At 48.2% G+C, this 53,578-nt stretch carries 42 protein-coding genes and 1 pseudogene (1 of these 43 only partly in view); 8 read left to right on the forward strand and 35 right to left on the reverse strand.

All coding sequences use genetic code 11. The annotated features are described in order from the left end of the window. The 9 genes from fliG to ABC831_RS12355 form a co-directional block, all read right to left on the reverse strand. Window positions 1–219, reverse strand: the 5' portion of a protein-coding gene (gene fliG, locus ABC831_RS12315; RefSeq protein ID WP_343248422.1) for a flagellar motor switch protein FliG. Its footprint begins 789 nt before the window's first position; only the first 219 of its 1,008 coding nucleotides appear in the window; the start codon lies at window positions 217–219; the stop codon falls past the left edge of the window. Between the two features lies 1 nt (window position 220). Next, window positions 221–1,819 (reverse strand): flagellar basal-body MS-ring/collar protein FliF, encoded by a 1,599-nt coding sequence (fliF, locus tag ABC831_RS12320; protein WP_343248423.1) that lies wholly within the window; start codon window positions 1,817–1,819, stop codon window positions 221–223. 24 nt (window positions 1,820–1,843) lie between these two features. Further along, entirely contained in the window at window positions 1,844–2,152 is a 309-nt protein-coding gene (gene fliE / locus ABC831_RS12325; protein WP_343248466.1) for a flagellar hook-basal body complex protein FliE, read from the reverse strand. Between the two features lie 408 nt (window positions 2,153–2,560). After that, a complete protein-coding gene (gene serS / locus ABC831_RS12330; protein ID WP_343248424.1) occupies window positions 2,561–3,838 on the reverse strand; it encodes a serine--tRNA ligase in 1,278 nt (425 codons plus the stop codon). Between the two features lie 660 nt (window positions 3,839–4,498). Then, window positions 4,499–4,681, reverse strand: coding sequence for a DUF6472 family protein (locus ABC831_RS12335; RefSeq protein ID WP_343248425.1), 183 nt, complete (start codon window positions 4,679–4,681; stop codon window positions 4,499–4,501). A gap of 160 nt (window positions 4,682–4,841) precedes the next feature. After that, window positions 4,842–5,927: a hypothetical protein gene (locus tag ABC831_RS12340; RefSeq protein WP_343248426.1), complete on the reverse strand. Its 1,086-nt coding sequence runs from the start codon at window positions 5,925–5,927 to the stop codon at window positions 4,842–4,844. Then, window positions 5,905–6,852, reverse strand: coding sequence for an ABC transporter ATP-binding protein (locus tag ABC831_RS12345; RefSeq protein ID WP_343248427.1), 948 nt, complete (start codon window positions 6,850–6,852; stop codon window positions 5,905–5,907). The genes ABC831_RS12340 and ABC831_RS12345 overlap by 23 nt, the downstream gene beginning before the upstream one ends. Then, window positions 6,840–7,622 carry a hypothetical protein gene (locus ABC831_RS12350; RefSeq protein WP_343248428.1) on the reverse strand — a complete coding sequence of 261 codons (783 nt, stop codon included), beginning with the start codon at window positions 7,620–7,622 and terminating at the stop codon, window positions 6,840–6,842. The genes ABC831_RS12345 and ABC831_RS12350 overlap by 13 nt, the downstream gene beginning before the upstream one ends. Then, window positions 7,619–8,143 (reverse strand): RNA polymerase sigma factor, encoded by a 525-nt coding sequence (locus tag ABC831_RS12355; RefSeq protein ID WP_343248429.1) that lies wholly within the window; start codon window positions 8,141–8,143, stop codon window positions 7,619–7,621. The genes ABC831_RS12350 and ABC831_RS12355 overlap by 4 nt, the downstream gene beginning before the upstream one ends. A gap of 281 nt (window positions 8,144–8,424) precedes the next feature. Here ABC831_RS12355 and ABC831_RS12360 point away from each other — a divergent pair, with 281 nt between their 5' ends. From ABC831_RS12360 to ABC831_RS12370, 3 genes are all read left to right on the forward strand, one after another. Continuing rightward, the gene (locus tag ABC831_RS12360; protein WP_343248430.1) at window positions 8,425–9,504 is read left to right on the forward strand and encodes a sugar ABC transporter substrate-binding protein; all 1,080 of its coding nucleotides are present in this window, start codon (window positions 8,425–8,427) and stop codon (window positions 9,502–9,504) included. Window positions 9,505–9,648: 144 nt separating this feature from the next. Continuing rightward, window positions 9,649–11,163, forward strand: coding sequence for a sugar ABC transporter ATP-binding protein (locus tag ABC831_RS12365; RefSeq protein ID WP_343248431.1), 1,515 nt, complete (start codon window positions 9,649–9,651; stop codon window positions 11,161–11,163). Window positions 11,164–11,167: 4 nt separating this feature from the next. After that, entirely contained in the window at window positions 11,168–12,139 is a 972-nt protein-coding gene (locus tag ABC831_RS12370) for an ABC transporter permease (RefSeq protein ID WP_343248432.1), read from the forward strand. On the opposite strand, the gene ABC831_RS12375 is transcribed toward ABC831_RS12370, so the two are convergent. Further along, a complete protein-coding gene (locus ABC831_RS12375; protein WP_343248433.1) occupies window positions 12,136–12,735 on the reverse strand; it encodes a helix-turn-helix transcriptional regulator in 600 nt (199 codons plus the stop codon). The genes ABC831_RS12370 and ABC831_RS12375 overlap by 4 nt on opposite strands. A 15-nt stretch (window positions 12,736–12,750) precedes the next feature. Here ABC831_RS12375 and ABC831_RS12380 point away from each other — a divergent pair, with 15 nt between their 5' ends. The 3 genes from ABC831_RS12380 (at window position 12,751) to ABC831_RS12390 (ending at window position 14,933) form a co-directional block, all read left to right on the forward strand. Next, window positions 12,751–13,026, forward strand: coding sequence for a hypothetical protein (locus ABC831_RS12380; RefSeq protein WP_343248434.1), 276 nt, complete (start codon window positions 12,751–12,753; stop codon window positions 13,024–13,026). Between the two features lie 112 nt (window positions 13,027–13,138). Next, window positions 13,139–14,587: an L-fucose/L-arabinose isomerase family protein gene (locus ABC831_RS12385; RefSeq protein WP_343248435.1), complete on the forward strand. Its 1,449-nt coding sequence runs from the start codon at window positions 13,139–13,141 to the stop codon at window positions 14,585–14,587. 31 nt (window positions 14,588–14,618) lie between these two features. Continuing rightward, window positions 14,619–14,933, forward strand: a complete 315-nt coding sequence (locus ABC831_RS12390; RefSeq protein WP_343248436.1) for an L-rhamnose mutarotase — start codon at window positions 14,619–14,621, stop codon at window positions 14,931–14,933. Window positions 14,934–15,091: 158 nt separating this feature from the next. Here ABC831_RS12390 and ABC831_RS12395 read toward each other — a convergent pair whose 3' ends face one another. The 4 genes from ABC831_RS12395 to ABC831_RS12410 form a co-directional block, all read right to left on the reverse strand. Continuing rightward, window positions 15,092–15,634, reverse strand: coding sequence for a VanZ family protein (locus ABC831_RS12395; RefSeq protein ID WP_343248437.1), 543 nt, complete (start codon window positions 15,632–15,634; stop codon window positions 15,092–15,094). A gap of 101 nt (window positions 15,635–15,735) precedes the next feature. Then, window positions 15,736–16,947: a helix-turn-helix domain-containing protein gene (locus ABC831_RS12400; RefSeq protein WP_343248438.1), complete on the reverse strand. Its 1,212-nt coding sequence runs from the start codon at window positions 16,945–16,947 to the stop codon at window positions 15,736–15,738. Between the two features lie 102 nt (window positions 16,948–17,049). Beyond that, on the reverse strand, window positions 17,050–17,946 hold the full coding sequence (locus ABC831_RS12405; protein WP_343248439.1) for a DegV family protein: 897 nt from the start codon (window positions 17,944–17,946) through the stop codon (window positions 17,050–17,052). A gap of 184 nt (window positions 17,947–18,130) precedes the next feature. Further along, window positions 18,131–18,631: a GreA/GreB family elongation factor gene (locus ABC831_RS12410; RefSeq protein ID WP_343248440.1), complete on the reverse strand. Its 501-nt coding sequence runs from the start codon at window positions 18,629–18,631 to the stop codon at window positions 18,131–18,133. Between the two features lie 224 nt (window positions 18,632–18,855). On the opposite strand from ABC831_RS12410, the pseudogene ABC831_RS12415 reads away from it, so the two are divergent. Further along, window positions 18,856–19,092 (forward strand): annotated as a pseudogene (locus tag ABC831_RS12415) (HD domain-containing protein); the annotation flags it as partial. 82 nt (window positions 19,093–19,174) lie between these two features. Here ABC831_RS12415 and ABC831_RS12420 read toward each other — a convergent pair. The 9 genes from ABC831_RS12420 to ABC831_RS12460 all read right to left on the reverse strand — a co-directional run bounded on the left by ABC831_RS12420 (window position 19,175) and on the right by ABC831_RS12460 (window position 30,121). Beyond that, complete coding sequence (locus ABC831_RS12420) at window positions 19,175–20,863, reverse strand: FUSC family protein (RefSeq protein ID WP_343248467.1); 1,689 nt, start codon at window positions 20,861–20,863, stop codon at window positions 19,175–19,177. A 522-nt stretch (window positions 20,864–21,385) separates the two neighbouring features. Next, on the reverse strand, window positions 21,386–22,123 hold the full coding sequence (locus ABC831_RS12425) for a creatininase family protein (protein WP_343248441.1): 738 nt from the start codon (window positions 22,121–22,123) through the stop codon (window positions 21,386–21,388). A 48-nt stretch (window positions 22,124–22,171) separates the two neighbouring features. Then, complete coding sequence (locus ABC831_RS12430; RefSeq protein ID WP_343248442.1) at window positions 22,172–23,350, reverse strand: M24 family metallopeptidase; 1,179 nt, start codon at window positions 23,348–23,350, stop codon at window positions 22,172–22,174. A gap of 120 nt (window positions 23,351–23,470) precedes the next feature. Further along, window positions 23,471–23,833 carry a sensory rhodopsin transducer gene (locus ABC831_RS12435; RefSeq protein WP_343248443.1) on the reverse strand — a complete coding sequence of 121 codons (363 nt, stop codon included), beginning with the start codon at window positions 23,831–23,833 and terminating at the stop codon, window positions 23,471–23,473. A gap of 89 nt (window positions 23,834–23,922) precedes the next feature. Further along, window positions 23,923–24,252, reverse strand: a complete 330-nt coding sequence (locus ABC831_RS12440; protein ID WP_343248444.1) for an L-rhamnose mutarotase — start codon at window positions 24,250–24,252, stop codon at window positions 23,923–23,925. Window positions 24,253–24,271: 19 nt separating this feature from the next. Next, window positions 24,272–25,237, reverse strand: coding sequence for an ABC transporter permease (locus ABC831_RS12445; RefSeq protein ID WP_343248445.1), 966 nt, complete (start codon window positions 25,235–25,237; stop codon window positions 24,272–24,274). Further along, entirely contained in the window at window positions 25,238–26,755 is a 1,518-nt protein-coding gene (locus tag ABC831_RS12450; RefSeq protein ID WP_343248446.1) for a sugar ABC transporter ATP-binding protein, read from the reverse strand. It abuts the gene before it with no gap. A 19-nt stretch (window positions 26,756–26,774) separates the two neighbouring features. Further along, window positions 26,775–28,877 (reverse strand): glycoside hydrolase family 20 zincin-like fold domain-containing protein, encoded by a 2,103-nt coding sequence (locus ABC831_RS12455; protein WP_343248447.1) that lies wholly within the window; start codon window positions 28,875–28,877, stop codon window positions 26,775–26,777. A 137-nt stretch (window positions 28,878–29,014) separates the two neighbouring features. Beyond that, window positions 29,015–30,121 carry a sugar ABC transporter substrate-binding protein gene (locus ABC831_RS12460; RefSeq protein ID WP_343248448.1) on the reverse strand — a complete coding sequence of 369 codons (1,107 nt, stop codon included), beginning with the start codon at window positions 30,119–30,121 and terminating at the stop codon, window positions 29,015–29,017. 279 nt (window positions 30,122–30,400) lie between these two features. Between ABC831_RS12460 and ABC831_RS12465 the strand changes: the two genes are divergently transcribed. Then, the gene (locus ABC831_RS12465; RefSeq protein WP_343248449.1) at window positions 30,401–32,662 is read left to right on the forward strand and encodes an extracellular solute-binding protein; all 2,262 of its coding nucleotides are present in this window, start codon (window positions 30,401–30,403) and stop codon (window positions 32,660–32,662) included. A gap of 140 nt (window positions 32,663–32,802) precedes the next feature. Here the strand turns inward: ABC831_RS12465 and ABC831_RS12470 are convergent, their stop codons facing one another. From ABC831_RS12470 to ABC831_RS12525, 12 genes are all read right to left on the reverse strand, one after another. Beyond that, complete coding sequence (locus ABC831_RS12470) at window positions 32,803–35,643, reverse strand: NYN domain-containing protein (RefSeq protein WP_343248450.1); 2,841 nt, start codon at window positions 35,641–35,643, stop codon at window positions 32,803–32,805. Between the two features lie 33 nt (window positions 35,644–35,676). After that, entirely contained in the window at window positions 35,677–36,792 is a 1,116-nt protein-coding gene (locus ABC831_RS12475; protein WP_425524584.1) for a galactose ABC transporter substrate-binding protein, read from the reverse strand. A gap of 40 nt (window positions 36,793–36,832) precedes the next feature. Beyond that, window positions 36,833–37,807 carry a sugar ABC transporter substrate-binding protein gene (locus tag ABC831_RS12480; RefSeq protein WP_343248451.1) on the reverse strand — a complete coding sequence of 325 codons (975 nt, stop codon included), beginning with the start codon at window positions 37,805–37,807 and terminating at the stop codon, window positions 36,833–36,835. Window positions 37,808–37,810: 3 nt separating this feature from the next. After that, window positions 37,811–39,664: a cache domain-containing protein gene (locus ABC831_RS12485; protein ID WP_343248452.1), complete on the reverse strand. Its 1,854-nt coding sequence runs from the start codon at window positions 39,662–39,664 to the stop codon at window positions 37,811–37,813. Further along, window positions 39,661–41,265: a response regulator gene (locus ABC831_RS12490; protein ID WP_343248453.1), complete on the reverse strand. Its 1,605-nt coding sequence runs from the start codon at window positions 41,263–41,265 to the stop codon at window positions 39,661–39,663. The genes ABC831_RS12485 and ABC831_RS12490 overlap by 4 nt, the downstream gene beginning before the upstream one ends. 1,222 nt (window positions 41,266–42,487) lie before the next feature. Continuing rightward, window positions 42,488–44,143, reverse strand: coding sequence for an ABC transporter permease subunit (locus ABC831_RS12495; RefSeq protein ID WP_343248454.1), 1,656 nt, complete (start codon window positions 44,141–44,143; stop codon window positions 42,488–42,490). Window positions 44,144–44,164: 21 nt separating this feature from the next. Then, window positions 44,165–45,673: a sugar ABC transporter ATP-binding protein gene (locus tag ABC831_RS12500; protein WP_343248455.1), complete on the reverse strand. Its 1,509-nt coding sequence runs from the start codon at window positions 45,671–45,673 to the stop codon at window positions 44,165–44,167. A 211-nt stretch (window positions 45,674–45,884) separates the two neighbouring features. Then, window positions 45,885–47,216 (reverse strand): substrate-binding domain-containing protein, encoded by a 1,332-nt coding sequence (locus ABC831_RS12505; RefSeq protein WP_343248456.1) that lies wholly within the window; start codon window positions 47,214–47,216, stop codon window positions 45,885–45,887. A gap of 436 nt (window positions 47,217–47,652) precedes the next feature. Further along, a complete protein-coding gene (locus tag ABC831_RS12510) occupies window positions 47,653–48,540 on the reverse strand; it encodes an RpnC/YadD family protein (RefSeq protein WP_343248457.1) in 888 nt (295 codons plus the stop codon). A gap of 502 nt (window positions 48,541–49,042) precedes the next feature. Next, complete coding sequence (locus ABC831_RS12515; RefSeq protein WP_343248458.1) at window positions 49,043–49,774, reverse strand: SDR family NAD(P)-dependent oxidoreductase; 732 nt, start codon at window positions 49,772–49,774, stop codon at window positions 49,043–49,045. Window positions 49,775–49,982: 208 nt separating this feature from the next. Further along, window positions 49,983–52,382 carry a glycyl radical protein gene (locus ABC831_RS12520; protein ID WP_343248459.1) on the reverse strand — a complete coding sequence of 800 codons (2,400 nt, stop codon included), beginning with the start codon at window positions 52,380–52,382 and terminating at the stop codon, window positions 49,983–49,985. An 18-nt stretch (window positions 52,383–52,400) separates the two neighbouring features. Next, window positions 52,401–53,318: a glycyl-radical enzyme activating protein gene (locus ABC831_RS12525; protein WP_343248460.1), complete on the reverse strand. Its 918-nt coding sequence runs from the start codon at window positions 53,316–53,318 to the stop codon at window positions 52,401–52,403. Window positions 53,319–53,578 lie beyond the last annotated feature (260 nt).

Consider the following 53,578-nt stretch of genomic DNA (forward strand, 5'->3'; position numbering starts at 1 on the left):
CTCCGTGATCACCTTTTCCGTGACACAGCAGTCGTAGAATTCATTGGCTATATTCTCAAGTTCTCCCTGTTCCAGCCGGGGAAGCCGGGAGAGTTCCACTGAAATCTGTTCAATTTCGTTTTCAGAAAGATAATGGAATACCTGGGATGCGCTGTCGGCTCCCAGCATCGAAATTACCGCAGCGGCCTTTTCCGCCGGATTACGCTCTGTTGCATTCATATTACTGCTCTCCCTCCTTCAGCCATGAACTGATCATGGACGCTATGATTTCGGGATTCGCTTTGGCAAATGTCTTTACACGGTTCACCGGCGTCTGCTCCTTTGCCGCCGGTTCCATCGGATTCAAAACGACTGCGTCACCTGCGGCCGCTTCCTTCATTCCCTGATCCGGTATGATCTCCTCTTCAATCGCTCCGAACAGTTCCTCATCTTCCCGGGCGTGTTTTCTTCTCCTGCGCGCCATAAGCGCGATGATCAGAACTGTGAGTGCCAGGACGACGGCAGCCCCGATAATCACATAGAAAAGCCCCTTCTCCAGAATACTGGCAGTTCCGGCTCCCGACTGATCAGCCTGAAGAGGCGTGGTCCCGGCCGCCTGCTGAAAACTGGAAACAACAATATCCTCCGGGGCGATATTGGCCGCCTTGGAGGCTGAATCTATAATCTGCTGTTTTTTGGCGGCGGTCAGATTGTTGTCATTGACCGTAATCGCAACTGTGGCTTTCTGAAGCTCTACATTATCTTTTTCAATCTGCCGTTTGATATAACTGGCCAGATAATCTACATTCCGGTAATAGTCCCCGGTGTTCTGGGCATTGCCCTCCTCTGTCTGGGCGCCGTAGGTGGGAATGTCCGTATTATTCTCTTCCCCTGCCACCCCTCCGGCCTGATTCCCCGTTCCATCGGTGGTCCTGCGCTCTTCAAAATTATCCACCACACCCTGTCCGTTCTCCTGGGGCTGGTACTGGAGATCTTCCGTGATCATTTTGTCATAATCGATCACGACGGTAGCGGACACCCGGATCTGGCTGGCTGCGTATCCAAGCGTCAGTACGTTCTTGATTTTATTTTCCAGCTTCTCCTCCACCTTGGATTCAAAATCCAGCCGGTTCAGCCCATATGTACTGGTTCCCAGATCGTCGGACATAAGCTCCTGCATTGTTTCCGCGTTGACCACTGTCACGTTCTCCGGCAGCAGCCTGGGAACACTGTTGGAAACCAGCTTTTTGATCGCGGTCACCTTATCGGAAGACAGCTCAAAAGAAGGCATAAAGGTCAGCGATACCGATCCTGTACTGTCCGAGCTCTGCTCTTCCCAGACGTAATTGCTCTCATCCGGTACATTTAAGGTAACGATCGCGTTCTTCACACCGCTCATGTCTTTTAGTGTTCGTTCCAGCCGGTCTTGAAGATTCAGCAGCAAATACTGTTTCTTCTCAAATTCGGTTGTGGTAAATCCGGTATTATCCGAGAATATGTTAAACGGAAGGGCCGTCTTCGGATATCCCAGCGCGGACATATCCAGCATGATATCCCCGGCTTCCTTCTCGGGTACCATAACTTCTCCCTCCGTATTGCGCTGGGTCTTGATATCACGGGCCTGTAATACCGTATACATCTCTGCATTTTCTTCTTTGGAAGCGCCTGGAAACAGCACCTCATACTTATCTTTTCCTACGTTCAGCCATATGGTCACCGCCAACGCAATCACTACGACGGCCGCTAATCCTCCGATGATCCATTTCTTATTACCGGCATTCATGTGACCTATGACGGAACTCCCCTTGATCTTTTCTTTTATTTTGTCTTTCCCGCTCATCTGCTGTCACCATCATAGATTTATTTAAATCTGCATTCCCATTATTTGATTATATGCACTGACTGCTCTGCTGGTCAGCTGCGTCGTAAACTCCACCGCAGTCGCCGCCTGTTCCGCCTGGATCAGCGCGGAATGCAGGTCATCTATATTTCCCATCGCCAGCGCGATATCCGTTTCTTCCATCTGCTTCTGCGCTAGATCCGCCTGTTCAATGGCCTGCTCCAACACAGCGCCAAAATCCTGTCTGGCAGCCTTATCCTCTAATTTTCCGGCCTTATTCATCTCTTCGATGGATGAGACCCCTTCCATTCTGCTAATCGGCACGATAAACATATCTTCCACCCCTGCTATATTTCTTTTTTTACAACTCTTTCATTTAAAGTGAAAACGTTCACAGTGAACTCATTATAACATACTTTTTTCTGTTGCAAAACTAAAATATGACATTTTGCCATAATATTTTATCATTTTATGTTAAATACGGCTGACTTTTTTTGCAAATTTACCAATATTAACCAGGTTAATCAAAATTTAGGTGTTTTTCCGTATTTTCCTCAAATACAACCCATACCGGTACAGGAACAAATTGGGCTCTCTTACGATTCTTACGCATTCAGCCAGTCTCTTTTGCATAAAAAATGCGGAAACCCTGTCCAAATTCAAAAGATAACGGAACAACCGTATCTTTTCCAATCTGAGCTTGTGATTTCCACATTTCCGTATTCCATTCTCTGCAGCTAATTAACCGATAACTTCCGCCCCGCCCATATAAGGCCTTAAGGCTTCCGGAATCCGCACCGTGCCGTCTTCATTCAAGTTGTTCTCCAGGAACGCGATCAGCATTCTCGGAGGAGCCACCACGGTATTATTTAACGTATGGGCAAAATATTTACCGCCTTCCCCTACTGCCCGGATCTTAAGCCTTCTGGCCTGGGCGTCTCCCAGATTGGAACAGCTGCCCACCTCGAAATATTTTTTCTGTCTCGGAGACCAGGCTTCCACATCCACGGATTTCACCTTCAGGTCGGCCAGATCACCGGAGCAGCATTCCAGCGTGCGGACCGGGATATCCAGGGACCGGAACAGATCCACCGTGTTCTGCCAGAGCTTATCATACCACATCATACTATCCTGGGGCCTGCACACCACGATCATTTCCTGCTTCTCGAACTGATGGATCCGGTAAACACCGCGTTCCTCCAGGCCATGGGCCCCTTTTTCTTTTCTGAAACAGGGCGAATAACTGGTGAGTGTATAGGGCAGCTGTTCTTCCGGCAGGATCGAATCGATGAATTTTCCGATCATGGAGTGTTCGCTGGTTCCGATCAGATAGAGATCTTCCCCTTCTATTTTATACATCATGGCATCCATTTCCGCAAAGCTCATCACGCCGGTCACTACATCACTTCGGATCATAAACGGAGGCACACAGTAGGTAAATCCCCGGTTAATCATAAAATCCCTGGCATAAGAGATCACCGCGGAATGCAGTCTGGCGATATCGCCCATCAGATAGTAGAAACCATTTCCGGCAACCCTTCTGGCGCTGTCCAGATCGATCCCGTTGAAATGTTCCATGATCTCCGTGTGATACGGAATCTCAAAGTCCGGCACCACCGGTTCTCCATAGCGCTGTACCTCTACATTCTCACTGTCGTCTTTTCCGATCGGTACACTGGGATCAATGATATTGGGGATGGTCATCATGATTTTCGTGATTTTCTCATTGCCTGCTTTTTCCTGTTCCTCAAGCTTTGCCAAATGCGCGGAAAACTCCGTGACCTTTTTCTTGGTTTCCTCCGCTTCTTCTTTCTTTCCCTGAGCCATCAGACCGCCGATCTGTTTGGAGATCCGGTTCCTCTCGGCGCGCAGCGCCTCCATCTCCTGCAGTACCTTCCGGTGTTCGGTGTCCATGGCGATCACTTCATCTACCAGCGGCAGCTTGCTTTCCTGGAACTTATTTCTGATATTTTGCTTTACTACTTCGGGATTCTCTCTGACAAATTTTAAATCCAGCATGTTGTTTTCCTCCGTTTCATGGCTGCCGTACCTTACCCGCCGGCAACAACTCTTTTTATTCAGAACAGCCTGATGCGAAACTCTCCGCCTGCGGCGGGCCGCGTTAGCGGCATCTTCCTTTCCGCCGCAGTGCGATCCCGCGGAGCGTTTTGATTTCATAGGAGTACTTTCCTATGAAATCAAAAAAATTCCTGTTCCCCCCTGTTATGGGACGAATAGGAATCCGCGTTGCCACCCAAATTGCCGCGCACATCCGCGCTGGCCTCTCAAAGGTATGATAAAGGATACCGGCCTCTGGCTTTCACCAACAGCTAAAAAAGTGGAAAGGTTCTTCGTTTCACCGGTTCACACCACCCACCGGCTCTCTGTAGAAATTCACAACCGCAGCTTTTCTCAACGCTGTATCTGCTGTATCAGATCGTTCTGTTTTTTAATACTATAAACTGTTTTCTGATTCTTTGCAAGGGGGAATTGGATAAGTTTTCCGCTTACATTGGATAAGTTTTCCGCTCACACTGCTTTTGCTGTGCCGGGGCCTCATATGGCGGGCGCAGGGGGTGGTTTTCGGAAGCGGTCTGCGCCCTGGCTATTCAAACAGTCTTACGTGCGTTGGGTTTTTTATATATGCGTTCCGTTTTTTTATATATGCGTTCGGTTTATCTACATCTGCTTTCGTACGATCCGGTACTCATCGTCATATTGAAAATACGGACAGTCCCGGAAGGAATCGGTCAGGAATCTTCCCATCTCATCCTCATCCAAATTGATCTGGCATTCGTAATACCCGGATTCATCGTCATAAAAGTAGTTGCCGCAGCATTCACAGTTTACTCTTTTACCCATTCTATCGTCTCCCTGCCTCTATCGCTCTTTGGTTCTATCCGCTAACGGTATTATAACCGCAAAATGCCGTTTTTACCAGACTTCTTTTATTTAAATTCCTATTCCGGTTCCTTTTCAAATTCCTATTCATATTCCTATCCAAATTCCTTGTGACCGGCATTCAAATTCCCGCCTGATAATGGCTGTATTTCCTTCGTGCCAGCAGCAGACAGATGGTGGAAAACGCTGCGAAAAAGAACAGTTTAAAAAGCTTAAAACTCACCGGATCGTGATAGCCCCACGCGAACTGCAGGTAAAACGGGAACAGCATCGTAATGCGTCGCAGCCACATGGAAAGGAACGTGACCGGTAAACTTCCCAGGATGATCTGGTTCACTGCCCAGGGAGCCAGATACTGGATCACAGACAGGATTACGACCAGGAACGGCTGCCGGAAGCAGGCGGAGATCCATATGGTGATACAGGTGTGCAGCCATGCCGCCAGCAGGGAACATCCCAGCAAAAGCGCCAGAACGGCCCACACCGGCATCTTCGTGCCCGGGTCCACCATGTCCATCAGGCTGGCACTGGCCCCGAGACCGTCGAATCCGTAGGAAAAACCGTACAGCAGGAAGGTAAGGACGTACACAAAGAGCGTCAGTCCCGCAGCGATACTGAAACATACGGCGTATTTGACATGGATATCCCTTTTTTTGCCGTGTGCCGTTGTCAGAAGAATGTCAGCTGTCCGAAGCGCATATTCCTCTGAAAATAACGGGGTGATCACAATGGAAAGGAATATGCAAAGACACACGAAGATCAGAATATAGGTTTCCAAAAATGAACTCCAGCCGCGGGTGTACCCGAAGATGATCCCGCCTGCCGCTACCTGTCCGGTCATCCCTGACTCTTCGGGCGTATAGAGGCGGATGTCTTTTCCGTCATCTCTGCCGGCATTCGTCATATATCTGGTCACAAACTCGTTGCTGAAATTGGAATTTCCCGTATGGTTTTTCAAATCCGCATAACCGTATCTGTCCAGGATCTGTCTGGCTTTTTCAAGCGTCATCACCCCCTGATAGGGACGGGCGATCTCCCGGTCAACCCGGACCGCCTCCATACCCAGATAGGTTTTCCCGTTGTCCGTGACTGTCACATCTTCGATCCCGGAAACATAAAAATAGAATACCGCAAAAAATACCAGGCACAGGAATCCGATCACCGCTATTTTCTTATGGCAGAGTTTATAGAGTTCTGTCCGAAACATTTCCATTCCCCCCTCTTTCGTCCTGGTCCGGGCCATAGGTTTCCCTGTAGTTCGGCATATCCTTTTGGTCAAAATAGTACAGATACAGGTCTTCCAGTCCCGGTTCCGCTTCCGCCGCCTGCGGGAACGGCTTTTCGTCGGAGACGATGCGCACTTTGACCAGTCCCCCCAGATTCTTCAGGTTCGCGACCGCGAATCTTCGGCCCAGTTCTTCGGCCTCTGCCGGGGGTACCATGCATTCCCATACCCGGCCTTTGACGTGTTCAGTCACTTCTGTGACTGTCCCTTTTTGAATCAGCTGTCCGGATCGCAGAAGGAGAATCTCATCCGCGATATATTCCACATCCGAGACAATATGGGTGGATAAGATAATAATCCGGTCCCTGGACAGGGAACTGATAATGTTCCGGAAACGAATCCGCTCTCTGGGGTCCAGGCCGGAAGTGGGTTCATCCATAATCAGGATGCGCGGATCATTTAGCAGGGCCTGGGCGATTCCCAGCCTGCGCAGCATCCCGCCGGAGTAGCTGCGGATCTTCTGTTTTTCTTCCCCCTTAAGCCCTGCCAGGCTAATGCATTCCTCCACCTTATCACGGGCGGTTTGCGGCGGGAGGGCTTTCAGCGCCGCGATATACATCAGATATCTCAGGGCGGTAAAATCGGGGTAGTATCCGAAGTCCTGGGGAAGATATCCGAGCAGCCTCCGGTATTCGCCGTCCAGCCTGCGTATGGGTGTGCCGTTGCAGAGGATCTCCCCTTCCGTGGGGGCCAAAATGTCACAGATCAGGCGCAGCATTGTGGTTTTTCCGGCACCGTTGGCGCCCAGCAGCCCGTATACCCCCTGTGTAAAGCTCGCGGACACCTGGTCCAGCGCTATTTTATTCCTGTACCGCTTGGTCAGTCTGTCCAGTGTCAATTCCAACATAATAACTCTCCTTTCACCGCCTTTTGAAGCAGGATCCGTATCTGTATTCCGAGCACAGCCAGCATGATCAGAAGGATTCCCAGCCAGACCGGTACCGCGGCCGTCCGGTAAGCCTCCTGGGTCATGGCCGGCATCATGGAGAACAGGACGGCCAACATGGCTGCTCCGGTCTGGATATACCTGGCCCTGCGGTTTTTAGCCAGTGTCAGGGTGGCAAAATACACGATATTCGAGGCGGCAAACGGGACCAGCAGGTAAATACACATTACCCCGATGCCGTACTCTGTTCCCTGGTGCGTCACCAGGGCCAGCGCAGTCAAAAACAGCAGATCCATTCCGCCGAACAGGATCATCCGCAGCGCCAGTATCTGTTTCATATTCAGATAAAAAGTCTGCTCCAGCTCCGCCATATGGTACGCCATGCTGCGGCCCAGTTCCTGGACGCCGATGACGCCCGCGAAAGCGGCGAAGGCGGAACCGGCGGCTATATAGGTCATGGCATCCTCCACATTGCGGTTCATCCAGTACATGACCGACAGCATCACGGCCAGCAGAATACCCTGAAGAATCCAGTATCCGGCGGACAGATATTGGAGCTGCCCGGCTATTATTTCCGGCAGGCCCGGCTGGTAACGCAGAACCTGTCCTTTCACTTCCTCCCGGATCCCGGCCAGCGCTTTCTCCTTTTTATCCGGGTCTGTCCGGTATGGCTGCTGTTCCCTGATCCACTCCTTTTTTAACCACGCCTCTCTATCCCATTCCCGATTCACTTCAATTCCTCCTCTTTGATCCACTTTCTTAATTTCTGTGTACCCTGCCGTACCCTGGATTTTACCGTTGACACCCCGGTCTGGGTCATCTGGGCGATTTCCCGGAGTGTTATATCATAATAATAGTAAAGAACCACGGCCTCCCTCTGGACAGAAGGCAGCCGCTGGATAGCCTGAAGGATGCATTCCCGCAGTTCCAGTCCGGCCAGCCGCTCGTCCTCCCGGCCCTCCTGGGAAAGCTGGTCAAATCCCGGCGTGCCTTGATTTTTGTCCCGATAATAATCTATGCAGCAATTTCTGGCAATCGTCAGCAGATATCCTTTCAGGTTCCGGTATTGATACCGGTCGACCATACGGATGAATTTTAAAAAGGTCTCCTGGGCCAAATCGTAGGACTGTACCGGATTTCCCGTCTGAAAACAGCAGAAACGGTAAATGTCATCATAGTATTTCTCAGCAATGATATTCAGAAGCTCTTTCTTTCCTTTTTGAATTTCTTTGATCAGTTTCCTGTCTTCCAAAGTTTTCCCCTCTGTGATTTCCTGGTCTTCTTAGTTAAGTTTCTTACCTACTATATAATATATAACGAGCCGGCAGTCAAAAAAGTTTTAAATATAGATACTTTTTATCGGATTTTTTCTATGAGAATGATTACAAAAATGCAGATATTTGTCAAAAAACGCTTTTTTGTAATAAAAGATGTAAAAGAGTGAAACCTATTGAATAATTTTCAGCACATAGTAAAATTAAAAAGTAAGCAGAACCATGGAACTGTACAAAAATTATAAAATGGAGGAAAGGTATGAAAAAAGCAATAGTAATGTTGCTGTCATCGGTAATGATTTTTTCACTATCAGCATGTGGGGCTAAGCAAACGGAAGACCAATCGGCAAAAGGAGCCAGGCAGACACAGACAGACGTAAATGCAGAGACCTCTGAGAAAACACAGACCGATACAACAGTGAAGAATGAGGATTCCGATCCGATTAAAGTAGGGTTATGCAACATTAATGAAAAAGGCGCGTTTGGAAAATTGGTAAAATATGGATTTGAGCAGGCCTGCAAGGAACGAGGTTGGGAATTGGTATATGCAGATAATAATTCCAACGGCCAGCAGGCGATTACAAACGCAGACACCATGGTATTGCAGGAGGTAGATTTTGTAGTTGACCTGAATGTAGACTCATCCGTGGGGGATATGGTAAAAGGGATTTTTGACGAGGCGGGGATTCCGGTTCTGGCTGTCGATATCGCCCTGGGAGATGCGCCGTTCTTCGGAATCGATTCTGAACAGCTTGGTTATTTTAATGGAGAAACAGCAGCAAAGTATATTCAGGAAAATTATGAGGGATCGGTAGATTATATTGTATTGATGACTCAGATTGCTTCCGGCGACGAAGTGCAGAAACGTGTTCGTTCGTCCATTGACGCTTTGGATGAAAATGGAGTTAAATACGGCGAAGTAGTAGAAATTGAGAGTGAAAATGACGCGGCTATCAGCCAGCAAAGATTCACAGACTTTTTGACAGCGCATCCGGATGCAGAATCTGTCATTGTATTTACCATTAATGAAAATTCGGCGCAGGGCGTATATGCAGGAGCTGTTACCGCCGGCCGCGAATGGGATGTACGTATTTTCTCAGCAAACTGCGGTGTCCAGTTTGTAGAACCGATGTATGAATCAGATGGAAAGCAGTCCTGGGTATGTACGATTTCTAATTTTACTGAGCTTTATGGAGAACAATGCTGTGAACTGATCGAGCAGTATTTTGAGACAGGAACTATTCCTGAAAGCACATGCTGTAAATTTGAAGCGATTACCTGGGATAACATCAGCGAATTTTACCCGGAAGGCAATTGTCCGTGGGATAACTTTGAGTAATTCCTTTATAGGTATGCTATTACTTAAGATAAATGAAAGAAAGCTGTCTCATATGAGAAACCGTAAAATAAAATATAATTAAGAAACAATAATTTTATTTTACGGTTTCTTTATGTCTGTAGATATTGAATTCGAGGTAATAAAATGGCAGAAAAATATATGAAAAATGACCATATTGTTTCAGATGAGATCGTAATGGAAGCGAAAGGAATATGTAAAAGTTTTCCCGGCGTAAAGGCGCTTAGCGATGTAGATATAACCATTCACAAAGGGGAAGTGGTGGCACTTCTAGGTGAAAACGGCGCAGGAAAATCCACTCTGATTAAAGTACTTTCCGGAATTTATAAACAGGAAATCGGTACGGTTGCGATGGAAGGCAAAGAGATGAATTTTGAACTTCCGTCAGATGCAACCAATGCAGGTATTGGAGTGATTCATCAGGAATTAAATTATGTTTCCACGATTTCTGTTGCAGAAAATATTTTTATGGGTAATATTCCGAAAAAATACGGCCTGGTAGATTATAAAACGATGTACAGACAATCCAAAGAGATTCTATCACTGGTTGGCTTAACGATTGATCCCAAGATAAATATCGGAGATTGCTCTGTTGCGCAGAAACAGCTGATTGAAATCGCGAAGGTTATGTCCAACAACGCAAAAGTCCTGATCTTAGATGAACCGACTTCCGCGTTAAATGATATAGAGGTAGGATATCTGTTTCAACTGATACATAAAGCTGCGTCTGAGGGCGTATCGATCTTTTATATATCCCATAAATTGGATGAGCTTTTTGAAGTGGCCGACCGCGTGGTGGTTATGCGGGACGGATGTGTAACAGGCCAGATCGATATGAAAGAGGCTACGAATGACCTGTTAATCTCCAAAATGGTTGGCCGGGAACTGGACGATATGTATCCTAAGATTGGCGGAATCGTTGGAGAAGTAGCTTTGCAGGTTGAAAATCTGACGACAGACAGTCTGAAAAATGTATCCTTTGAGGCTAGGAATGGAGAAATTTTGGGAATTTATGGTTTAATGGGGTCCGGGCATCAGGCAATCGGCTCCGCTTTATATGGACAAGATATCGTTCATGAAGGAAAAATCCGTATAAATAAAAAAAATTTAATTCCGAAAACACCCCTGGACGCCATTAATGCTGGTCTTGCCTATGTTCCTGCAGAACGAAAAACAGAAGGTCTGGTTTTAAATCAAAGCGTCGCGGTAAATACGATGGCCGGATATTATAGTAAGTCCCATAAAAAGATACTGAATAACCGTCTGGAAATTGAAAAGACAAAGAAGTGGGTGGATAAATTCAGTATAAAAACACCAACAATCGATACGGCAGTAGAATCCTTATCAGGCGGAAATCAGCAAAAAGTGATTCTTTCGCGCTGCCTGGAATTGGATCCGGATGTTTTGATATTAAACGAGCCGACACGCGGCATTGATGTCGGTGCAAAATCAGAAATTTACAGGATTCTGGATCAGTTGTGTCAGGAGGGGAAATGTGTGATTATCATTACGTCAGAGATGCCGGAACTTTTGGCAATGTCCGATAAGATTATGGTAATGTCCGACGGACAAAAAAGCGGTTTTTTAAATAAAGAAGAAGCTACGCAGGAATTGGTTGTTCAGTATGCGATAGGAGGTTAAGAGTGTGGCAAAGAGGAGTTTAAAAGAAGTTGTTGGGAAAATGACTCATACATCGTTTACGACAGTTATTTGCGCATTGGTATTGGAAATCGTATTTTTTGCGCTCATGTCTCCACATTTTCTATCTTGGAAGAATTTTTTAAATATTGGTTTGTATGCAGCGATCGTCGGTTGTGTATCATGCTCTGTAACGTTAGTCAATATTTCCGGAAACATTGACTTATCGGTAGGATCACAGATCGCAGTGGTCGGTATGGTAGCTGCGGTTGTAAGCCGCGCAGGCTATGGCTGGGAAATCACATGTATCGCGGCGTTAATTGCAGGCGTCGTTTGTGGCGCAGTGAACGGTTTTTTCATTACGGTATTAAAATTAAATGCATTTATCACCACCATCGCAACGATGCAGTCTTTAAGCGGAATCGCCTATCTGATCTCGCAGGGGCAGTCTCTGCCGATTTCTAATCCGGAATTTACCTTTATCGGAAGAGGATATCTGGTCGGTCTACCGACCTCTCTGTGGATCATGCTGATATGCTATATCATCTTTCATATTATTTCAAAATGGACCGTATTCGGAAGATCGATCTACATGATAGGCGGAAATACGCAAGCCTCTTTCCTGGCGGGCATCAAAGTCAATAAAATACGCTTCGAATTATATCTGATAAATGGATTAATGTGCGGCGTTGCCGGCATTATCTTATCGGCACAGACAGGAGCAGGTATGCCAAATGCTGCGGCCACTTATAATATGACGGCTCTTTCCGCTGTTATCCTTGGCGGCGCGGCTTTAACAGGTGGAAAAGGAACAATATTCGGAACATTTTTGGGTTCTATGATATTGGCTATGCTGAATAACGGAATGACGCTTTTATCTGTAGGTTCCTATTGGCAGTATATTATTATCGGCCTCGTTCTGTTGGCTGCAGTATCCATCGATGCGATCAAGGGAGGAAGCCTACGACGGAAAATCTAAATATCAAGCACTAGATTTTGTTTGCTGGAACGCAGTCCACGGGGAGACATACCGGTTTTTTGACGAAATGTTTTTGAAAAATGATGAATATCGCTGAAGCCGGTGGTATCAGCGATCTCTGAAATGGTCATATCTGTGGAAGTGATCATTTCGATTGCCTTGGAGATACGGTACGCCATCAGATATTGATGCAGTGATTTACCTGTATATTTTATGAACTGTTTGTTGAGATAATTTGGATGATAATTAAAATGCTGCCCGATAGTGACATTTGTAATATTTTCCGCATAATGCTGCTGGATATAGCTTAAAATTTGCTCTGCCTTTTTCGCAGAAAAGGAACGCTGATTTTGTCCGAGTGAGAGTGTGCGGTAGCACTGAGAAAGAATAGACAAAAAAAGTCCGCTTAAACGCTGGCTGTAAAAAATTTTTTTAGAATCAAACTCGATGAGCATATCCTGTAATGTAGATTCCAGGCTTTGCATATTTTGCAGATAGATAAACTGATTCATGGCAGGCATATCAGTTAGAAAAACCCGTTCTAAAATCCTATTTTCATCAAATATTCTGATCGGTTCAGGCGGAATCGGAACCACAAGGTTTTTATTACTTTGCGTATAATCGAAGTTTACGCCCAGAAGAATCAGGAGATTCCCGTCATCGCTGACCATACGGTATTCCGTACCGGAATGATACATAAAAACATCGCCGCGGGAAAGGCGGTAAGAGGCATCAAGGGTATAGAGACAGCCGCTTCCTTTGGAAACCAAGAAAAAGCGGCAGTCATATGGCCGGAAGAAATCGGGATACTCTTCCTTTGTGACACGGAAACGCTGTACGTATCGGATATTGGGCTGAATGTCTGCAAAGCTCAGGGAAAAATTTAACGGCATAGTTTATTTACCTTTCGAAAACAGTTCTAACTAAAGTTTAACAAATATTTTTTTTTATTCAACAGAAAAATATCTTTCATGTCTAAGAGTTAAGGAGATTAGAGAAATGGTAGAACGATTAAAACAGCGAAATGCCAGAATCGGCGTATTTGGCGTTGCCCATCCGGTATACTGGGGACAGTTTCCGGGCTTGGAAGAACAGTTAATGAAATATCATGAAGAATTCAAAAAAATCGTATACGAAAACGGAGTGGATGTCGTAGATTTCGGAATGATCGATTACAGCGAAAAGGCTTTTGCTGCTGCGGAAGAGATCAAAGGCGGCAAGATAGATATTCTGTTTTGTAATATGCTCACTTATGCAACCTCTTCCGTGTTTGCACCGATCATACGAGCATTAGATATTCCGATTATTTTAGTGGCGCTTCAACCCCGAAGACAGTTAGAGTGTGAGGAGGCAAACACCCGTCAGCAGCTGGAAAATGATAATATCTGTTCGGTTCCGGAATTTACGGGGGTTGCGATCCGTATGGGTAAAAAGGTCCAGGATGTGATTATTGGTGTATTATATGATGATAATGAAGCAAAAACAAATATTTCAGAATGGTGTGAAATTGCTAAAGTGCTTCATGATTTAAAAGGCGCACGTTTTGGTTTGATGGGACATGTGCTGGAGGCTATGTATGATATGCATGCTGATCCAACGGCAATTGCAGATGCATTTGGCGTTCATGTTCCACTGCTTGAGGTGGATGACGTCTTAGCGGTATATGAAACAGTAACGGAAGAAGAGATCGAAGAGAAAAGCAGGCTGATTCTGGAATGCTTTGACACTCCGGTTCCGGTTTCCGATCCATTGACGATGAAACTGACAGAAGAAGATCTGTATCATGCATCCAAGACAGCAGTAACGTTAGATAAGTTTGTGGAAAAATATAATCTGACCGGTCTGGCTTATTATTATAACGGGCGGCCGGATTCGAATCATCGGCAAGTAGTGAGTTCTTTTATCGTGGGAAATTCTTTGTTAAATGCAGAAGGGATTCCTATGTGCGGAGAGTTTGATATTAAAACCTGTATCGCTATGTTTATTATGGATAGATTAAATATTGGCGGAAGCTTTGCAGAATTTCATCCATTTGATTTTGATGAAGATTATATTATGGTTGGGCATGACGGACCTCATCATATTGCGATTGCAGATGGGAAACCGGTGCTGCGCTCCCTCAAAAAATTCCATGGAAAGCCGGGCTCAGGCGCTTCCATTGAATTTAAAATCAAAGAAGGCCCTATTACAATGCTTGGAATTACGCAGAGCTACGATGGGAAGTTTAAATTTATCCTTGGCGAAGGGATTTCAAAGCATGGACCGATTCCGCCCACAGGAAATACAAATACGCGAGGATTTTTTGAGCCGACTACAAAAGAATATATCAAAAAATGGGTAATGGCAGGCCCCACCCATCACTATGCTCTTGGAGTCGGACACCATGCGGATACCATTGCTAAAATAGCGGAAGTACTTCATATCGATTATGAAATTATAAAAAGCTGATTGGCTTTGACAGGCAGGAGTAATAGAAATTATGGAAAAAAGAGTGTGGACAGGAAAAATTCTTCCGGGAAAATTAGAGGAATATATTCGAACGCATCAGCAAATTTGGCCGGAAATGACAGAAGCTCTGAATACACAGGGAATTCACAATTATACGATTTGGAATAACAACGATACAGTTATCGGGTATTATGAATGTGAATCCCTTCAATATGCGGACAAAGTCAAGCAGGAGTCGGAGATTTGCAAAAGATGGGCTGAATTGATGGGAGGGATCATGGTATTGGATGCAGAACCTGAGACAAATGAGATCAAAAGCTATCAACAGATTTTTGGTCACAAATAAATGCGGAATTATCAGGAAAATCCAATATTCTCTCACACTTAAGGTTACTTGCCCCCCTGAGAGACAGCTATAAGCTGTCTCTTTCTTCCGCTGTGGATCATACTAAACCTGTATACCGTCAAGTACATCGCTCTCACGTGGGAATATTACAGTTCCCGTCATTTTTCCACAGCCTTCCTCCACCAGTTTTTCTGCCGAAACAGCCGGTTCATACCGGCGTAGATTCCGAACCCGATCATTCCCCCCACGGTATTCATAATTACATCATCGATATCCGCAGAGCGCCCGGTGAAATACTGGACGATCTCGATCAGAACCGTTATTCCCAGAGCGCACAGGGACATCCGCCAAAAGGATCTAAGCTTCGGGAAAGCGATGGGCATCAAAAAGCCCAGGGGAATGAACATCAGGATGTTGGAGACCAGCTGCTGGATCATTCTTGCAAACCCCATCTCATAGGTGTGTGTCAGCCAGACGAAGGGCTGCAAATTCAGCAGGCGGTAATCCGGAAAGAACGAAACGCCTCCGACCAGCAAAGTGACATAGATGATCAGGACTGACATTACCGTCAGTGCGTAGCAGGCCAGATGCCGGGCCCCAGGCATTTTATATTTTCTTCCCCGCAGGAAAAATGGCAGATACAGAACCACTGATGCCAGGGCGCTGAGCGGCAGTCCGATGATGAGCAAACCTATAATCATAGTAAATTCCTCCGAATCGCAGTTTCATTTTTCTACTATAAGGTTAGTATAGCTCAATCTCCGGCTGTATTCTCTTAAGATTTCTTTAAAATTAGCGGCATCTATTCATAGGGTCTGCTGTCATATTTATACTCGCTGACATACCAGACTTCCAAATCCTTGTTGTAGGAGGTATCCAGCAGTTTTCTGCGCACTTTCACCCAAAGTGTCCCGTCGGTCCCTGCTCCGGTAAGATCCAGGATCGACACCTCGTATTCACTGTTGGTCTCCCCGATCCGCCGGCTGCAGCCCGGCAGGCTGGGATTCAGTTCAACCAGGAAGCTGAGCAGGACATCTGTCTCATCGAAATCTTTGGTGCGCTGTCCGTTCTCCAGCTCTTCCAGGTAATCCGCCGTAAATTTATCCGCCTCGTCGGTTGCAATCCATTCTCCGTCCGCATAACCGGAAGTGTCGAAAACGTTGGAATCAGAAGCGGGCGCATCCCCGCCGGACTGCGCTTCCTCATAATAGACAGGATAATTCCGGGATGACACAGAACCGGTGCCGGTCCGCATGACTACCTTTAACTGCCCTGTCAGGGATATCTCCGAACTGTTCAGAGGAATCAGCACGTATCCTCTGTCTTCGATACCGCTGATCACGATTCCTTCCTCCTCCGTTCCGTCGCCGCTCCCTGCCATACAAACCGACACGGTATCCGGAGCTTCCCCACGGTACACAGCAATCAATACATCCGAGTCCGACAAGGGATATCCGTTATCTCCCTCCACTACTTCGTTTCCCATATTATCGTAAAAATAAACGCCCGTGATCTCAGCAGGCTGCTGAGGCGTATATATCCGGTCCGCAGCAGGCTCTGCCGGTCTTAAGAGATACCGGTATCCGGCAAAACAGCCGACGGCCGCCAATATCAGCCAGCCAGCTATGGCCGCGGCCTTCCAGCCCCTCCCTGTCTTCTCCAGGGGCACCCGCGGCTGTTTCTTATTCTTCACCTGAACTTTTCCGTGCTTCGCTTCCCGGCACGGATCATCCCCGGGCTCCTTTTCCTTGCTCTGCTCCTCCACTTGGTCCCACAGATCCGCGATGGAATCCGGATCGGCAATGGAATGCGGGTCGGTGTCCTCTTTTCCTGTTTTATCGAACTGCGCGTCCAGTGTCTGCGAAAGCCGCCGCAGATTCTCCGCTGTGGGCGTTGACGCGCCGGACTCCCATTTTGATACCGCCTGTCTGCTGATGTCCAGTTTTTCCGCCAGCTCTTCCTGAGTCAGACACAGCTCTTCACGCCGTGCCCTGATCTGTTCTCCGATTCTCATAAGTATCCCTCTCTCCCTGAGATCCCGGGGTAAGGATCTGTCGGTCCGCATCGGTTCCGGCCGTTTCCCGGAACAGTCACAGGAAACTGCGGCCAAAGCACTTTACGCCTCCGGTATCACCTTATACTTTGTGAGATACGGCGATGTCTCATCCAAAAATACGATACCGATGATTCCCGTTCCTGTATGTGCGCCGATCGCGCACCCCACATAGCTTTCCATGAATCTGGTGCAGCCGCACTTTATTTCCAGCATCTTTTTTACCTTTTCCAGGCTCTCATAATCGTCCCCATGGCAGATTCCCACGATCTGATTCTTCAGATCCGGATTCTTTTCGGCCGCCCGTTCCACGCATCTGGTCAGCGAATGGTTCCTGCCCCTCACTTTTTCCACTGCTTTTAAGGAGCCCTCTTCCGTTACTTCCAGGATGGGCCGGATATTCAGGATATCCCCCGCCATCTTTCCGGTCCGGCTTAAGCGTCCCCCTTTATACAGGTATTCCAGAGTGGCGACCGTGAAAATATGCTTCATATGGCTCTTGTGATATTCTACCGCCTGAATGATCTCCTCCTGGCCTGCACCGCATTCCTGCATGCGCAGGGCATAGTAGACCAGCAGGCCAAAGCCCAGTGCCGCGCACTTGGAATCGAGAATGGTCAGGTCGAATCCGGGGTATTCCTCCAGCAGCTGTTTTCTGGCCAGCAGGGCGGCATTCATCGTGCCGGCCAGGCCGGTAGAAAAACAGATATAGATAACCTGGTCTCCTTCCTTTGCAAATGGCCGGAAATGTTCCTCGAACATATGGCTGTTAATATGATAGGTGGAGATGTCGGCGCCCGCCCTCTGCTTTTCATAAAATTCCTTCGGGAAAACCGTCTCCCCGTCGAAATAATCAGTTCCGTTAATCGTCACCGGTGTCGGTATGACATGCAGATGATATTTCTCTTTCACTGAATCCGGCAGGTCCGCCGCAGAATCCGTGATAATTTTCAATGCCATAGAGTATACTCCTTTTCTTCTTCGCTGTTATATTTCCAATCTTCACTGAAATACACCATATCTTCTCTGTAAACCTTCATTACTTATCTGAACTTATCTGAAATTTCTCAAATTTTCTTCAGATCAGTATACGCTTCTTAAGCTTTGCCCATACCTCCGTAAATCATAAACAGGTAATCCTGCCTTAAAAGCTGCGGATAGGGTCATCGTCATCCGCCGTTTTATCAATGGATTTTATGACGATATAGTAACCGTAATCTTCGCTCACCTTAACCTGCACCCTCTCCCCTGCTTTATGTCCCAGGATGGCTTTCCCGATGGGGGATTCGGTGCTGATCATTTTCTTAAGAGAATTACCGCGGATCGTAGTGACCAGTTTATAGACCTCCGACTGCTCATCCTCCTCAAAATAAAGCTCCACCAGATTATTCAGCCCAACCTCATCGTCCTTTGAATCATCCGATATGATCCGCGCGGTCTTAATCATGCGCTCCAAATAGCGTATCCTGCTCTCATTCTTGTTCTTGTCCTTTTTGGCCGCATAATATTCAAAATTTTCACTGAGATCCCCGTGTGATCTGGCTTCCTTCACCGCTTCGATTGCCTGCTTTCGGACTACCAGTTTCCGGTATTCGATCTCTTCCTGTATCTTTTTTATATCACTCTGAGTTAATTGGTCATTCATAACCCGCACTCCTTTACTCCTTTACCGCGTAAACGTTTCTTATCTATCTTATCATAGCGGGGAGAATCCTACAACTAAAGAAATCACACACACTATATTAACACAAATCACTTATAATTTTTACAAAGGGAAGTTACACTAAGAAGGTACTTTTATAGAAATAAAAGAAAGTCAGGTAGATCAATGGGCCAAAAGAAAGAGATGCCCCAAAAGAAGGAAATCACATATGGACAGATCAAAGAAAATGCGGAAATGCGGTTAAGGTTGCCGAGACAGCGGGAAAGATCCTGAAGGAGCTGGGATATTCCGGAAAGGAAATAGAGCTGGCAAAAATCGCCGGATATATGCACGATATCGGAAATTCAGTGAACCGGCATGATCACGCGCATACCGGGGCAATAATGGCTATCCAGATCCTGCGGGATCTGGGGATGGACGATCAGGATACCACAGTCATCGTATGCTAATGTGCAGAAGGGCATGTGAACTGCTGAACGCCAAGTTCAAGTTCACCGCCAACGGCAACAAGATGGCATAACGCCCTTACCAGTCCGGTACCCTGTGCCTGTGGGCTCTTCTGACCGCTGCGCGCCCCCTCTTAAGCAATTCATATATCTCATCCCAGCCGCCCTGTGAGGCGTTCTGGGCCAATTTTTCTTCCTGCAGATGGGATTGGATCACCAGTTCATAATAGAGCTGTGGGTCCACGTCCTCCTCAAAGCATACCTTCGTAAGCATACCTGTGGTAGCCGCATATTTTTCCAACAGTTGTTTTGTAGCCATACTCCGGCGATAGGGAAAGATCAGGCAGTTAGCGGCCAGCGCGATCAGCGCTCCGATCCCGATATAGGTAAGGCGGATCAGGAACATCTGTCCCACATCCCCCACGCCAAAGGCTCCCATGAATACCGCTCCCCCCAATGCACCGATGGTAGAGCAGGCGTAGGTACCGGTATAATCGGTAAAATAAAAGGAAAGGTATCCCGACAGCATCATAACCACCGTCCTTCCCACAGGGTTGGATATCAGCCCGAATACCGCCACCGACACTATTCCGCCGGCAATGGTTGCCACGATCCTTTTACGCGTCTTGACTCCCACGTCGTCCGCATAAGGCAGGGACAGGGAGGCCAGCGTAAACAGCAGCCATTTCCCATGTTCCAGATGGAGTACCTGTACCAGCAGCGTAAACAGCGCCAGCAGGACAGAGACACGCAGCGCATATATCACCCGCACCGGGCTGACATCCAGGGCAGCCTTTAAACGCACCGACAGGGAAAGGGCGGTCCGGTGGTATTTCGTCCGTTTCCGGGGATCCGTCATATGGGTCAGATGATCAGAAATATAAACCAGGGAACGATAAAACTCTTCCTGCGCAGCATCCTCTGTATCCTGTATGATCTTAAGACGGTCAGGCTCCCCGATCCGGTCCGTCTGCCGGTTCAAAAAGCGCCGGTACTCTTCCAGCTGTACAGCAACCCGTTTCAGAAATTCCTTCCTCTCTGAAGTCATATTCCCTTCCAAATCATGCAGAAGCAGAATCATATGTTCCATCCCGCGTCCGGCATCGATCATAGAGAAGCTGGCATCTGATACACACAGAACCTTCCTGCGTCTTTCATACACAGTCCTGCTGAGCCTGCAGAGCGTATTGCGCACATCCGCAGGATCAGCCATCTCTCCTTCTCCATGGAGCAGATACCGGATGCCCGCCAAAGCGTCCCCGATCATGGATGTCAGCACATCCTGCGCCGTCTCCACCACACGCTTACGGCCCTTAAAGAGCTGATAAACGATAATCGACACCGCCCCCGCCAGCAGTCCCAGCAGTCTTTTGGGCAATTGCGCAAAGCCGACCGGTGAAATAAACACCAGAAACAGATAGGAAAGAATATATGGGAAATACATATGGCTCGCATACTCATACGTAAACGCATACAAAATGCAGAACACTGTAACCAGATTAACCAAGAGTGCGGCATAGGGATTCAGCGTATTCACCAGGCACGAGGCCGCCCCCATCCACAAAAGCACCCCTGCCTGCACCATCAGATGCTTCATCGGGGCCGCCGTCATATCTCTGACCATGGACGCCGACATCATAATCGTAAAGATCACCCCCACGATAGAATTCTCCGCCCCGAATACCGCTTGAAACACATTGACAAATACAAGAATAAAAATAAAGTTCAAAGTTGCATGAACAAAATTCTTTTGAAAACTATCTTTCATTTTTTCCAACACATGACATCCTCTCCAGACCATTAACGCTTTCCATATTTCATTTTCCTATCGCCCAACACCGCTCAAGCCACCAAAAATAAACCGGCAATTCCCGGAAAGACGCCCTCCAATTTCCTGTATAGCAGTTAACATACTCTCAATGGTAAGTAGGTTCGATAAAGCTGCGCTGGCTCACTGCCGCACACCCCTGCAGAAACTTGCATTGATTTGAATCATGATAATCTCAGAAGCTGAATCTAAGATCTAACTTCAGATAACTGTAACTAATAATACTGCTAAATGGAATATTTTACAACCCCAAATTTCCGCCAACCCCTCCCAAAACTTCCGCCATCCCTCCCCTCCGGGATAGTCCCGGCCCATCCCGCAGTTTCCCCCGGGCACCTTCTGCAATTATCTACCCGGCTCCTCCCGCTAAAAAAACAGAACCTTTCACCAGCCAATAGACTGCCATCCGCAGGCCATAAGCCGAAAAAGGTTCTGTTCCTCACACAAATTCACCAATACATACTATACGATAATCTCTTCCAGGGACTCCAGCGCACACTGCACCATAAACCGGCCCAGCTCCATGCTTGTTTCCACGGAGTTCAGCGCAAACCACTCCGTATTCTCCTTCGTCCTCTCCAGATCCACATGGTCCGGATAAAGCGCATACATCAGGCTCGACTCATACTTCCCTGCGTGGTCAAACCCGCCGATCTTATGCTGGCACTCGGCGCTCATAAGAGGAATTACTTTGATATATGAGAACGGATCATCACCCGATCCCAGATTCTCATAATAATCGGCGTAATCATTGCTGCCCCACCAGCCCTTACCTCTGGTCTCCTCCATAAACTCCATCGTAACCTTCTTCGCCGCCTTATGGCAGGCCAGAGTCATAGGCATCAGCCCGGCTTCCTCCGTCTGGTGATGGGCTACACAGTAGATGTTCTTCACACCGCCATAGATCAGAGACTTCAGGATACAATAGATATAATTCTCATAGGCATCCACATCTACATGGATCGTCCCGGTCTCAGGTCCGCCGACCGCATAACTGGCCACACCATACCAGATCGGCGGGCACACTACGATCTCTTTTGTTTTCTCCAGCTCCCTTAAAACCCCATTGATGACCATCGTATCCGTGCCGCAGCTGGCATGAAGCGCGTGATACTCTATCGTCCCGATCGGAATGATAAACGGTACCTTCCGTTTCTTCGCGTCCTCCAGCTCCTTGAAAAACATATCAACCATTTGCATCTTTATTCAACTCCTTTCAAGCTCTCTCAGGCTCCCCTAGGGAGCGGCCTAGAATTCCAGTTCGTACAGCTTCCCGATCTCCGGTGAGAGAACGTCGCAGCCGCTCTCGGTAACCGCGATTCCTTTTTCCCAGCGGACTCCAAAAGTCTTGGTGGAGATAAATGTGTCGATCTGGAACGTCATATTAGGCTGCAGCGCATAGTTGGAGATCGTCTCCACCCAGGGCGCTTCCACTTCGATCATACCGGTACCGTGCATGGGTCCGTAGACAAAGTTATCCTGGTAGTTATTTTCCACATAGTACTGATAGAAATTCTTCGCGATATCAGCGGCGATCACGCCGGCCTTGATCTGTTTCTGTGTCCAGTTGTGGGCTTCCAGTCCGAACATGACCACATCTCTTCTGTTTCCTTCCAGTTTACCCAGAACGATGGGGTAACCGATCGAAGCGGAATAGCCGTCGATTTTCGCTGACAGGTTCAGCTGTACGATATCACCCTTTTCGAATTTCCGGTAGGAAGAACGGGAGATCGCATGGCGGGTGGACGCTTCGGAGAATACATACATCGGAAGGCCTTCGTATTCCGCTCCGTTTTCATATACCACTCTCTCAGCCACGCCGACCATCTGAAGCTCAGTCATTCCGGGACGGATCTCTTTGATCACCTGCTGGGTTGCCAGCTCCGCGATCCGGTAGCCTTCCTTCAGGCAGTTGATTTCGTTCACGGACTTGATGGAACGAAGCTCTACCATCACGTGGTCAGCCCGCACGATCTCAGCTTCCGGGAATGCGGCTTTGATGCCTTCCATGATGACAACGGAGGTATCCAGATAGCTGGCCACACCGATGCGCAGCTTGGAACCCGTGATTCCTAATGCTTTGAATACATCGTGATAGGTATCAGCCTGAAGTTCGGGATAAGCGGGATCTGCGCCTTCCCGGTATTCTTTTAAGACGAAGATTTTATCGATTCTGGAGCGGTCCGCGGCGAATTCACGGCTCTCCGGCCCTACCATCAGCGCAGCCTCCCCTGCCGGATTGATCGCTACACCGCAGCGTTCAAACAGCGGCCAGAATCCGGAAAAATAACGCGCGTTGGCGTAATCGGATTCATTGGAATTCACAATCAGGGCATCCAGCCCTTCCCTTTGCAGGATCTGTCCCGCTTTCTTTGCTCTCTCTTTGTATTCCTCAACCGGAATACAGATACTTCCATGTTCTGCCATAGTTTTATCCTCCAATTTTTTTCGCTATGAGCACTTAGCAGCAACTTTTAAGCCGCTTTCGTGCGATGCATAATATTTTCTATATACACTGCCCTAAAGCTTTTGATATAGCTATTTCACTCAGTCACAACTATAACCGGGAGTCGTATAAAATGCCACTGTCCGCGGTTCCGCCCTGCCGTACTGTGCGACAACAGGCACGTCGCTCTCCATGAGAATCGCATACTGTTCCCCAAAGGCTGCCGTATGCGCACCAAAGTCTTTTTCCTCGTTAGTCCTCAGGCAGCGCACCCTCTCTGCTTCTACCGTAACCGGGATATTCCGGACCGGTTCCCGATCGGTATACAGAAGTGTAATGTTGATATGGGCATCCGCATTTCCCGTATTTGTAATGATAATGGATTCGTGCCCCGGGATACTGTTCACGCCTACCGGCGGCAGTTCCGCGTCGGGAAATACCCATACCTTCTGTCCATAACCCATGTTTCTCACCCTCATTTCTGTTTCTTAATTCGTTTATTTGACCGCAGCTGACGCTGCGTTTGTCCCTGCTTTTATCCATTCGGAAAGCGTTATTCATAGTAAAATATCTGCTGCATGTCGTGGTAAAATTCACTGTCAGGAGATATGGCGTATTTTATAAAACACGGTTTCGTATGCTTCCACCACTCCTGGGTGATGCTGTCCTCCTCCATCAGGGCCATATCCTTGTCATAATCGTCTCCGATATATTCAAAATAGGAAAATACACTGTCACCCTGTATAAAAATGGAGTAGTTCCTCAGGTTACACTTGTGGATGGTTTCCAGGACCCCCGGCCATGCGTTGGCATGAAGCTCGATATATTCCTGGATCTTTTCCGGCTTTAACTTCCCGATCTGACCGAATACCTGTCTGCGCATGCAATCTCTCCTTTTACGATCAATCCTTCTTGGAGAAAGAATCGATCAAAACAACAACGACCAGAATGATACCTTTTACTACCCACTGCCAGTATGTATTGATTCCCATCAGTACCATGATATTGGATATGACCTGCAGGAACAAAGCCCCGATCACGATACCGACCACGCGTCCCCGGCCTCCTGTCAGGGAGGTGCCGCCCAGTACACAGATGGTCATGACATCAAACAGCAGGTTATCGCCCAGCGTCACGTTTCCGGACTGGGTCTTGGATGTAAGCCCCAGAGCTCCGATGGAAGTCAGGACCCCGCACATAACGAATGCCAGGATCGCCACAAAGTTGACGTTCAGGCCGGACAGTTTGGAAGCTTCCTTGTTACCGCCCACCGCGAAGAAGCTGCGCCCGATGGCTGTATGCGCGGTAAACATATACAGGATAAAGGCCACGACGATCATCAGGATAACCGCATAAGGTACGATCCCCAGTTTCCCCAGAGCCATTTTGCCAAAGCTGTCGGGCAGGCCTGAGATGGGCAGGCCGTCGGAATAGATGTAGTTGACCCCTTTTAGCATATTCATGATAACCAGCGTCGCGATAAACGACGGCATTTTGCCGTATACCACAAGACAGCCGTTGATCACGCCCACTGCCGCGGACATGGCGACCACGATCAGGAAGGACACCCATATGGGCAATCCGTTATTTACCGTAAATCCGGCAAAGAAGATAGAGACCAGCCCGATGGTCGACGAGATGGACATATCCATCTCTCCGATCAGGATTACGAAGAATTCCCCCATGGCTATAATCGCTACAAAGGATGCCTGTCGCAGCACATTCATGATATTGTTCGTGGTGCGGAAGTTACTGTTGAAACAGCACAAGATAAACAGTGCGATAAATAGAAATAAAATCATCCAGTCGGTCAGCAGAGCTTTTGCGCCGCCGCTGTATTTTTTTGATTTTGTCTTATAATCATTCATTTATGCGTTCACTCCTAACAAATTATTGATGATGACTTCCTGTGTCTTTCTTTCACCTTCCACAACATCCATAATTGCGCCTTCGTACATGATGTAGATCCGGTTGCACAGCCCGATCAGTTCTTCCATTTCCGGGGATACCAGGATCACCGCTTTCTTCTGTTTCGTCAATTCATGTATCAGCTGGTAAATCTCAAATTTGGCGCCGATATCAATCCCGCGGGTAGGTTCATCCAGAAGAAAGATTTCCGTATCCCGCAGCAGCCATTTGGCAATTACGATTTTCTGCTGATTGCCGCCGGACAGTTTCTTTACGTTCTGCCACAGGGAATAATAGGCCAGATTCATCTTCTCGTTGATATCATAAGCAGCCTTAGACTCCGCCTCGTGATCCTGGAAGATCCCCATCTTCCGGAACAGTTTCATGGACGGAAGGGTCGTATTATCTTTGATATCGAACTTCATATTCAATCCCAGCGTCCGCCGCTCATCAGGCACCAGCCCCATACCGAAACGGATCGCCTGGAAAGGTTTGCGGCAGTGCACCGGTTTTCCTTTGACCAGCACTTCTCCGCTGACAATCTTATGATTTCCGAAGATCGCCTGTACCAGCTCGGTTTTTCCCGCTCCCAAAAGGCCCGCCAGTCCAACCACTTCGCCCTCCCGCACCTGCAGGCTGATATCCCGGAACGCCTTCGGCGCCGTTAGGTTTTTCACTTCCAGCAGCACTTCTCCCAGATCCTCATTGACCGGGGGATAGACATTGGCCAATTCCCTGCCGATGATCATCTTCACCAGCTGTCCGTTGTCGATGTCCTTCACCCTGCCGGAATTGATATAGCGGCCATCGCACAGAACCGTGTAGGAATCGCAGCATTCGAACACCTCGTTGAGCCGGTGGGATATGTAGACGATACCGATCCCTTTTTCCTTCAGCAGGCCGATGATTCGGAAAATATTTTCAATATCCTTTTCCTGCAGCACCGCCGTCAGCTCATCAAATATGATGATCGCAGGGTCATCCAACAGTGCTTTGGCCAGCTGGATGATCTGCCTCTCCGCCGTCCTTAAGTGCTTGACCGGGATATGCAGATTGATGTCGCACTGAAGAAAATCAAGCATCTCCTGCGCGCGGCGGTCCAGCCCTTTCCAATCGATCAGCCCGTGTTTCTTCTCATAACGTCCTACAAATATATTTTCTACGCCGCTCATGTCACTCATCAGGGTAAACTCCTGGTGAACGATAGCGATTCCTCTGTTTTGAGATTCTCTTACACTGTAGGATGGTATTTTGATCTGCTCGCCTTTGACGAACAGTTCCCCCTTGGTCATCCTGTTTTCACCGGTAATACACTTGGACAGTGTGGATTTTCCGGCTCCGTTTTCTCCGACCAGGGCGTGGCATTCTCCCGGCATCAGCGTGAAATTCACATCCGACAGCGCTTTCACGCCGGGGAACTCCATCGTACAGTTCCTGATCTCAATCAAGGGTGTTACATCCGTTTTCTTTTCGCCCATTTCGATAACTCCTTCCAAATTACAGCCATAACCACCCAAGGGCTTCCACGCCCGAACAGATAATTGCGTCATCCGGTGCCTCGGGATGTCTGATATTGTGAATCAGCCGTTTCAGTTCATGATAGGGGAACATGCAGCTGTTCACACCCGTCTCGTTCACCGGGTTGATATCAAAGAACATCTCTTTTACGATGTCGAAATCTTTTTCATTCAGATACAGGATTTCATCCAACAACTGTTCCTTCCTGTCCGGATCCTGCTCTGTTTCATAGGCCAGCGCCGCCAGCACCATATCGTAGATCACCGCATTCCTGCGCTCGGCATTTTCCCACCGGTCAAAATGGGTCAGCCAGGGATAGAGTTTTTCATTCCGGCTGGCTTCCTGCTGCAGCATATGGATCTTCGCCATCAGATTTTCATGGTTTGCTTTGGCCGCAAGGATCGCGGGAATGTCCTCCTGCGTCATCTTGTTCTTCTGGAACGGGAACGCTGTCGTATACAGTGGGATCTGGCTCTCGTGAATGGTGATCATATTTTTCATCACATACAGGATGGTTTCTCCCAATGCGCCGAAGTTCAGTTCACAGGCTCTTTGATAGAATTCTTCCTCATCCATCATGGAACCCCAGCCATAGTTGCCGTGGGCGAACAGGTGCATGAACAGGCCGTACCATTCAAACATGAATCCGTTAATCCCGTGCACGCCCATTTTCACACTGCCCTTGTGCTGCCGGATATCTGTCTCGATGACCTGTTCGTTGGTTTCATCCTCATAGCGGATCATATTGGACTGAAAGGTCCGGTACAGACGTCCCATGGTGGACGTGATGGAATTGGATTCCGTGTCCCTCGCCCAGATCCTGTCCCTGCCAAATGCTTCGCACCACTTCGGGAATTCGGTTTCCGGCACATACAGGCCCGGCGCCCAGAACAGCATGATATCCTTCGGCATGGAGTCCACACACTCTTTTAAGAATGCCGGATCTTTCTCCAGAGGCGGCTGTCTGAATGCCCGGATTCCGATCACAGCCTGCGGATTGATCTCCCGCACCGCGTCGTAGATTTTCTGCAGAAGCCACATGTTCGCTTTGTGCTTTGCCTCACCGGGGGAGCTGCTGATCGCGTGCCAGCGTTTCTTGCACTCGTCACATTCACAGTACCAGAAGCCTTCCTCACTCTCTTCCAGCGTATAGCCGTCGAATCCGAGTCTGGCGATCTGGCGCATGGATTCAATGATATAGTCCACAGTGCCCGGATAGCTTAGGCACAGCGAGTCAAAATCGTTCAGGAAACCGCTGGACTCAGGAGCTTTCATCCTGGCCTCCGGATGCTTGATGGAAAATGCCCCGTTATAGGAGTTCAGGCCCACATAGGCAAATATTTTGACCTCCAGCTTATGCGCCAGACGGATGAATTTGTCCATATAGGGTTCTTCCAGGTTCGGGTGGGTATACCGCACGGTCAGCCATCTGCGGTTCTCCGCATTCCATATCTTGATGGGTACATCGCGGAACACTGTCTCGGGATGGTCCGGCATATCAAAAGGCCAGTATCCGTACATCACGAGATTGAACTGGTTGATTTTATTGTCCAGACAGATATTCAGATACTGTACCCAGTCCTCATATCCCCACAGCTGGCTGTCGAAACCGAATCTGCCGTATCCTGCGTACCAGGAGAATGTCTGGGCAATGGCCCGCACCGGCAGGGACGGATAGTCGGTAATCCGGCACAACGGCAGCCGGTAAGCGCCGCCGCTCTCTTTTAACAGCATTTTCAGAGAAGTGACCGCGTTGATAAAGCCGGCTCTGTTTTCATACCTTAAGACTATCTCCTCTTCCCCGATGTCCAAATCGTAGCCCTGGGCCGCGAACAGCTCCGGCTGTTCCGTCTCCAGGCCATCCAGCGATAACACAATATGTACCGGCATCTCGCCGTCCCCGCTGCCTTCTCCAACAGCAGTTTTGATTTCTTTATAATTCCACAGACGAAGTTCTGTTATTTCCAGTAATTCATTCAGATCGAGATTCTTTTCCTCAGAGTTCAGACAGATTTTGGTAAATGGTTTTGTCGAGCCCTGTTTTTCTAGCAACCGTTTCGGCTCTGGTAACAAATTGATCATTTATCGAACCCCCTGTTTTATTTTTTATCCGTTTTGCTTATAAAAGCCGGCGGGCAAAAGAGTCCCGCCGTCTTTTATTTTTCAATTATACAGCCGATTTGAAAGAGTTTCGCTTGCGAAACTTTCTGCCGCTTTGATCAGCCAAGCCATCCCCAGTTCTTCCAGTCATAATCTGCGATGTTGGAAGGTGTGATCGCTTCCGGTTCCGGAAGGTCATAATTTTCCGGAAGGTCTTCTTTTAATACTAAAGTTTTATACATAGCGTCTGTAGCCTGATATCCCAGAACTACCGGGTCCTGCAGAACTTCCGCAAGCCATTTGTCATTGTTTTCGGAGATCCAGGTCAGCACATCGATATCACCGGCGATACCAATGAATTTTGTCTCGTCTCTGCCCTGTGCCACTGCCGCGTAGTAAGCACCAACCACTTCCGCATCGTTATGTCCGCATACGACATCGATCACAGATTCTCTTTGCAATACGTTCTCCATCAGCGTCTGGGCGGAATCCCTGTTGCCTGCGCCGGTGTCGCCTTCTTCAATAATCTTGGCATTCGGATATTTTTCCAGAACAGCAGTCTTAAAGCCGTCAAAACGGTCCTGAGATACCTGACCGGAGGTAGGACGGGAGATGAACAGGCATACCGGATCATCTTTTCCTAAAGTATCCAGATATTTTATCGCCTCTTCTCCTGCTTTCTTACCGAGCGCTTTCATGTCATGGCCCACGAAGGTCGACCATACCACGTCACTGTCAGAGCTGGGTTCCTGGGCATAATCACCGATTACAAACGGGATACCCTGGCCAACCAGTTCTTTCATGGTCGGGATCGCGGAGGACGCGTCGGCCGGGAACAGGATAATGCCATCGCTGCCCGCGCTTGCCATATTCTCCACATTGGTCAGCATCGTCTGGACATCAGATCTGGAATCCTCAAACGAAAATTCGAAGTTTACTCCGTACTCATCGCCATGATCCGCCATCCACTGGTTGCAGCCATCGATCACGCCCTGATACCAGGTATACGCGGTCAGCTCCATGATGGAGACACCGATCTTATAGGTCTGCTTTTCCCCTGCGCTGTCTGCTGCCGGAGCCTGTGATTCCGCCGGCTTCGCGGTATCCGCAGGTGCTGCAGGTGCCGCACTCTCTGCCGGAGCGTCTGCAGGTTTCTCAGAAGATCCACATGCTACCAGTCCCAGTGACATCGCTGCCACCATGAGTAATGCTAGTGCTTTTTTCATAAAATAAAACCCTCCTTTAAAATTTTATGATAAAATGAGCTGCCTCATTTACCATTCCCACTACCCAAAATACCGTTCTCTTTGTTTCCCTCTGTCCTATATTTTAGTTGCTTTCCGCGGTCCAGTCAATATTTTCACTTCATTTTCAATCGAATTTAATTTAAACGTTTCACTTTACATTTAAATACGGATATGCTATAGTGAAAAAAAGAGTTCCGCTGGCGAACGTTTCCATATTTAAAGGGAATCGGGGCCTGTAAGGTTAAAGGGAGGATGTCCATGGCTACGATAAAAGACGTGGCGAAACTGGCTGATGTTTCCATCGCCACCGTATCGAATTATCTGAATCATACCAAACCGGTCAGCAGGGAGGTTTCCCAAAGAATTAAGGAAGCTGTGGACGCCCTGCAGTATTCCCAGAATCTCTCAGCCAAAAGTCTGAAATCCAATTTTTACAATGATATCGGGGTAATCCTGCCAAATCTGAATGATTCGTATTATGTACAGATGTTTCAGGGTATCGAGAATACGTTCCAGAATACCGGCTATTATGTGAATCTGGCCTTTTCCTATGATATCCCGGATTATGAGCAGAATATCGTACGCAACTTTCTGAAGAAACAGATCTGCGGCCTGATCCTGGTCTCCTGTCAGCCTGACAATTGGAAATTTTACTATGATTATTTTACTTCCGACCAAAGACCGCTGGTCCTGATCGACCGGAACATCCACAGCCTGGATGCGAACTTTGTCTCTTTTGATAATTTCTCGATCATAAAATATATGACCACCTATCTGTTAGATTACGGGTACCGGAATATCTATCTGATGAGCGGCCCGCCCAAATTTGACTGCGAGGCCGACTGTATCAGCGGATTCCAGGAGGCACTCACGCAGAACGGTCCCAAGCCGGACCCGTCCTATCTGCTGAAAACCAATCTGAGCAAAGAGGACGCCTTCCGGAAAACAATCCAGCTGTTAAAAAAGCGGAAACCCGACGCCATCATCGCCACGTCGGAATCCATCGCCACAGGGATCATCGAGGCGTTTACGATCCTCGGATACCGCACCGAAGACATCCCTGTGATTACGCTGGGAGAAGAGCATTGGAATCTTTACACCCATTCCATGACAAATGCTTCCGCCGCCAGGCCTGCCATCAAGCTGGGACAGACCGCGTCCAACCTGCTGCTGGAGCAGCTCAAATCTCCTTCCACCAAAGAAAATGAAAAGATTATCCTTCGGGACACATCTCTGAATAAGCCCATGTCTCTTGTCCGAACGGTCACTGTCACGGACAAATCGGACAAAAAAAGCGAACCGCAGAAAACGGTCCGCATTCTTATGATGGATACTCCCCAGGTTCACTCTCTCCAGGGGTTAATCCGCAACTTTGAAAACAGGACCAATATCCACGCGGATATCACGATCCTGCCCCATCATTATATGTATGATAAGATATTGGAAAACCACAGCCATGCATCCGCAGAGGAAGACCCCTACGATGTGTTTATGTATGATATTCCCTGGCTGCCGGCTCTGGCCTCCGGCCATATTCTGGAAGATATCACCCAGCAGCTCAAATCCATCGACCTGAATATCTTCCTGCCAGGCTGCCTGAAGTATTACAGCAATTACAACCAGCACTATTACGGGATTCCGTTTATGTACGCGCCGCAGATCTTTTATTATAGAAAAGATTTGTTTGAAGATCCCGATTTAAAGGCAGCTTATGAAAAACAGAACAATATCACGCTCCGCCCGCCGCTTACCTTGAAGGAGTTTAATACGATCGCCGATTTTTTTACCAATAAATCAGACCGCATTGATTACGGGATCTCCGTACCCGCTGCTTACGATGAGTGCCTCGCCCCGGAGATCTATATGCGGCTTAGGGCCTATAACGGGAAGCTCTTTGATTCGGACGGCAAAGTAACGTTTGATTCCGCCCAGTCTCTGAAAGCTTACATCCATTTCGTGCGTTCTGTCAAAGCGGCCAAGCCCAATTACCGGGAAGCCACGGACGACAGTATCGTACAGGAATTCCTTCAGGGTGAGACGGCCATGCTGATCACCTACCCATCCTTCCTGACCGACATCGTGGATCTGCGCCGGAGCAGCCTGGTTGGTTCCATCGGCTACCACCATATACCCGGGCACTGTCCCCTCTTAGGCGGCTGGAGCATGGGAATCAGTGCGGTCTCCCGGCATAAGCAGGAAGCCTTTGAATTCCTGAAATGGACCTGTGATGAACAGGTGGCCAACTACCTGACCCTGTTGGGGGGCCAGTCGGCGATCACTTCCACTTATACGAATGATGAGCTGGTCAAGCTCTATCCCTGGCTTCCGCTCTATCATTCCACCTACACCTACTGCAAGCCTCCCATACCGCCCCGCTTAAAAAGCAGGCGGACCGTATCCCAGAACGAGATCGATTCTATTGTCTGCAAATGGATCTATGAACTGCTGGATGACAAGCTGGAAGTGCAGGACGCGATCACGAATACACACCGGGAGCTCAATGAACTTTGTACAAGATGACCGATACCGTTCATAAAACCAGCCGGAAGGCGCCGCAAAATGACGCTGCCAGCATTCTGTTGTATACACCGCACGTGTCTATACAGGGGATCTGGCGGTAAAACGTATTTTGCGGCGCCTTTCTTTTGTTTTTACCGCTCTTACTCCTCTGGGTCCCGGCCGCTTTTGTCCATCTCAAAAGTTTTTCTTCCCAGCCGCACTTCTTCCATAATTTCCGTCATGTCCTCCGGCAGATATTCAAACAGGTAGTTCCTGCTGCCCTTATATTTATTATGAATGACGCTTCGGATCTGCTCGTTAATCAGTTCGATTTCTTCCTTTAATCCCTGGGCCGACAGCCTTCTTGCCCCCTGCCCCAGAATAATCACCTGCTCCGTGGCATCGGATGTGGCCACCGTGACGTTATACCTGCGTCCGATCCGGTGAACCGTCTTCTCGATATACTGATCTGCGGTCTCCGCCTCTTTTGTATATACCACATGGATGTTGTGGTACCTGGATATTTCTCCCTGACCGCCTTCCACCTTATAGGCATCGAACACCAGTATCAACGTGTTTTTCAGAAATCCCTGATAGTTGCACAGAATATCCATAAGCTTATTCCTGGCGCTCCCGATGTTGACCTTTGCCAGTTCCTTCAGGTCATCCCAGGCAAATATAATATTGTAGCCGTCTACCAGCAGATATTCTTCCTCCGGACGGTTCTGCTTTATACTCCTTCCGCTGCCGGGCCTCTCCCCATGCCCGGCACTTCTTCCTGCCCGCTCCTCATGTTCAGCACCTCTGCCTTTTTGAATTCTTCCCGAGGTTCTGGCCCATCCGGGTGATTCTCTCTTTCCTGTCCCATAAGTCCGGGCAAAGATTTCTTCCAGCTCTTTTTCGTCCGCCTGCGGGGAAGCTTTGCTCGAGCCGGTATTCGCAGATGTGCCCGGTTCCATTTCCTTTTGCTCCCTGCCGGAGACAAATCCGCTCTCCACGTGCATAAAGTCCCGGACCCGGTCCCAACTGACAGCAAACCCCGCCCCGTGGGAACAAAATACGGAACCGGTGGGATGATCCAGATCCTTCTCCGAATCATAGCCGATGGAATCGATCACCTCTCCGGCGTTATGGCAGGGCTCATACCCCTTTAACGTGCAGGACAGCCTCCCCCGTCCGCTGGTGTAGGCAGTCACCTGGGTCTGGTAATCCCTCATGGTAACCACCGGACAGCTTCCGGTCAGAATGGACATGTCCCCATCCGTCTCCGGGCCCGAAAACGTTCCGCACATCTTCGGGATATCGGACAAAGCCCTTCCCACCTTCTCGGACGGGACCTCCAGACGGTACTCGTAGACCGGCTCCAACAGCACACAATCGGCCGTTTTCAATCCCTGACGCACCGCCCGGTAGGTCGCCTGCCGGAAGTCGCCTCCCTCGGTATGCTTTTGGTGGGCCCGGCCCGCAGTCAGTGTAATCTTCATATCCGTGATCAAAGAACCGGTCAGGACGCCGATATGCTCCTTTTCCTCCAGATGTGTCAGGATCAGCCGCTGCCAGTTTCTGTCCAGTACATCCTCACTGCAGGCCGTATCAAAGACAAGGCCGTTGCCTGGTTCTCCCGGCTCCAGCAAAAGGTGCACCTCCGCGTAATGGCGCAGCGGTTCAAAATGCCCCACGCCTTCCGCCGGGCTTTGGATCGTCTCTTTATAAACGATACTCCCGGACCCGAATTCCACATCCACGCCGAACCGTTCCCGGATCATGCTCTTTAAGATCTCAATCTGTACCTCACCCATCACCTGGGCATGGATCTCGCCTGCGGACTCCACCCATACCATATTAAGCTCCGGTATCTCTTCCTCCAGCATCTTAAGCTTCAGAAACACCATATGCACATCGCACTCCGGCGGCAGCTGGATCTGATAGGTCAACACCGGTTCCAGGACCGGAACCTTCCCCTGCGTCTCTATACCCAGTCCTTCCCCGGAAACCGTCTTTGTCAGGCCAGTGACCGCGCACACGGTCCCGGCCGTAACCTCCTGTACCGCCCGGTACTGGGGACCGGAATAGATGCGGATCTGATCCACCTTCTCTTCCCAGATCCCGTCTTTGCGGCCGTTGTCTTCTGCCTGTGTGTGATCATGGCCGCTGATGCCTCCTGTGTCATGCCGGTTCGTCAGCAACGTTTTCACCTTCAGGCTCCCGCCCGTGATCTTCATATGCGTCAGCCTGTTTCCCTGATCGTCCCGGGCGATCTTGTAGATTCTGGCACCGAATTCCTCCCCATACCGGGGACAGAGGCAATGATGTTCCAATCCCTCCAGGAGTTCTTCCACCCCTTCCATTTTGAGAGCAGATCCATAATAACAGGGGAAAACCTTTCGATTACGGATCAGGCTTCTGATATCATCCTGCCTTATCTCCCCCGTTTCCAGGTAGGTCTCCAGCAGTTTTTCCTCGCACATGGCCAGATTTTCCAGGAAAACAGCTCTGTCCTGATCTTTTCCGAAATACATGCACCTATCATCCAGCTTTTTGCAAAGTTCCCGTTGTAATTCCTGCCGGTCAGTCCCCGGCTGATCCATTTTATTGATCCAGAGAAATATCGGTATCCGGTAGCGTTTCAACAGCCGCCACAGGGTAACCACATGCCCCTGCACACCGTCCGCCCCGCTGATGACCAGCACCGCGTAATCAAGCACCTGCAGTGTCCGCTCCATCTCCGCCGAAAAATCCACATGTCCGGGGGTATCCAAAAGTGTGACACAGGTGTCACCCAGCATGAATTCCGCCTGTTTGGAAAAAATAGTAATCCCTCTGGCCCGTTCCAACGCAAAGGTATCCAGAAACGCGTCCTGGTGATCCACCCTGCCAAACTTGCGGATGCTGCCGGTCAGATACAGAATACTCTCCGCCAGCGTGGTCTTGCCTGCGTCCACGTGGGCCAGCAGCCCGGCACATATATGTTTTTCAGCTTGCTTCCCAGTTGTGTTATCCATCGAAAATGCCCCTTTCTTTGGCCAGTCTTTTCATTATTGTACTATGAAGCCCGGGGCTGATGAATCAGAGCCGTTCCCAGCCGAAGGAGCATCCGGATTATATTTGCGCAGGGCTTCTTCTGAGAGGAATTGACTGGCATTCTCCTTTGTAACCTTAGCATAGGGGAGATAAATATATTTATCGTTCTCAAATTCGATCTCTTCCATTCCTTCCCCCAACACCAGGGCAACCGCCAACTTTGCCATTGCCGCCGCCTGTCCCTCTTTATCGTTATATACAGTTCCGGATAGCTTTGCATCAAGGACTGCTTCCAGTCCCACCTCCGTGCCGTCGATTCCAAAAAACACAGGATAGGCAGACTCCGTTAAATTAGTTTTCTCATAGGCATCAATGGCCCCAAGAGCCATATCATCGTTATTCGCCAGGACAAGTTCTATCTTATTCTGAAACTGGCCCAGCATTTGTTCCATTCTGTTCTGTGCCTGTGCCCGATTCCAATTTGCAATCCCGTAACCTAATTTTTCCAGTACGATCCCGCTGTTTTTTAAGGTTTCCACCGCATTTTCCGTACGGATAATAGCATCCTGATGACCAGGCTCCCCTTCCAGTACCACATATTGGATCTTCCCGTCCCTGTTACGGTCGATCTGACTGTTTGACAAAATCGCGTCGGCCGCCAGTTCCCCCTGCATGACGCCGGATTGTTTTGCGTCCGCTCCCACATAATAGAGCCCGTCCCACTGCATCATATCCTCTTTGACCGGCTCCCTGTTAAAAAATATAATCGGTACATCGTGATTCCTGGCAATATCAATAATATCCGACGGATCTGCCCGTTCTACCAGATTCACACAGAGAACATTACAGCCCGCGTCGATCAGTTCCTTTACCTGATCATTCTGAGTCCGCTGTGACCCTGCCGCATCCCGGATCGTCACCGGCGTCATGGGTTTATCACTTCCGGAAGTATCGAGCTGCTCTTTAAAGCAGGTAAGCAATTCATTGAGGAATGTATCACTTTGATTGTAGTATGTCACACCCACATGGATCTGATCAGGCGGGGCCGTCTGCTGCCTTGCGCAGGCGCATAAAGAACACATACTGATACAAAAGATGGTACCTGTAATCCAAAATTTTATAGATTTCATTCCATACCTCTGCTTTTCCTCCCATTCATCAAAACAGCTGCTATTGACTCATGGTAAATATGATTTCCTGATTTTCTTTTGAAAACAGCGTCTCCCTTCGCAGTACCGTATGGGAAACTGTTTCGCCCTGCACTTTATGAAAATGACGCTTGAGGCTTTCTGCCGTCTTAGTCAGGCTTTGATAACCCACATTAAATTCATCGGGCACCACCAGACACTTCACGTGATCCGTGTCCAGATAATAGACCGCTTCCGTGGAACGGCCGATTCCATACACGACCGCTCCATGCAGATTATTGGCCGCAGATTCTTCCCCGGCTGCTGTCAGGCTGTCATCATCCAGCGCAACCACAAAATTGACCTCAGGCTGGGCTGCCAGGGAATTCTCTTTTTCTTCCCCGGAATGACCGGAAACGTTCCAGATAATCTCAGCTTTGGTATCTGCGAGTCTGTCCCGGAATCCCTTCTCCCGGTTAATCGCTGCCTCCGAATCATTGGTTTCTGAGAGAATCCCTATAGTTTTTCCATCTACCTTACCGTTATAGTCAGCCAGCAATTCCTCCGCCAGCACAGTGCCCATGGCATAATGGTCCGGTTCCGTGACAGGAAGCTTAGTGAGCGTCCTGTCTTTTGACGCCGTGGACTCCACAAGCATAACCGGGACCCTTTTTTCGAATTTTTTTAACATTTCCTCCGCCCCGGTCTCCGGCACAGGCTGCACGATCACCGCATCCGCCCCATTGTCTATCTCCCATTCGATGAGGCTCTTCTCCTCCTCAACGGTCAGCGTCTCCCCTGTATTGACAATAAACACTTCGATTCCCTGATCTTCCGCCGCCATTTTCAAACCATATTTAAATGCGGACCACTGCGCATCATCCGAATTCCGGACAACCACAGACACCTTAACCAGGTCTTGTCCGTTTTTCCCCTGCAGCATCAGGAGAAGCGCCGCAAGAACCATTAACGCTAAAAATGCTTCCAGCAGAATTACTACTTTTTTTCCAGTCTCCATCTTCTATTTACCCTGTATTTTCTTGTCAATCATTTCTTCTCTGCTAAACATATTACCCTTTTCCAGTATCTTTCTGTTTTCTTCCGTATAGGGAACCGCCGGGATGCAGACTGAAACCGTGGTACCTTTATCCGGCTCGCTTTCCACTATAAGTCCATACTCTTTGCCAAAGACAATCTGGATACGATTATTGACATTCACGAGACCGACGCCTGAGCCGTGTTTATGAACCCGGTTACTGTCCGTTAACAGGAGGCTTACTTCTTCCCTGGACATTCCCATTCCATTATCCGTCACCGATAAGATGATCTTATCCTCTTCCTGCCAGCCAGTCACCGTGATCTCGCCGCAATCATCCGTGCTGTTTACTCCATAATTTATCGCATTTTCCAGGATCGGCTGTAAAATCAGTTTTACAGTGCAATACGAACAGATCGCTGGATCTACTTGAAATACAATGGAAAAAGCATTTTTATACCGGATCTTCTGTATGTTCATATAGCTTTGTGCATGCTGCAGCTCATCGCTCACACTGATTATGGTGCGGCCTTTGGAAAGGCTGATCCGGAAAAGCTTCGCCAGCTGGGAAATCATAAATACGGCATCGTCGTTTCGCTCTCCCTCCACCATCCACGTAATCGATTCCAGGGCGTTATACAAAAAGTGGGGATTAATCTGACTCTGCAGCGCATCCAGTTCACTTTTTCTTCTTTCATTCTGTTCCAGAATGATCTCCCTCATAAGAGTATCGATCTGCTCATAGGATCTTTGTATGGATTGGGCCAGATGTCTGATTTCCTGGGAACCACCGATGTAAATCTCCGGCTTTTCTCCCGCTTCGTATTCCATAACGGAATGGTTCAATTTCAAAATGGGATCGGAAATCTTGACAGACACAAGGCGGTTGATGATCACAAGCATCAGCGCCATAAAAAACATGAGACCGGCAATAAAATACCGGATATTGACCATGCCATGGGTAAATGCGGAATAGGGAATCACTCCAACCAGCTTCCACCCGGTATAACTGATCGTATTGACTATCACCTTACGATGTTCTCCCTCAAACACCTCATCATAGATGCCATCCTTGTATTTAGCTGCGGCCTTACTGTTTTCACTGCTGATACCGTCGCTGATCTGGATCTGACGCATGTGGTAAATGATTTCTCCGTTGCTGTCACACAGATAGTAGTACTGTCCGTTATTCAACGTATTGATCTGTTTCATCATCCGTGAAATATTGGAATAATCCATATCCACAAGGAGAACCCCCAGCTGAGAATCCCCGTTATTCGTCAGCTCGACAACACGGCTTAAGGAGATCACCCAGTAATACCGGAACGAGGCATCATTAAACAGATTTTGAATATGAGGTGTGGAAAAATGCATATTTTCCATCTCGGCCCGGGCCTGTATGTACCAGTCCTGGCTGGTGACATTGGGGTCCTCTTTCTGCGATGCGACCGGTTCTGCCGCCAGCAGACTTCCATAGTTATTGTAAATGGCAATGCTCCGCAGATTATCTCTGTTCGCTTCATACAGGAGATTCATCCCGCGTTGGATATCATTGTCTTTGTTTGAAATATCATTTTCCTTGATTACGTTATAATACACCGCATCCGATATCTGCCGCATACTGAGCAGATAATCTTCCAGGTTTTCCCCGGCCTGCTCCATCAGCTTCTGGCTGCTCTGTATGATTTCCTGCCGGGATGAGGCGGAGAACCGGATGTACATTGCGATTCCCACAATCAGCATGGTCGAAATGGCAATCATGGAAAACGCAAACATAATCGTAGACTGTATTCCTCTGGGATTTACCCTTTTCCAGTGCCTGAAATACTTATTTTTCACTCTTTCGTATGCTCCGTCCTGTATTTTGAAGGCGATACGCCAAACCGCCTTTTAAATACATAGCTGAAATAATTTGGATCCGTATAGCCCACGTTTCTTGCTATAATATAACTTTTTTCATTTGTCTCGATCAGCAGGCGGGATGCCTGATCCGTCCGGTAATCCGTCAGATAGCCGATAAACGAATTCCCTGTTTCTTTTTTAAAAATAGTCGAAAAGTAAGAATTCGATACGCCCAAAACCTCACAGATACTGTCCAGAGAGAGATCCTCATCCGAATAGTTGACGCGGACATATTCCTCGGCCTTAGACACAAAAGATTTTGTCGATCTGCTACGGGCGCTGATTAATTTTTCATGGAAAGTAAGACCAATATCAATAAGCCATTTTCGCAGCGCATTGGGTTCCAGGTCAAGAAGGCTATTATACAGCTTTCTCATATCTTCCGTAAATTCTTCGATCACGATATCGTTATTTATGCAGAACTTATACAATTCGCTGATTAATTCCATAATGGCTATATGATGCTGCTGCAAAGATTTTGAAGAAAATAATATATGGTCCAGGTACTTATTGACTGCTTCGATAATATCCGGCGCAGAATTCAGACGAATGTTCTTAAACAAATTTGATAATTCCGTATCATTGCTTAACCCGGATTTACTGATCTCCTGCGGCGCTATCTCTTTGAAATTAATCGCCCTGGAGGTACCATAGATCACCCGGTAGGAGACAGCCTCTCTTGCATCGGTATATGATTGTGACAATTCAAGAATATCTTCACAGACCTGGCCGATCCCCACCGTAACGACAGCCCCAATGATGCGATAGGCATATTTGCAAAACCGGTCGCATTCATCGGTCAATTCCGAGATTTCCGTTTCATTTTTGAGCTGTACAATCAAAACCGTATTCCCCAGATAGGAAAAAGATTTTGCCTGCCACTTTTCCCCCAGACGTTCCTCCGCCTGTTTCTGTACGGACATCGATAAGAGCAGCGGATTCATCTCCTTTGGGATCTGGCTTGGTGACGCATAAATAACAAGGCAGCAGAAGAAAGGTCCCGGAAAAGAAATCTGGTAATTGGAGAGATAATCGGATACTTCATCCTCATGGATTCTTCCTTCGATCAGAGTGGAATAGAAGTTTGCCTGCAGAAGCGGCAGGGACTCCATATAATACTTTTGCAGTATCTCCACATTTCTTTTTTCACTTATTTCCTGATCCAGCTTGATCTTCACCTGTGTAAACACATTCACCAGTTCCGCAGAATTAACCGGCTTCAAGATATACTCTTCGATTTCCAGGTGGATCGCCTCTTTGGCATATTCGAACTCATCAAACCCGGTAAATATCAAAATCTTGGTGGTCGGATAGTCCGTCTTAATATGTTGGGACAATTCCAAACCATCCATATACGGCATTTTGATATCCGTCATAACCACATCCGGCTGAAATTCCTCCACCATCTCCAGTGCCTTGACACCATTGTTGGCATACCCCACCACGGAAAAGCCCAGCCCTTCCCAATTGATTTTCTTCATGATGACCTGTATTACTTCTTCCTCATCATCCACCAAAAGTACCGTATATGCAGCCATATCTTCCCCCCATTGTTTTCCGGCCTGTTGTGAATTATTATAACAAATGCCCTAATAAATGTAAATGCAGGCACTCCTTTTTCACGAGCTATGGGGGGTGGGGGTTTTTAGGTCCGGGGTGAGCGGGATGGGGGGCGGCCTTTCGGAACCGGGCGGCAAATCCCGCAGGGCCAAATCACTTCGGCCGGACCTAAGAACGGGTAACTCCGAAGGCGGGAGAACCTCTTATTGGCAGGGCCTGGAACAAACTCGCCACAATACGGCTCGGACAGTGTTCCAGGCCCTGCGAGGTTCTCCCACCTTCTGCGTAACCCGTTCTAAGGCCCGGTCTCAAGTGATTTGGCCCTGCGGGATTTGCCGCCCGGTTCCGAAAGGCCGCCCCCCATCCCGCTCACCCCTGCTTTAAAAAAAGCGGTTTGTGTTCAGACTGGTATGTGTTATTATATGCTGTTTCTTGATTGTTTTGTTGGTGATGTGTTATGGGATCGTTGCTTATTTGATTTGGAATCGTTTGGGATGGACTGTGTTTCTAGTTCAGCCGGTTTTCGTAGACTTTATAATGTATTTAAAGGCACCAAAGGGGGGCGGCTTGGAGCTGGGAGAGTTTCGGGGACGGGAGCGGATCGCTTGTGGCCGGGGCTTCGAATGGGGTACGTCAGATGGGTGAAATCTCACGGGCTCCGGGACGCCTCTTTCCCGGGTTTGGGTGGGACCGCCCTTAAGGCTGGGGACAGCAGGCGGTATCCGGGGACTCTCCCGACGGCCGGGTTCTTTTGTGTCTCCTGGGGAGCGCATAGGGCGGCTGAGCATCCGCTTAGTGAAATCGGAAAGCCAGGTTCAGGATGACCGGCGGACTTCACGTCCGACGGGCAAGAGCCTCTGAACCGGGAACACATCCTGTGTTCCTGGTGAATAGGCTCGGTTCCTGAACCTGGCTTTTCGATTTCACTTAGCGGATGCCAGCGCAAGCCCTAAGCGCTCCCCAGGAGACACAAAAGAACCCGGCCGCCGGGAGCGTCCCCGGATACCGCCTGCTGTCCCCAGCCTTAAGGGCGGTCCCACCCAAACCCGGGAAAGAGGCGTCCCGGAGTCTGCGAGGTTTCATCCATCTGACGTACCCCATTCGGAGCCCCGGCCACAAGCGATCCGCTCCCGTCCCTTTCCAGGCTCCAGGCTCCAGACTCCAGGCTCCCGCCGCCTAAGCAGTCACAAACGATAAACATTATTTTTTCTGAACATATTTTAGACAGTCAAGTGTTACTGCTACTATGATGATGATACCTTCAAAAACAAACTGCAGGTTGGTGTCGATACCGAGGATGGTAAGGGAATAGGTGAGGGCGGTGAAAATCAGCACACCGACGACCACACCGGATATCTTGCCGATACCACCGGTGAAAGACACGCCGCCTACTACGCAGGCTGCGATCGCATCCATCTCCCAGCCCTGACCATAGGCGGCAGATCCGGAACCAACCATTCTGGCACATTCCAGCCAGGCGCCGAACCCGTAGAGGATACCTGCCAGAATGAACGCTCCCACTGTTACACGGAATACCGAGATACCGGAAACGGCTGCCGCCTCCGGGTTTCCTCCAACCGCATACAGATTTTTACCAAAGGTTGTTTTGTTCCAAATGAACCATATAATGATAATTGCCGCTACTGCCCATAGGATAATCGTGGGGAAATTGTTTAGTTTCGGAATAATCATGCTGGGAATGGTCGGTTCTATAGCGCCGAAGGACACGCCTTTGGTCGCGTAGGTTACCAGTCCAAATATGACCAGCATATTTGCCATGGTTGATATGAAGGGATGCATTTTAAATTTTGCAGTAAAGAAACCTGCAATTGCGGTGAAGCAGGTACATAAAAGTGTACACATGATCAGTGCGAATATCACTCTTACACCGATGGGCATCCCTGTGAAATCAAAAATATGTCCAAACACTCCTCCTGTATTAATGCCCTGATGCATAATAATCGTTGCTGTTGTCATACCCATACCAATCATTCGGCCAATGGAAAGGTCCGTGCCGGTCAGGAGGATCAGACCCGCTACACCAAGCGCCAGAAACATCCGCGGCGAAGCCTGCTGGAGAATATTTAATACATTGTTATAAGTAAGAAGTGGTGAATTTTTCACCGCCGGCGTAATAATACACAGCATGATAAAAATCAGGATAATAGCAATATATAAGCCATTCTGCAGAAGAAATGTTCTGCGGTTGAAGACATATTTGTAATTTTCCCATTTTTGTGCTCTTGACTCCATAAAGGTGAATTTTGACATCCGGAGCAGGTCGATCAGATGATATTTGTAGTTATAAGCCGCATGTCTTCTGTCCTTTATCTGCTGAAGATCTTTATCCAGTTTCATCTTCGCGTCGAACAGCCGGTTCTTATAGACATACTTTTCATCTTTTAATTCTTTATGGTCGGTAATTTTGGATACAATTTCCTGATGCTCTTTTTGCAGTTCCTCAAGCATCTTGCGGTATTGTTCCTTGGCGCATGCTTTTTCCTGCTCGCAGCTTGCTTTTACCGGCTGATAATATTCCTGGTCGAAATGTGCCTTGAGATAAGCCTCCGCATCTGCTATTAATTTTGAGATTTCGTCTTTGTTTTTTTCTTTTATTTCTTTTGCTTTGTTCAGGACGTCCTGGACTTCGGCAATCTTGGCATCCCTTTCTTCTTTGGTAAGGTTACGATCCCTCTTTATCCCGTCAATTTGGTTTTGACAAGAGAGAACCTTGTCTATGCCATCCACTCTGAGGCTGTCAATCTTTTCCTGAATCGCGCCCACATAAGCCTCGATTGGCTGACGCAGCTGCATTTCCTGGTCAGCCGTTAGAATTTTACTGTTTTCTTTCGCCATATCTATCGCTCCCCCATATTATTATAGGTATTTTGCACTGAGCCTTAGAAGCTCCTCCTGATCTGTCTCTTTGGTATTCACAATTCCGGAAAGGCGTCCATTTGACATTACACCTATACGATTCGTAATTCCCAGAATTTCCGGCATTTCAGATGAAACAACTATAACCGTCTTTCCCTGCTTCGCCATATTAATAATCAAATCATATATTTCGTATTTCGCACCAACATCGATTCCTCTTGTCGGTTCGTCCATCATAAAAATCTGGGGGGCCCGCTCCAGCCATTTGCCAAAAATAACTTTCTGCTGATTGCCTCCCGAAAGGCTCGACATCATATCTTCCGGACCCATACATTTCGTATGCATGGTTTTAATTTCCTTTCCGGTTGCCTTTATCATTTTTGCATCAGAAAGCGCGAATCCGGACTTGTATTGTTCCAGATTTGCGATCGTGGTATTGAATGTAATATTGCCCTTCAGGAAAAGCCCGTTGGCCTTACGCTCCTCGGTAATCATGGCAAACCCGTGTTCCATCGCTTCCTTTGCATTGCTAAAGTTCATCAGACGGTTATTCAGGTAGACACGTCCCGCCGCTCTGGTACGGACACCAAAGATCGTCTCCAAAAGCTCTGTCCGTCCTGCTCCAACCAGACCGTACAGCCCGAATATTTCTCCTTCCCTCACATCGAAGGAAATATCCTGTAAATGAGGCTCAAACTTAGTGGACAGATTCTGCACAGAAAAAATCACATCTTTAGGTGTATTGTCCACCGGAGGAAAGCGGTTTTCAAGGGAACGTCCAACCATGGCCGCGATCAGCTCATTCATGTTCGTATCCCTGGTACTCTTTGTCATGACGAGATTCCCGTCCCGGAGCACCGATATCTCATCACAAATTTCAAATACTTCATCCATTTTATGAGAAATATAGATCAGGGAGATCCCCTGTTCTTTTAGCATTCTCATCATCTCAAAAAGTTTATCCACCTCCTGTACCGTCAGGGAGGAGGTCGGCTCGTCAAGAACAATCACTTTGGAATTATAGGATATCGCTTTGGCGATTTCACACATCTGCCTCTGCGATACAGACATGTTCCGCATGGGCTGAGTGACATTAACAGTCATGCCCAGTTTCCGAAACAGCTCAGAGGCTTCCTTTTTCATCCTGCCTTCATCCACTATACCCATGGAATTCACCGGATAACGTCCGAGGAACAGATTATCAATTACATTTCTTTCCAGACATTGATTCAATTCCTGGTGAACCATCGCAATACCGTTTTCAAGGGCATCTTTTGGCCCGGAAAAACTTACTTCCTTTCCCTCAAGGAAGATTTTGCCCTCATCCTTTTGATAGGTACCAAAAAGACACTTCATCATCGTCGACTTACCGGCACCATTTTCCCCCATAAGACCCATGACAGTTCCGCGTTTCACATCCAGACTGATATGATCCAGGACTCTATTCCTGCCAAAGGACTTACTCATGCCGTTGATCGATAAGACAATATCAGCTTTCTTATCTTCCATACTTTTACTTGTATGATGTTTTCAACGAAATACATCATATTCCTTTCTTTATAATATCGTGGTTACATGTATCCCGCTGTTAGCGGAATTTATTTTTTTCTGTTCATAGAGTTTGAAAAAGACACCTGCAGAGAGCTGAATGGATTTTAAATAAGGTGTTAGGGAGAATACTATTCTCCCTAACAGCCCATCCATTCTGTTTTAACAGCTATTATTGACTAAGCAAAGATGTATAAGAGGCCGCATTATCTGTCTTAACCATATTAATGGCAAATGCATCATACTGGCCTGGATTTCCGAGACGGTTTGTGATATTGGACTCTGTCTGTCCATCACCGCCGATGTAATCAACCTCAAGATTCAACAGATCGTCATAGTTCTGAAGAAGCGGCTGATATGTGGAACTTAAGAAGTTATCAGCGGCATTGTAAATATCCAGCCATACCTTCTTAGAAGGATGCGCGCTTGCGTCAAGCTGTTTGGATACAGGCTCATATACCTTTGTGGAATCAGAAAAATCCTGGTAATTATCACTGGTAACCGCCACATTCAACGCGTAATAGGAACGTTCCGCCTCTTTGTACACATATACGTCTGAAGACAGGACATTGCCCGCCTCGTCCGCAGTGCCAATACCGGTATCAATATCAACTCCGTCAAGAGCATTCCTAAGAACACGAAGAGTCAAATATGCCTGTACATCCGCGTGCTGGCTGATTGTTCCGCCATAGCCTTCCGCGATCGCTGCCACCGCATCGTTGTTGGCATCATAACCAAAGGTAGGAACCTTGTTATCCTTTGACCATGCATTGAACATAGACATTCCCATACCATCGTTATTGGAAACGACTACATCAATCTGATCGCCAAAAGAAGAGGACCAGGTACCAATCGTATTTCCTGCTGTAGCCGCATCCCAGGTTGCACCTGCAGAGTTTTTCATTTCCTGGGAAGCAAGCTCGCGGACAACATAAGTTTTCCCGCCCACCTCAAGGCTTCCGTCCTGTACTGCAGCTGCTGAACCATCTGTGTTTGTACCGATCGGCTCACTATTGACATTTCCGTCTTTGTCGACCCCTGTGCCAAGGGCTTTACGGACACCCCTTGTACGCGCGATGGAATCATTATGGCCGATGTCACCGATCGCCAGCACATAGCCAATGGTTCCATCTCCATTGCGGTCGATCTTGTCGATATTTTTCTCAATATAATCTTTGACCATTGTCCCCTGAAGTTCAGCGCCCTGATTTGCATCAAAGCCTACATAATATGTATTGTCATTGAAGGTCAAAGCTGCCATATCGAGTTCCCCGGTAGAGCTGTTGGACGGCTGACGGTTAAACCACACCAGGGGTTTGTCCTTGTTTGCCACCTCTGCCCCGGAATCCGCCGGCTTCGACTGATCCGTCTGATCTGACTGCTCCGTCTGTTCCGGCTGTTTGGATGTGTCCGCCTCACCCGACGAAGAATTGTCTGAACCGCACGCGGTCATGGAAAAGGTAAGCAGTGCCGCCATCATCATTAAAACCACTTTTTTCTTCATAAACTTTTTCTCCCTTTCTACACTCTTTGTTCATGTGTTTTGTTGATGTTTCCAGTATATTCAATTCAGATCAAAGAAAACATAGAATATTTTTTGCTTTCCATTGAAATTTTTAAGATACTATTGGTCATATATAGCAAAACAAAAAGTAATTTTCCGTTTTTTTGCGTCTAATGTCCTAAACCCGGAGGAGGGAAGCGGAGTGGTTCCTCCGCTGACTGACGACAACGCGGCAGATGACAAAACAGGCAGTGCTGATACTATGGTTTCTGGCCGGATGGAGCACTAGCATTTCTGCAAAAAAATAGACGCTGCCGGGTTTTATCTGTGAATCTATACCCGGCAGCATCTGAATTTTTGTATCCGCTCTACTTCTCCAGTTCAAAACGCAGCGGTCATACGTCCGCTGCGTTTCTCTAATAAAATGATTCTATGCTTATATTCCAAACTCTTCAAACAGGGTCTGCTGATACTGCTTATCTATGGAGGCACGAATGATGTCTTCCGTTCTTCCGGCCTCAGCCAACTTCGCATTGAGTGCATTTACTCTGTCTTGTCCTTGTTCAACCCCTTTTTCAATGCCTTTTTCAATGCCCTTCTCAATCCCATCTTCCATCAGCATCTGCCCTAATCTTGTCATAGCCATAACCTCCTTTATTTCCTGTAAATCCATATCATCCAGCAATTTATTTGCCAGAGCATACAGAACGGCCTGCATTTTTACCAGCTCTTCCTTGTCGACTTCTGCTTTGGACTTGCTCAAGATAACGATACTTTCCCTGATTCTCTCCTTATTTGGCATAGTCCCTCCCATCAGCGGACTCAAAAGCATCGGCAGCAAGTCATCCTTCTTAAGCGATTCCCTTTTTCCTATCTTTTCATAAAGTCCCTCAAAAATTTCATCCGCGTCTTTCTCTTTCATATGGACAATTTTCACCCGGTATGTATTCAGGCCTTCTGTGAGTTCTGAACGGATATGCCTGACTCTTGCCGTACAGATTACACAGGTAATCACCGGGACTTGATACGTCCTGCTGGTTGCCGCCTCATACTCCCGGAATCTCTTTAAATCTGCGATCTGTATGGGATCGCTCTCGAACTCCAGATGAAGCCACATCCCGTCCTCCAGCTCATAATTAAAGTCCTGGAACATCTTCCTGGCCTCCAAATGAACGGTTTCCGTCGGGACGATGGCAGCCACCTTCTGTTCCACCCCTAAATAATGCAGCAACTCCTCTCCAAAATACTGAGCCGCCGTTTTCATCGCCAGATCTTCCAAATGAATATAATCTTCAGACGGCTCTTGTCTTTGGTTTTCTTTCATATAGCCTGCCTTTCCAAAGCCATATGAGAACCTGTCTCTAATTTTCTGCTATAAGTTTATTATAGTATGAAACCACATATGGTACAACAGTTAAGCTTTCTTTTGTTATTATAATTAAATGTGTATCCTATTGTTATCCTGGAATCTTTTGCCTGAATTGGCTGATACTTAATGCTGATACTTATTACCGTAAATAGAATATTTCTTCATAATTAGAGGTTGTTCCCATATCTCACTGATAACCATACATAGAAATACCAGACAGTACATAAACTCAACTCATACCCGATATTATTTAACAAGCATATCACAAGCCTTATCATTCTTCAAGTCAAATATATAAGCATTCTATTCTCCAAACATCTATGTCGTATCCCACGAACGCAGCATGCGAAAAGCCCGCCAGCCTGCATGTCTGACGGGCAAAAACAGCAAAACGATAATCTTCTTCCCGGGACTTTTCTTTTATCATATTGCCGCCTGCATCCCATGCACAAAACGGTTACGCAAACGGTTCCTTTGTCACCCGGTGAACTTCAATCTCATCAATCACCGCATTTGTATGCCGGTGTTCCAGATAAAAGATCACGATTTCCGCCATATCCTCCGGCAGAATCATGCCTTCCGGGCTCAGATCCGGCCGTACCGACGCGATCATATCCGTAAAGACACTACCCGGACTAATTACATGTACCCGGATATTTTCTTTAAACACCTCGTTCGCAAGTGACTTGGAAAAGCCCAGCAGCGCATGTTTGCTGGCCGCATAGACACTTTGCAGCGGATATCCTTTATGTGATACGACAGAGCCGATATTAATAATCGTAGCGAAATCGGATTTTCTAAGATAAGGAACCGCCTTCTGACACAGGAAATACGGCGCCTGCACATTTACCTTCATAATACTTTCAAACAACTCCGGCGTCATCTCCTCCACAGGACATCTGTGAGAAAGTCCGGCATTATTAATCAGCACATCCACTCCCCCGAAAGCTGTCTGTGTCCGTTCAAGCAGCTCCTCCAAAAAATTCATATCCGACAGGTCTCCCGGACAGACGCAGGCCTTTCCCCCTATTTGTTCCACTTTTTCAGCCACTGCCTCCAGCGCCTCTTTCCGGCGTCCTGTCAGCACGATATTCATCCCGCACTCCGCAAGTTTCTCACTCAGCACCTCGCCGATACCGCCAGCCGCGCCCGTTATGATAACCGTTTTACCCTGTAACCTGTTATTCATGATTTCCTCCAGTCTTGCGTTTTCCCGCACAAATAGGTTTCCATTCCATTTTCCATTATAATCCATAATCCATCTTTTGCGAACTCATTATTTCATACGAAACTTTAATACCAATTATTCCTCATAGAACGAAACACAATAGTTCTACTATTACACTTCCCCCCAAGTCTAAAAGCACCGCAAAGTATAATCGGCCGTATTGCTCCTCTTAGAACCGCTGCTCCGTTCTCGCAATAATGTCATTCTGGGTCTGCGGGGATAAAACATGAAAGAAAGCGGAATACCCGGCCACCCGTACGATCAGGTCCGGATACTGATCCGGATGCTTCTGCGCGTCCAGCAATGTTTCCCGTGACACCACATTATACTGGACATGCCAGCCTTTTAATACGTCAAAGAAGGTCCGGATCAGCAGCCCCAGCTTCTGTCTGTCCTCCGGCTGTTCCAGGATCGCCGGGGTAACCTTCTGATTCAAGAGCACTCCGCCGAAGATCTGGGAAGTCTCAAGCTTAGACACCGATTTGAACACACTGGTCGGCCCGCATAAGTCCACCGCGTGGGACGGCGAACACCCCTCCGCCAGGGGTTCTCCAAAATGGCGGCCGTCCGGCGTGGCACAGGTGCCCGCCCCCTGCGGAACATTGGCTGCCACCGAGGAAGTCCCGGCATAGTAGGTACCGCCGATCGGCCCTCTTCCATATCGGGTATTCTTATATTTTTTGATCTCATCCAGATAGGTATCATAGCCTCTCTTAACCAGATCATCCACATAGTCGTTATCATTTCCATATTTGGGCGCCAGCATCAGGAGCCTGCGGATTCTCTTCCCCTCCTCGTCTGCGAAATCATTCATCAGGGCATCCCACAAATCCTTCCGGGATATCTGCTCCTCCTCATAGACACATTTTTTCAGCGCGGCCAGGGAATCTCCCAGATTCGCCACGCCCACCTGCAGCTGGCTGATAATATCATAGTGTGCGCCGCCCTCTTTCAGATGTTTTCCCCGCTCGATACAGTCATCGACCAATGCCGAACAAAGGATATCCGGGACTTCCTGCTCTACCACCATATCCGCGCAGTTGTCCAGGATCACCCCGATATGGATCAGCTGCCTGGCCGTATAATCCCAGGCTTTCATTACGTCTTCAAAGCTTTCCATATCCAGAAAATGTCCCAGGCCTTTGCAGATCTTCTTACCCGTATTTACATCCACACCGTCGTTCAGCGCGGTCATCAAAGTTTTAGGGAAATTCAGATAACTCATGCCGGTACAGCGGTAGCCCCACCGCCCGGGGACCCCCACCTCCACACAGCCGATGGCGCTGTAGTTATAAGCATCCTCTTTGCTGACTCCCTTGTCCATCAGGGATGGAATGACGATCTCATCGTTGTTAAAGGCGGGCATACCGAAGCCCAGCCGTATACATTCGATACAGGCATTCATGAACTCCGGACTCATATTGCTGAAATAGCGGACCGTCATGTTCGGCTGGGGCAGGTGGGTGCGCGCCACACTGCGCAGTACCGCCCAGGTCAGCGGGTTTACCGCATCCCTGCCGTCCACCGTCTGCCCGCCGATCGTAATATTCTGGTACATAGGGCTGCCGGCTGCGAAGCGGGTGTGGCCCCAGCTGCGGATCTTGTTGATTGTAAGGGTTTTTAACCAGAGATTCTCCAGAAGTTCTTCCGCTTCCTCCTGCTTCATTCCGTCCCGGATACTTTTTTCATAATAGGGGAAACAGTACTGGTCAAAACGGCCGAAGGAAAGCGAATGGCCGTTGGATTCAATCTGCAGGATCAGATGGATAAACCAGACACTCTGCAAAGCTTCCTGGAAAGTCTGCGCTGGTTCCATCGGCACTCTTTCACAGATTCGCGCGATCTGCTCCAGTTCCCGTTTTCTCTGAGTCCCTGCTGTCTTAGCCTGCTCTGCAGCCAGACGGGCGTACCGGTGGGCAAATGTTTCCACTGCATCGATGACGATCAGTATGGCCCGATAGAAATAGCTGGCTTTCATATTGTCAAACTCAGCATAATCCAGGCCGTCTAATTTCTCCTGGGTGCGCATACGGTAATAGCCGAGCCCTTTCTGCAAGACGGTCTGATAGTCTACGGCCAGATGGGCGTCGCCGGATGTGATATTTCCCTCGTTTCGTATAATTCCCAGGTCATAGATTACCTTCGCCTCATCTGGAAATGCTGCGTACCCCTTATCCTGCAGGGTCCGTCCTTTCCAGTAGGGATACATATCCCGCAGGATCTTTTTATTTACCTCGGAAATAAGAAAACGGTCGCCGTTTCTCTTATCGAATTCGTCCAGCTCCTCGATGACCCAATCCATCGCATATTCCGGAAAAATAGGAGCAGAACGGTTTTCTTTCGCCTGGTTACCCACAATCAGAGTCTCCGGTTCGATAAATATGCTCATATTCTCCAGTATTTCCTTGACCATATAAGCCCGCTTTAACACCACCTGATCCATCTCATGTTCCTGATAGGCTTTGGTCGTCAGAACCGCCCGCTCTGTGCAGACAGCCGGTGTCACCGCCAGCAGTTTTTCCCGGAAATTTTTTATCCTCTGGGTGGATGTTCCAAAATATGATTCCATAGTGTTATGTCTCTCCTTCTATGCCCCGATCCGGGCTTTAATGTGATATTTTTCAAATGTACTGCGGTATGCCTCCAGATCCTCCGGGTGCAGCTGCGGTTTTCCCCGATATGTATAGTCCCGGTCCAGCAGCTCGTATTTGCGTTCTCCCAGCTGATGAAACAAAAGAAGCTGGACTTTTGGCACACCCAGCCGGCAGAGCAGCTGCGCGAAGCCTTCCGCGTCCCTGACCGAGTCGTTGAAACCTGGTATCACAGGAATACGTATCCGATAGGGCTTATGGCTGTCCCGCAGTATTTCGATATTCTGCAGGACCTGTTCATTTCCAACTCCGGTTCCTTCCCTGTGCTTCCCGCTGTCGTAATGCTTCATGTCCACGAACAGATAATCCACTTCCCTTAACAGTTCCAGGAACTGCTCCGAAGGAACCGCAGCAGCCGTCTCCACCGCCACATGGACGCCGTTCTCATGAAGTTTCCTGCACAGGCAGACTGCAAAATCCCGCTGCATCAGCACTTCTCCGCCGGATAAGGTTACCCCTCCGCCGGAATGATCGTAGAATGGCTTATCCTTTATTGCTTCGGCCACCACCTCGTCGGCGGTGACCAGCCACCCTTCGTGTCCGATCGCCTGCTGCGGGCAATGCTGTTCACAGGCCAGGCACATGGTACAGCCAGCCGGATCGACTGCCGGATACTCCTGCGGCCCTGTCATCGTACGGGCCTTTTGATCACAATTTTCCATACAGCGCCCGCACCGGATACATTTTAACCGGTCCAGTGTGAATTCCGGCTGTCCAAGCTGGGATTCCGGATTTGCGCACCATCTGCACCGCAGGTTACAACCTTTGAGAAATACGGTGGTACGGATACCCGGTCCGTCGTGAATACTGAATTTCTGTATTTGTATGATAATTCCTTTCCCGCCATTTTCCATGCTCGTTCTTACCTTTCCTCTTTGCTTAGTTCTGCACATTTTGATACTGAGGTCCGGGCGGAAGGGAAGCGGCGTGTCTTGGGGAGCCGGGCAGCAAATCTCGCGGGGCTAAATCACTTCGGCCGGACCTAAGAACGGCTAACTCCGAAGTCGGGAGAACCTCTTATTGGCAGGGCCCGGAACAAACTCGCCACAGGACGGCTCGGACAGTGTTCCGGGCCCTGCGAGGTTCTCCCGACTTCTGCGTAAGCCGTTCTAAG

The organism is Diplocloster hominis, from assembly GCF_032380655.1.
Classification (GTDB): domain Bacteria; phylum Bacillota; class Clostridia; order Lachnospirales; family Lachnospiraceae; genus Diplocloster; species Diplocloster hominis.

What these genes read in the sequence shown, in the direction of transcription:
- ABC831_RS12490 (WP_343248453.1), bottom strand. Translation starts at nt 41,265, where the DNA reads ATGGCTGCATATACGGTACTTTTGGTGGATGATGAGGAAGAAGTAATA.
- ABC831_RS12525 (WP_343248460.1), bottom strand. Translation starts at nt 53,318, where the DNA reads ATGGAAAATGGCGGGAAAGGAATTATCATACAAATACAGAAATTCAGT.
- fliE (WP_343248466.1), bottom strand. Translation starts at nt 2,152, where the DNA reads ATGTTTATCGTGCCGATTAGCAGAATGGAAGGGGTCTCATCCATCGAA.
- ABC831_RS12495 (WP_343248454.1), bottom strand. Translation starts at nt 44,143, where the DNA reads ATGGCGAAAGAAAACAGTAAAATTCTAACGGCTGACCAGGAAATGCAG.
- ABC831_RS12505 (WP_343248456.1), bottom strand. Translation starts at nt 47,216, where the DNA reads ATGAAGAAAAAAGTGGTTTTAATGATGATGGCGGCACTGCTTACCTTT.
- ABC831_RS12425 (WP_343248441.1), bottom strand. Translation starts at nt 22,123, where the DNA reads ATGCAAATGGTTGATATGTTTTTCAAGGAGCTGGAGGACGCGAAGAAA.
- ABC831_RS12420 (WP_343248467.1), bottom strand. Translation starts at nt 20,863, where the DNA reads ATGAAAGATAGTTTTCAAAAGAATTTTGTTCATGCAACTTTGAACTTT.
- ABC831_RS12400 (WP_343248438.1), bottom strand. Translation starts at nt 16,947, where the DNA reads ATGAGAATCGGAGAACAGATCAGGGCACGGCGTGAAGAGCTGTGTCTG.
- ABC831_RS12515 (WP_343248458.1), bottom strand. Translation starts at nt 49,774, where the DNA reads ATGAATAACAGGTTACAGGGTAAAACGGTTATCATAACGGGCGCGGCT.
- ABC831_RS12390 (WP_343248436.1), top strand. Translation starts at nt 14,619, where the DNA reads ATGGAAAAAAGAGTGTGGACAGGAAAAATTCTTCCGGGAAAATTAGAG.
- ABC831_RS12510 (WP_343248457.1), bottom strand. Translation starts at nt 48,540, where the DNA reads ATGAAAGAAAACCAAAGACAAGAGCCGTCTGAAGATTATATTCATTTG.
- ABC831_RS12360 (WP_343248430.1), top strand. Translation starts at nt 8,425, where the DNA reads ATGAAAAAAGCAATAGTAATGTTGCTGTCATCGGTAATGATTTTTTCA.
- ABC831_RS12460 (WP_343248448.1), bottom strand. Translation starts at nt 30,121, where the DNA reads ATGAAAAAAGCACTAGCATTACTCATGGTGGCAGCGATGTCACTGGGA.
- ABC831_RS12405 (WP_343248439.1), bottom strand. Translation starts at nt 17,946, where the DNA reads ATGGCATTGAAAATTATCACGGATTCTGCGGCGGACCTGCCGGATTCA.
- ABC831_RS12430 (WP_343248442.1), bottom strand. Translation starts at nt 23,350, where the DNA reads ATGGCAGAACATGGAAGTATCTGTATTCCGGTTGAGGAATACAAAGAG.
- ABC831_RS12445 (WP_343248445.1), bottom strand. Translation starts at nt 25,237, where the DNA reads ATGAATGATTATAAGACAAAATCAAAAAAATACAGCGGCGGCGCAAAA.
- ABC831_RS12520 (WP_343248459.1), bottom strand. Translation starts at nt 52,382, where the DNA reads ATGGAATCATATTTTGGAACATCCACCCAGAGGATAAAAAATTTCCGG.
- fliF (WP_343248423.1), bottom strand. Translation starts at nt 1,819, where the DNA reads ATGAGCGGGAAAGACAAAATAAAAGAAAAGATCAAGGGGAGTTCCGTC.
- ABC831_RS12345 (WP_343248427.1), bottom strand. Translation starts at nt 6,852, where the DNA reads ATGTTGGAATTGACACTGGACAGACTGACCAAGCGGTACAGGAATAAA.
- ABC831_RS12340 (WP_343248426.1), bottom strand. Translation starts at nt 5,927, where the DNA reads ATGTTTCGGACAGAACTCTATAAACTCTGCCATAAGAAAATAGCGGTG.
- ABC831_RS12410 (WP_343248440.1), bottom strand. Translation starts at nt 18,631, where the DNA reads ATGAATGACCAATTAACTCAGAGTGATATAAAAAAGATACAGGAAGAG.
- ABC831_RS12335 (WP_343248425.1), bottom strand. Translation starts at nt 4,681, where the DNA reads ATGGGTAAAAGAGTAAACTGTGAATGCTGCGGCAACTACTTTTATGAC.
- ABC831_RS12385 (WP_343248435.1), top strand. Translation starts at nt 13,139, where the DNA reads ATGGTAGAACGATTAAAACAGCGAAATGCCAGAATCGGCGTATTTGGC.
- ABC831_RS12500 (WP_343248455.1), bottom strand. Translation starts at nt 45,673, where the DNA reads ATGGAAGATAAGAAAGCTGATATTGTCTTATCGATCAACGGCATGAGT.
- ABC831_RS12435 (WP_343248443.1), bottom strand. Translation starts at nt 23,833, where the DNA reads ATGGGTTATGGACAGAAGGTATGGGTATTTCCCGACGCGGAACTGCCG.
- ABC831_RS12395 (WP_343248437.1), bottom strand. Translation starts at nt 15,634, where the DNA reads ATGATTATAGGTTTGCTCATCATCGGACTGCCGCTCAGCGCCCTGGCA.
- ABC831_RS12365 (WP_343248431.1), top strand. Translation starts at nt 9,649, where the DNA reads ATGGCAGAAAAATATATGAAAAATGACCATATTGTTTCAGATGAGATC.
- ABC831_RS12470 (WP_343248450.1), bottom strand. Translation starts at nt 35,643, where the DNA reads ATGGATAACACAACTGGGAAGCAAGCTGAAAAACATATATGTGCCGGG.
- ABC831_RS12440 (WP_343248444.1), bottom strand. Translation starts at nt 24,252, where the DNA reads ATGCGCAGACAGGTATTCGGTCAGATCGGGAAGTTAAAGCCGGAAAAG.
- serS (WP_343248424.1), bottom strand. Translation starts at nt 3,838, where the DNA reads ATGCTGGATTTAAAATTTGTCAGAGAGAATCCCGAAGTAGTAAAGCAA.
- ABC831_RS12465 (WP_343248449.1), top strand. Translation starts at nt 30,401, where the DNA reads ATGGCTACGATAAAAGACGTGGCGAAACTGGCTGATGTTTCCATCGCC.
- ABC831_RS12480 (WP_343248451.1), bottom strand. Translation starts at nt 37,807, where the DNA reads ATGGAGACTGGAAAAAAAGTAGTAATTCTGCTGGAAGCATTTTTAGCG.
- ABC831_RS12455 (WP_343248447.1), bottom strand. Translation starts at nt 28,877, where the DNA reads ATGATCAATTTGTTACCAGAGCCGAAACGGTTGCTAGAAAAACAGGGC.
- ABC831_RS12475 (WP_425524584.1), bottom strand. Translation starts at nt 36,792, where the DNA reads ATGAAATCTATAAAATTTTGGATTACAGGTACCATCTTTTGTATCAGT.
- ABC831_RS12450 (WP_343248446.1), bottom strand. Translation starts at nt 26,755, where the DNA reads ATGGGCGAAAAGAAAACGGATGTAACACCCTTGATTGAGATCAGGAAC.